Source organism: Glycomyces sp. NPDC050141 (assembly GCF_055586545.1).
The window spans coordinates 113,546-154,792 of record NZ_JBVJHZ010000009.1; the positions used below are offsets into that span (position 1 = coordinate 113,546).

Consider the following 41,247-nt stretch of genomic DNA (forward strand, 5'->3'; position numbering starts at 1 on the left):
CGCCGAGCCAGACCGCGAAGGTGATCGTGGTGAACACGTGGGCGAGGGCGGTGTCGCTGAGACCCGTGAACCAGTCCCGGAAATCAAAGCTGTGGATGCCGGGCGGGAAGTGGGAGTCCCCTTCGGCCAGCACGGTGGCTGAGTCGGTCACGCGAGTCACGCCTCTCAGTCAGTGTCGGTCAAGTTACGGCGACATCTGCTTGATCAGCAGGTACATCCCTGCTGCAGCACCGACAAGCATCCCTACCAGGAGCCCGACTCTGGGCAGATCGAGCCACAGGTCGACGAGATATCCAAGGCCACCCCAGAAGACGATTCCGGAGACGAGGTATCCCAGCGCACGCCAGCCCATATCCGAACCGTCTGGTTGCGGCTTTTTCTCAGGGGGGTGTTTGTCGGCCATGTCGAGCTGAACTCTAACAGCTACTACACAGGAACTGCCCAGCGGGTTCGCTGAGATGAGCGCCATCTGTGCGGCGTTGTCAACCTCTAAGAAACACCGTGTGTCGCGTGGGGCGTCAAGATTTCGTCAAGAACTCTGATCGAGCTCGATGTAGGGAATCTTCGCCTTGTAGGCCCAGGCGACCTGGGTGGCGAGCCACGCGACGGCACCGCCGATCACGCCGTAGGCGAAGGGGAGCAACGCGTCGGGGACGGCGGTCTTGACGATCGTGAGGACCGTGAGGACCAGCGCCAGCTTGATCGAGTATGTGATCAAGGCCATAGGCAAAGTGAGACGCAGATCAAAGGTCTCCGCGAATGCGACCGCCACCGCAGAACCCGCGAAACCCAAGGCGGCCAAGGCTACTCCAGCTGGAGCGGCCCACGCGCCGGTCCCCCCGGCTGTGATGCCGCCGACGACCGCGGCGATGACCGCCGCGATTCCGGCGACGAGGAAGCACGGCTTCAAGAAGCCCCTGGCGTTCTTCATCAGCGCGGCTCCAATGCGGCCGCGACGGGCTTCAGCGCCGTCTCGAGCTGGTCGGCGATCTGCGCGTAGACCGCCTGCCGCATCCCCCACGGGTCGGCGAGGTCGAGCTCGGCGTACTCGCCGCGCCGCGCGTCGGCGGCGTCGACGAGGGCCTTGCCGCGCACGGCGGTGTCGCCGTCGGGCAGAGCGTCAGCGAGGTCGGCTGCCATCGGCCCGAACGAGCGGACGAGGAAGGTCTTCGCGACCGCTTCGGGGAAGCGCTCGGCGACGTACTCCAGGTGCCCGATGGTGGCGACGAGGATGAGGTCCGAGGCCTCGACGTGCTCGCGCAGCAGGTGCCGGGCCCGGTGGCCGTCGGGGTCGTAGCCGCGCGACTCGAGCTCGGTCATCGCGTTGTGCTGCATGTTCTCGCCCTCGTGGAAGGCCGAGATGCCCGCACCGTGGTTGAGCACGTCCTCGCCGGTGAGCCCGGCGAGGATGCGCTCGGACATGGGCGACCGGCAGATGTTGCCGGTGCACACGTGCAGCACGGTGAAGGGCGAGGTCACGCGGATTCCTCTTCGGCCTTCGGCTCGTCGGCGTCCGCTGCGGCCGCCTCGTCTTCCTCGGGCTCGTCGTCCTCGGGGCCCTCGCCGGGGCCGTAGCCGTCGCGGTCGAGGGTGTCGGGCACGATCTTGCGGATCTGCTCCAGGCTCAGCGCGCCCAGCCGCAGGATCTGCGGCGGGTGCGCGACGCAGTCGATGATCGTGGACGGCTGGTCGTCTTCACTCGGCCCGGCCTCCAGGTACACGGAGACGTCGGAGCCGAGCTGGGCCTTCGCGTCGGCGGCGGTCTCGGCCGGGGGCTGGCCGGTCTTGTTCGCCGAGGAGACGGCCATCGGGCCGGTCTCCTTGAGCAGCTCGATCGCGAGCGGGTGCAGCGGCATGCGCACCGCGACCGTCCCGTCGGTGTCGCCGAGGTCCCAGGTCAGGGACGGGGTGTAGGGCACCACGATGGTGAGCGGCCCGGGCCAGAACGCCTCGATGAGGTCCTTGGCGGAGTCGGGGATGTCGGAGGCGATGCCGTCGAGGGCCCGCTTCGAGCCGATGAGGACCGGCGGCGCCATGTCGCGCCCGCGGCCCTTCGCGGCGAGCAGCGCCTTGACCGCGGTGGGATTGAACGCGTCGCAGCCGATGCCGTAAACGGTGTCGGTGGGGAGTACGACGAGCCGACCGCCGGTCACGGCCCTGGCCGCGGACTTCAACCCGGTCGCGCGGTCCTTGATCTTCCTGCAATTGAACAGCCTCACGGCGACAAGCCTAGCCTTCCCGTCGCGAACCTCGGCCGCCCCGCCAGGTCGTCGTGGTCCTCGGTGTCGGTGAATCCGCTGACGTTCAGGATCTCGGGCGCGACGGTGCCATGGGTGTCGTCGTGCTCGAACCCGAACCAGCCGCCGGGTTTGAGCCAGCCCGCGGCACGTACGGCGAGCGGCTGGATCACGGCGAGGCCCGCTTCGGCGGCGTAGACGGCGCCGTGAGGGTCGAAGTCGACCTCCGGCGCGACCTCGATGTCGAAGGGGACATACGGCGGGTTCGCGGTGACGAGGTCGACCGCGCCGTCGAGTTCGGCGAGCGTCCCGGCCGCTGTCGCATCGGCGAGCACCGGGGTCGCGCCGGTCCCGGCGAGGTTCGATTCGAGCCATTCGAAGGCGTCGGGGTCGACCTCGACGGCCCACACGGTGACGTCGGGCCGCTCGGTCACGATCGCGTGCGCGACCGCCCCGGATCCCGAGCACGCGTCGATCACGGTGCCGCCCTTGGGAAGGCGCGTCAGCGCCCAGTCCACGAGCAGTTCGGTCTCGGGCCGGGGCACGAACACGCCGGGCCCGACCGCGAGCTCGCCGTAGCGGAACGCGGCCGACCCGGTCAGGTGCTGCAGCGGCTCGCGGGCGGTGCGGCGCACCACGAGCGCGTCGAACACCGCGAGCTGCGCGGCGGTCGGCGCGTCGGCGATGAGCAGCTGCGCCCGCTTGAGCCCGGAGACGTGCGCGGCCAGCAGCTCGGCGTCGACCCGCGGGGAGTGGACGCCGGCCGCTTCGAGCCGCTTCGCCGCCAAGGCGATGGCCTGGGGCCAGGTCATTACTCGGTACCGCGCGCCATGCGCTCGGCCCGGTCAGCGGCGGCGAGGGCGTCGAGCGCCTCGTCGAGCGCGCCGTCCATGACCTGGTCGAGGTTATAGGCGGTGAAGCCGACGCGGTGGTCGGTGAGCCGGTTCTGCGGGAAGTTGTACGTGCGGATGCGCTCGGAGCGGTCCGCGGTGCGCACCTGAAGCAGGCGTGCCGCACCGGCCGCAGCCGCGGCTTCCTCCTGCTGCTTGGCGAGCAGGCGGGCGCGGAGCACCTTGATCGCGGCCTCCTTGTTCTGGAGCTGGCTCTTCTCGTTCTGGCTCGTCACGACCACGCCGGTGGGCGTGTGCGTGAGGCGCACCGCGGAGTCGGTCGTGTTGACCGACTGGCCGCCGGGACCGGAAGAGCGGTAGACGTCCACGCGCACGTCGTTCATGTTCAGCTCGAAGTCGACCTCTTCGGCCTCGGGCATCACGACCACCGCGGCGGCGGAGGTGTGCACGCGGCCCTGCGACTCGGTCACGGGCACGCGCTGCACGCGGTGCACGCCGCCCTCGAACTTCATGCGCGACCACACGCCGTTGCCGCCCTCAGGGGTGCCCTTGGTGCGCACGGCGATCGAGGAGTCCTTGACGCCGCCGAGGTCGGTCGGCACCATTTCGAGGGTCTCGACGGTCCAGCCCTGGCGCTCGAAGTACCGCAGGTACATGCGCAGGAGGTCCCCGGCGAACAGGCCGGACTCCTCGCCGCCCGCGCCCGCCTTGATCTCGATGATGACGTCCTTCGAGTCGTCGGGGTCGCGCGGGACCAGCAGTTCGGCCAGCTTCTCCTCCAGGACCGGGATGCGCTTGCGCAGGCTCTCGGCCTCCTCCGCGAAGTCCGAGTCCTCCTTCGCCAACTCCTCGGCGGTCTCGAGGTCGTCCTTCGCGGTGGCGATGTCCTCGGCGGTCTTCGCGATCGGCGAGAGCTCGGCGTACCGCCGGCCGACACGCCGGGCCTGCGCCTGGTCGGCGTGCAGCGCCGGGTCGCCCATCTGGACCTCGAGGTCCTTGTACTCGGCGAGCAGCGATTGCAGGCGGTTGTCGGCAGCGGTAGTCATTGCGGTTCCTTCGAATGAGCCTTGCGAGCAGTCAACTGATACGAAAAACGCAGCGCCCGCGTCAATAGACACGAGCGCTGCGCGGCAAAGCTACTTGGCAGCCTGAGCGGCCTTCTCCTGCGTCTTGGCGTAGCGGGCCTTGAACTTGGCCACGCGACCGCCGGTGTCGAGGATGCGCTGCTTACCGGTGTAGAACGGGTGGCACTTGTTGCAGGTCGCAGCCTGGATCTTGCCACTGGCCACCGTCGACCGGGTGGTGAACGCGTTCCCGCAGGAGCAGGTCACCTCGGTGACGACGTACTGGGGGTGGATCCCGTCTTTCATGACTTCCCTTTCGTATCGGTCGCCGGGTCGGCCGAAACCGTGAACCGGAACCGCATCAGGCCCGCGAGCGGGCGCTAGTGGGGTGCGCGACCTGCGCACCAGCTACCTATGTTAAGGCGTGAGGCCGCTCTCAACCAGGGCGGCCTCACGTCTCACACGATTACTCGCCGGGCGTGTTCTTGACGATCTGCATCAGGAACTCGGCGTTCGTCTGCGTCTTCTTCAACCGGTCGATCAGCAGGTCGATCGCCTGCTGCGGGTCGAGCGACGACAGGACCCGGCGGAGCTTCAGCATCACTGCCTGCTCCTCGGGGCTCATCATGAGCTCGTCCTTGCGGGTGCTCGACTGGTGCACGTCGATCGCGGGCCACGTGCGCTTCTCGGAGATCTTGCGGTCGAGCTTGAGCTCGGCGTTACCCGTGCCCTTGAACTCTTCGAAGATCACCGTGTCGCCCATGGAGCCGGTCTCGACCAGCGCCGTGCCGATGATGGTCAGCGACCCGCCGTGCTCGATGTTCCGCGCCGCGCCGAGGAAGCGCTTCGGCGGGTACAGCGCCGTCGAGTCGATACCACCGGACAGAATGCGGCCGGAAGCGGGCGACGAGTTGTTGTACGCGCGGCCCAGTCGCGTGATCGAGTCGAGCAGCACGACCACGTCGTGGCCGAGCTCGACCAGGCGCTTGGCGCGCTCGATCGCGAGCTCGGCGACCGTGGTGTGGTCCGACGGCGGGCGGTCGAAGGTCGAGGCGATGACCTCGCCCTTCACCGAACGCTGCATGTCGGTGACCTCTTCGGGCCGCTCGTCCGCGAGGACCACCATGAGGTGGCACTCGGGGTTGTTCGTGGTGATCGCGTTGGCGATCGCCTGCAGCACCATCGTCTTACCGGCCTTCGGCGGGGAGACGATGAGGGCGCGCTGGCCCTTGCCGATCGGAGCGACGAGGTCGATGACGCGGGTGGTGATCGCGTTCGGCTCGGTCTCCAGGCGCAGGCGCTCCTGCGGGTAGAGCGGCGTGAGCTTGTAGAACTCGTCGCGCTTCTTCGCGTCGTCGGGGCTCATCCCGTTGACGGTGTCGAGGCGGACCAGCGGGTTGTACTTCTCGCGGCGCTGCTGCTGCTGCTTGCCGCCCTGGCCGTTCGTCTCCTCGCCGCCACCGCGGCTGGGCTTGACGGCGCCGGTGATGGCGTCGCCGCGGCGCAGGCGGTACTTGCGGACCTGCGACATCGAGACGTACACGTCGTCCGGGCCGGCGAGGTAGCCGGTGGTGCGGATGAACGCGTAGTTGTCGAGGATGTCGAGGATGCCGGCGACGGGCACGAGCTGCTCGTCGTTCTGGACGCCGCCGCCGGTGTTGCCACCGCGCTCGGGCGACTCGTCGCGCCCGCCGCGCTGGCGGCGGTCGGAGCGGTCGCGGCGCTTGCGGCGGCGGTTGTCGCCGTCGCCGTCGCGGGGACCGCGGTCGTCGTAACCGTCGTCCTCGTTGCGGCGCTCGCGGGTCTCGGTGCGGGCCTCGGACTGCTCCGAACGCTCGGCGCGCTCAATGCGCTCCGGGCGGTCCTCGCGGCGGCCGTTCTCGCGACCGCCTTCGCGGTTCTCGCGTCCGCGTTCGCGGCTCCGACGGCGCTGCGGACGGTCCTCATCGGACTCGATGGTCGCAACGGACGACGACTGGGCTTCGGGCTCAACGGCTTCGGTCTGACGCTCTTCACGGCGACGCGGCTGCGGCGGACCGGCCGGGCGGGTCGCCCGGCGGGCGGCGGTGCCGCCCTTGGCCTCTGCACTCTCGGAGCCGTTGTCGGCGGGCGCGGCGTCGACTGTGGTCGACGGGGCCTCGGCGATGGGCGTTTGGTCAGAGTCAGGCACTGGCGGGGCCTCCTTTTCCGCGCTGGCACCGCCGGGCTGCGAGCCCGCATCCTGCCGTTCCTGGATGGCGGCGATCAGCTCGCTCTTGCGCATCCGGCCAACGCCGGTGATGCCGAGCGATTGCGCCATCTGCTGGAGCTCGGGCATCAGCATAGAGGCCAGACCGGTTCCTGCCCGACGGCGCTTCTTGGCTTCCGGAATCTCTTCCGCAGCCGAAGCCTCATCGCTCATCCGGTCCGACGTCGTGCCGGTGGTGTCGCTCAATGGATTCCTTCCCTGGCGGAACTTCGAAGTGGATTCGAGGAGTTTCCGCGTCTTTCAAATAGCCGCAATGCCGATGTTCTGGTCTGCGTCCCGCCATCGCTTCGGCCGCTTCCGGTCACGACGTGACCTCGGCGGTTGGAAGACGACAGTTGACACTGGGTGCAACACCCCTGGGCTGTCCGCTGAGCAGACGGTCCTGATCGTGGTGAGCAGCCTCTGGGCCTGCGACTGGACAGCTTGCGATGAATGATCGTGCACGGTGAGACACGTGATTGCGATCTCCGCTGATTGCGATCCTCGCCTTTGCGATCCGATCCGGGCGGAGGCCCGGCGCCACAAGCGGACAGCGACTGTTCCTTGGTCGAAACCGTGCCATGCCACGCTGGAGCTATGCAAAGTCACAAATCCATGGTTGAGGGTGATGACCCAAACAAGAGATCAGGCGTGCGCTGGATGCGCCGCAGCTGTTGTGACCACAAGCATAAGCAAGGCTTCGAGCAGTCACGACACCGGGTGGTCGTCTAACTGGAATGGTAGCGCACTCTTCCCATTCTCAACAACGGACCCGAGGATCACTCGTTCGGGGAGGTCGCGACCTGTACGGCACCGTCGGCGACTTCCAGGCGCATGGCCTCGAAACCGGCGGGGACTTCGGGGACGCGCGCGTCGTCGACCGTTAGTGCGAGCACCGTGGGACCCGCACCGGAGATCGCGGCTGCGATTCCAGCGGAGCGCAATGCCCTCAACAAATGGGTGCTTTCCGGCATTCCCTTGGCCCGGTACGACTGGTGCAGCCGGTCGTCAGTGGCGTCGAATAGGCGCGACGGGTGGTGCGTGATCGCAGCGGCGAGCAGCGCGGAGCGGGAGAGGTTGAACACCGCGTCGGTGTGCGGGACCTTCTCGGGCAGGGCCGCACGGGCGACCGAGGTCAGGCCCCTGGACTGCGGCACGAACACCCACGGGTGGACGCGCGGCGACGGGTCGAGGCTGATCGCCTTCGCGCCGTCCCCTGTGGAGTAGGCAATGGTGAAGCCGCCGAGGAGGCACGGGGCGACGTTGTCCGGGTGGCCCTCGATCTCGCTGGCCAGGGCCAGTTTCTGCGCGCGGGTCATGCCCGCACCGGCGAGGGCGTCGGCGAGCATGATGCCCGCGACGATCGCCGCCGACGAGGAACCGAGACCGCGCGCGTGCGGGATGCGGTTGCGGCACTTGACCTTCAGGCCCGGGGCCGAGAGACCGAGGTGCTTGAAGGTGCGCAGCATCGTGGCGGCCACGAGGTGGCGTTCGTCGAGGGGCACGGTGCCCTCGCCTTCACCCTGGACTTCCACGGTGACGGCGGTGCCGCTCGTGGCCTCGGCCGTGACCTCGTCGCAGAGGTCGAGGGCGAGGCCGAGCGAGTCGAAGCCGGGGCCGAGGTTGGCGGAGGTGGCCGGGACCCGCACGGTGGCGCGGGGCCCGCCCTCGGCGACGCTTGCGGAGCTGTAACTTTGCAGAGCGAAGGCCTCCAACTAAAGACCCAGGGCAGTAGCGGTCTTGACCACGTCCACGGGCACGGTGTGCGGCTGCGGCGCGGTGGAGACGGCCCAGTCGGGGTCCTTGAGCCCGTTGCCGGTGACGGTGCAGACGATCGTCTGTCCCTTCTCGACCCAACCGGCTTCGGCCTGCTTGAGGAGCCCGGCGACCGAGGCGGCCGAGGCGAGCTCGACGAAGACGCCTTCAGAACGGGCGAGGAGCATGTACGCGGCGTGGATCTCGCGGTCGGTGGCGGCGATGATGTCGCCGTTCGACTCCTTCTTGGCGTCGAGCGCCTTCGTCCACGAGGCCGGGTTGCCGATGCGGATGGCGGTGGCGATGGTCTGCGGGTGCTCCACGACGTGGCCGTCGACGATCGGGGCCGAGCCGGCGGCCTGGACGCCGAGCATCCGGGGCAGCTTCTTCGAGTTGCCCGCGGCGTGGTCCTCGTTGTAGCCCAGCCAGTACGCGGTGATGTTGCCCGCGTTGCCGACCGGGAGGCAGTGGATGTCCGGGGCGTCGCCGAGGACCTGCACGACCTCGTACGCGGCGGTCTTCTGCCCGAGGATGCGGTTGTAGTTCAGGTGGTTGACGAGCGTCACCGGGTACTCGGCGGCGAGCTTGTCGGCGATGGCGAGGCAGTCGTCGAAGTTGCCGTCGACCTGGAGCACCTTCGCGCCGTGGACGAGCGCCTGGGCGAGCTTGCCGAGGGCGATCTTCCCGGCCGGGATCAGCACCGCGCACGTGATGCCCGCGCGGGCGGCGTAGGCGGCGGCCGAAGCGGAGGTGTTGCCCGTGGAGGCGCAGATGACGGCCTTCGAGCCGTCCTCGACGGCCTTCGAGACCGCGAGCGTCATGCCGCGGTCCTTGAAGGAGCCGGTCGGGTTCAGGCCCTCGACCTTCAGGTAGACGTCGCAGCCGGTCTTCGCGGAGAGGACCGGGGCGGGCAGCAGCGGGGTGCCGCCCTCCTGCAGGGTGACCACGGGGGTGGCGTCGGTGACCGGGAGCCGGTCGCGGAATTCCTCGATGAGGCCGCGCCACCCCGGGCGCCCGCTTGGCGAAGCTTGCGAGCCATAAATTGGCACAGTGCCAGTGGACATGGCGTCCTATTCTCCTTCGACGCGCATGACGGAGGTGACTTGGTGCACCGAGGTCAGTTGCGACAGTTCCTCCACGGTGTCCGACAACTGCTTGTCGGCGGCCGTGTGGGTGACGACTACAAGCCGGGCCTCGTCGCCCTGGCCGGATTGATGCACGGTGGCGAGGCTGACGCCGTGGTGGGCGAAGGTGGCCGCCACGCGGGCGAGCACGCCGGGCTCGTCGACCACGTCGAGGCTGACGTGGTACCTGGTGCGGGCCTCGCCGATGGGTTTCACCGGCAGGTCCTGGTAGGCGGCCTCGGGCGGGAAGGCGGTGATCCCGCCGCGCTTGTTGCGCGCCACGGCCACGATATCGCCGAGCACGGCCGACGCGGTCTCGGTGCCGCCCGCTCCCGCTCCGTAGAACATGAGGCGCCCGGCGGACTCGGCCTCGACGAACACGGCGTTGTACGCGCCGTTGACGTTCGCGAGCGGGTGGGTCGCCGGGATCATCGCCGGGTGGACGCGCACGGACACGCCGTCGGCCTCCCGGGTGGCGATACACAGCGGCTTGACGACGCGGCCCTGGGCGGCGGCCGACGCGATGTCGGCGGCGGAGACGTCCCGGATGCCCTCGCGGTAGACGTCGCCGAGGTCGATGTGCGTGTGGAACGCGAGCGACGCGATGAGCGCGGCCTTCGCGGCGGCGTCGTAGTTGTCGACGTCGGCGGTCGGGTCGGCCTCGGCGTACCCGAGCTCGGTGGCCTCGCTGAGGGCCTCCTCGAACGCGGCGCCGGTCTGCGACATCTGGCTGAGGATGTAGTTCGTGGTGCCGTTGACGATGCCGAGCACGCGGTTGATCGTGTCGCCGTGCAGCGACTCGCGCAGCGGGCGCATCAGCGGGATCGCGGCAGCGGCGGCGGCCTCGTAGTAGAGGTCCGCGCCGCCCGCCTTCGCGGCGGCCGACAGGGCCGGGCCGTCCTCGGCGAGCAGGGCCTTGTTCGCGGTCACGACCGACTTGCCCTCGGCCAGCGCGGTAGTGATCCAGGTGCGGGCGGGCTCGATGCCCCCGGCGACCTCGACGACGATGTCCACGTCGGGCCGTTTGACGAGGCTGAGCGCGTCGGTGGTGAAGAGTTCCTTCTCCACGGGCAGGTGGGAGCGGTCGCGGTCGAGGCGGCGCACGGCGATGCCGACGATCTCGACGGGCTCCCCTACTCGGGACGCCAGCTCCTCCCCGCGCGTTCGCATGAGGCGCACGACTTCACTGCCGACGTTGCCGCATCCGAGTAGCGCGAGTTTCATCGCTGGTGTTCCTCTTCCTAGTTGGGTTGGCGCCTAGCCGAGATCGAGGCGAAGCAGGTCGTCTACGGTCTCGCGCGCCACGATCACGCGGGCCTCGCCGTTCCGGACGGCGACGACCGGCGGGCGGGGCACGTGGTTGTAGTTCGAGCCCATGGAGCGGCAGTAGGCGCCGGTTCCAGGGACTGCGATCAGGTCGCCCGGCGCGACGTCGGCCGGGAGGAATTCATCTTTAACAACAATGTCGCCTGCTTCGCAATGCTTTCCCACTACTCGGGCGAGTGCGGGCGTCGCGTCGGAGGAACGTGAGGCGAGCGTCGCGGAGTAGGTGGCGTCGTAGAGCGCGGTGCGGATGTTGTCGCTGATGCCGCCGTCGACGGAGACGTAGAGGCGGGCGGCGTCTCCGGCGAGGGTGACGGGCTTGACGGTGCCGACCTCGTAGAGGGTGAACATGGTCGGGCCGATGAGGCTGCGTCCGGGTTCGATGGAGAGGCGCGGGACGTCGATGCCTGCGGCGGCGCACTCTTCGTCGACGATCTTGCGCAGGGACGCGGCGATGTCGGCGGGCGGCTGCGGGTCGTCCTGGCTGGTGTAGGCCATGCCGAAGCCGCCGCCGAGGTCCATCTCGGGGATCTCGATTTCGAAGTCGGACTGGAGTTTGGCGTGGAGGCGGGCGACGCGGGCGGCGGAGATCTCGAACGCGGAGGTGTCGAAGATCTGGGAGCCGATGTGGGAGTGGAGGCCGAGGAGTTCGAGGTGCGGGGCGTTCACTACGCGGCTGGCGGCCTCGTAGGCGGCGCCTCCGGCGAGGGAGAAGCCGAACTTCTGGTCCTCGTGGGCGGTGGCGATGAACTCGTGGGTGTGGGCCTCGACGCCGACATTGACGCGGATCATCACGTTCGGGCGCTTGCCGAGTTCGGCGGCGAGGGCTTCGAGGCGGTCGATCTCGGTGAAGGAGTCGGCGACGATGCGGCCGACGCCGATCTCGACGGCCTGGCGCAGTTCGGCGAGCGACTTGTTGTTGCCGTGGAGGCCGAGCCGGGCGGGGTCGAGCCCGGCGGCGAGGGCGACGGCGAGTTCACCGGCGGTGCAGACGTCGACGAAGAGGCCTTCTTCGGCGGCGGCGCGGAGCACGGCCTTGGAGCAGAACGCCTTGGAGGCGTAGAAGACGTCGGCGCCGTCGAAGGCCTCGATCCAGGCGCGGCAGCGGGCGCGGAAGTCGTCTTCGTCGAAGACGTACGCGGGCGTGCCGTACTCGGCGGCGAGCTGCTCTACGGAGAGGCCGCCGATGTGCAGCACGCCGTCCTCGGCGCGTTCGACGTTCGAAGCCCACAGCTGCGGGAGCAGCGTGTTGACATCCTCGGGGACGCCGAGCCAGCCGGGGCGCAGCGCGGAGTAGTCGAAGTCGCCGTGCAGTGCGCCGGCTTCGTGGGTCCGCATTACATGCGCTCCGGAGCGGAGACGCCGAGCAGGCCGAGCGCGTTGGCGAGGACGACGCGGGTGGCGTCGACCAGCCAGAGGCGGGCCTGGTTGACCGGGGTGGTCTCCTCATCGGGGAAGGGCAGGACGCGGCAGTCGTGCTGGAACCGGTGGTAGGCGGCGGCGAGCTCTTCGGCGTACCGGGCGATCCGGTGCGGTTCGCGCAGCTCGGCGGCGGTGGCGACGACGGCCGGGAACTCGGCGAGGGCCTTGAGCAGGTCGGATTCGCGCGGGTGGTCCAGGAGCGACGGGTCGTAGGCCTCGGCCTTGTCGACATTGCGCTCGGCGGCGTTGCGGAGCACGCCGGAGGTCCGGGCGTGCGCGTACTGCACGTAGTAGACCGGGTTGTCGTTGCCGTGCTTGGTCCACAGGTCGATGTCGATGTCGATCGTCGAGTCCGAGGAGTAGCGGGCGAGGACGTACCGGGCGGCGTCGACGCCGATGGCCTCGACGATGTCGTTGAGGGTGATGACGTTGCCGTACCGCTTGCCCATGCGGACGGGCTGGCCGTCCTTGAGCAGGTTGACCATCTGGCCGATGAGGATCTCGAGCGTGCCGGGCTTGTCGCCGAAGGCCTGGCTCATGGCCTGCATGCGGCCGACGTAGCCGTGGTGGTCGGCGCCGAGCATGAGCACGAGCTTCTCGAAGCCGCGCTCGCGCTTGTCGAGGTAGTAGGCGCAGTCGGCGGCGAAGTAGGTCCACTCGCCGTTGGACTTCTTGAGCGCCCGGTCCTTGTCGTCGCCGAAGACGGTGGTGCGCAGGAATACCGCGCCTTCGGACTCGAAGATGTGGCCCTGCTCGTCGAGGCGCGCGACGGCGGCGTCGAGCTCGCCCTTGTCGTGCAGGTCCTTCTCGTTGAAGTACACGTCGAAGTGGGTGCCGAAGTTGTCGAGGTCCCGCTTGATCTCGGTGAACATCAGCTCGACGCCGACCTCGTGGAAGACCGCCTGCGGGTCGTCGTCTTCGAGCGCGTCGGGCCGGGCCTTGAGCACGGCCTGGGCGATGTCGCCGATGTACTCGCCGGCGTAGCCGTTCTCGGGGGTCGGCTCGCCCTTGGCGCTGGCGAGGAGCGACGCGGCGAAGTTGTTGACCTGCACGCCCGCGTCGTTGAAGTAGTACTCGGCGGTGACCTTCGCGCCGGAGGCGCGCATGACCCGGGCCAGCGCGTCGCCGACGGCGGCCCAGCGGGTGCCGCCGACGTGGACGGGCCCGGTCGGGTTCGCGGACACGAACTCGAGGTTGATGTGCTGATCGGCCATGGAGGCGTTGTCGCCGTAGGACGGCCCGGCGGCGACGATCTTCCCGGCGATCTCGCCTGCGGCGGCCGCGTCGAGGGTGATGTTCAGGAAGCCGGGTCCGGCGAGCTCGACCTTGGCGATGCCGTCGGTGGCGGCGAGGTGCTCGGCGATCTTCTCGGCGAGCGCGCGCGGGTTCGTGCCGGCCTTCTTGGCGGTCTGCAGCGCGATGTTGGAGGCGTAGTCGCCGTGCTTGGGGTCCCTGGGTCGCTCCACCGCCGTCTGGGCGGGCAGTACGGCGGCGTCGAGGTTCAAAGCCTCGAACGCGGCGCGCGTAGCGGACAGCACTTTCTCTGCGAGCGTCTCAGGAGTCACCCGGTAATCGTAGACGCCGCGGTTCGACGCGCGCGAGTGAGAAACGACCTTGTGGCCTGCACCGGTAGGTTGCTTGAGTGCAACCACGACGGAAGGCCTCGAACATGCGCCCGCTTCGCAACCGCTGGACCGCCCTCGCCGCCGCTCTCGCGCTCAGTGCGCTGGCGGGCTGCACGCCCGGGTCGGGCGCGGACGGGGACGGTTCGGCCGCCGCCGAGCCGACCGGCGGCGCGGCGCAGACCCAGATGGAGGGTGTGGAGAGCTTCTACGGCGAGTACGGGGACTACGTCACCGTCATGGCCGCGATCCAGGACGGGAAGACCACCGCCGAAGAGCTGGAGTACCCGTTCGTGGCGCAGCAGGAGCACGTGGACACGCTGAACACCTGGGACGGCCAGAACCCGGTCTACGACCTGCAGCCGCCTGCGGGCGGGAACCACCTGTCGGCGTGGCAGACGTGCACCGGCTCGGTCTACGACGGGCCGATCGCCGACGGCAACGCCGTGCACTCGATGGAGCACGGCGCGGTGTGGCTGACGTACGACCCCGAGCTCGTGGAGCAGGCCGACATCGACGCGCTGGCGCTGCTGGTCAACGCCCGCGACTACTCGCTCATGAGCCCGTACCCGGGCCAGGGGGTCGCGGTGTCGCTGCAGTCGTGGGGGAACCGGTACCGGACCGAGGACGTGTCCGATCCGAAGATCGGCGAGTACCTGGACACGTACGTGCTGAACGAGCGGTTCAACCCGGAGCCGAACGCGACCTGTTCGGCCGGTGTGACGGCCACCGCCCCGTAGGCGGGTCGCGGGGGGCCGGTTCGAGGCGCGCTCTAAGGGAGTGCCCCGGATCGACCGGGTAAGGTGGCGTACGCGAGTGGACTTCATACCGGGCCCTCCCGGCTCCGCTCCGGCTCATCCCGACCTCGACGAATAAGGCTCTCCCCGCGATATGGCATCGAAGAAGCAGACCGCCAGCAAGGGCTCCGGCAAGAGCACCGGCAAAGGCGCAGTCGTTGAAAAAGGCCCGGCCGGCAGGAAAGACGCCGCCAAGGGCGACAGCAAGGGCGGCCTGAGCAAGTCCTCGGCGTCCGCGAACGCCGCCCGCAGGGGCCGCGCCGTCCAGGTCAAGCAGCCGAAGCCGTGGGGTCTCATCTTCACGTTCACCGGCGTCGGCGTCGTCGCGCTCGGCCTGATCGGGGCCGCCGTGTTCGTCGTGTGGGACCGGAGCCAGCCGCCGGAAGGCGTCACCGACTTCTACGGCGAGTACGCCAACTACTCCGAGGTCACCGAGGCCCTCCAGGACGGCGACGTCAAGGAGGAGGACCTCGAGAACCCCTGGGTCGTGCAGCAGACCCACATCGACGGCGAAGACCCGACGGCCGTGCCCGAGTACGAGATCTCCCCGCCCGCGGGCGGCGACCACCTCAGCCAGTGGCAGAACTGCACCGGCTCGGTCTACGACGCGGAGATCGCCGAGGGCAACGCCGTCCACTCCCTCGAGCACGGCGCGGTCTGGGTGACCTACGACCCCGCGCTCGTCGACGGCGACGGCATCGCGGTGCTCGCTGAGAAGGTCAACGGCCGCGACTACTCGCTGATGAGCCCGTACCCGGAGATGGGCGTGGCCGTCTCGGTGCAGGCCTGGGGCGTCCAGTACCAGACCGACGACGTCAACGACCCGAAGATCGACGAGTTCATGGACTTCTACATCCAGAACGCCGACAACGCGGCCGAGGCGAACGCGACGTGCACCAGCGACCTGACCACGACCCTCGCCGACCAGCAGATGCCGACCGGCTGACCGACGCGAACCTTTCGGGGCGACGCTCGTTAGGCAAGTAGTACCGCGGGCGCTTCCGCACGGGGAGCGCCCGCCAGAAGAAGAGGACGACGAATGAGCCGCTTGTGGCGGATGCCCGCAGTGCTGGTCGCGATCACCGCTGTGCTGATGCTCGCCGCAGGTCTCGCGGTCGGCTGGGTCGCGGGCACTTCCGCGCCCGGCAACGACTCGGTCGAGGCCGGGTTCGCGCGCGACATGCAGACCCACCACCAGCAGGCCGTCGAGATGGCCATGTACGAGTGGCAGAACGGCTCCGACCCGGCGCTGAAGACGATCGCGTACGACATCGTGACGACGCAGAGCGCCGAGATCGGCATGTACCGCTCGTGGCTGCGCGACTGGGGCGTCCAGCTCTCCTCGGGCGAGCCGATGGCGTGGGCGGGCGAGGAGCACGCCCACGACAGCGAGGACAACGGCGGGCTCATGCCCGGCATGGCCACCGACGAGCAGATGGCCGAGTTCAAGACCCTCACCGGGGCCGAAGCTGACGTGATGTTCGCCGATCTGATGATCGACCACCACATCGGCGGCGTCGACATGGCGAAGGCCGCGCTCGAACGCAGCGACAACGCGCTCGTGGTCGACGCGGCCCGGCGCACGATCAACCTGCAGCAGGCCGAGATCGAGAACCTCGAGAACCACCGCGACAACGTCCTGAACGCCGTCGAAGGGTAGGGACCGCGCTGTGAGCCAGGACCAGTGGGGGCCTCGATACGGCGACCCGGCGCACCCGACCACGGGGGAACTCCCCCGGGTCGGCGACGGCCGCACCGACGAGCAGCGCACGATCCAGGTGGACACCGTCGCCGAAGCCCCGCCCCGCTCCGAGTCGCGCTCGCGGTACCGCTACAGCTGGGAGACCTCCGCACCGCGCGACTACTCCGAGCCCCGTTACGGCGCAACGGAACCGCCCCAGGCCTACTCGCAGCCCTCGGCGCCCCGCCACAGCTCCGAACCCGGGTTCAACAACTGGTCGGTCCCCCGCGTCGGCCGCGAAAGCTCGGCCTCCGGCCTCACCGGCGAGCACTCCCGCCCGAGCCTGAGCGGCTACCGCCCGGGCGACACCGCCCAGTTCGCGCGCGTCGGCGACGGTATGCGCGGCTCGGTCGGCCCCGTCTCCGTCCAGGTCGACCACGTCCGCGTGGACAACGGCATCAACGGCGACACCACGCTGCTCCCCACCGCGAACTTCATGCGCCCCAAGGGCGAAGAGCTCCCGCCTGCCGAGCAGGCGGTCCAGCCCGAGCCCGGCACCGGCTCCATGCCCGCCATGCGCCACCAGATCGGCCCCGACTGGACCCAGACGCCGCTGCGCCTCCTCGCCGCGGCCGTCGTCGCCACCGCCGTCCTCGGCGCCTCCGCCGCCAGCCTCATCACGATCGGCAACTGGATCAACCCTTAGCGGCTGTCGTACCCGTGCGGGACCATGGAGGGGTCGAGAGGAGCCCGCCATGCCGACCTGGGACGACGTAGTGGCCATCGCAACCCGCCTGCCCGAAGTCGAAGTGACGACGAGCTGGCAGACCCCTTCCCTCAAGGTCAAAGGCAGGTTCTTCGCCCGCCTCCGCACCGAGGCCGAAGGCGGCTTCGCCATCGTCTGCGACCCCGCCGAGAAAGCCGCCCTCCTCGCCTCCGCCGACCCCGCCTTCTTCACCACGCCCCACTACGACGGCTACGCCATGATCCTCATCGACCTCGACACGATCGACACCAAACGCCTCACCGAAATGATCGAAGACGCCTGGCTCCTCAAAGCCCCGGTCCGCCTCCGCAAAGCCTACGAGCAGCAGCAGTGAAAAGGGCCCGACCGCTCGCGCGGTCGGGCCCTGATCCGTTGTCTGGCTTAGACGATGATGCCTGCGCCCACCGTGCGGTTGTCGGCTTCGTCGATGATGATGAAGCCGCCGGTGGCGCGGTTGCGGCGGTAGTCGTCGCAGAGGAGCGGCTTCGTCGTGCGGAGCGTGACGCGGCCGATCTCGTTGAGCCCCAGCTCGGTCGCGGTCTCGTCGCGGTGGAGCGTGTTGACGTCGAGCTGGTACTGGACGTCCTTGACGATCGCGCGCACGTCAGCGGTGGTGTGCTTGATGGCGTACTTGCCGCGGAGCTTGAGCGGCCGGGACTCGTCCATCCAGCAGACCATCGCCTCGATGTCCTGGGAGACTCGGGCCTGGTTGCCCGGGCGGCAGAGCATGTCGCCGCGGGAGACGTCGAGCTCGTCCTCCAGGCGCACGGTGACGCTCAAGGGCGGGAAGGCCTCTTCGAGCGGGCCGTCGGCGGTCTCGATCGACGCGATGCGCGAGGTGAAGCCGCTGGGCAGCACCATGACCTCGTCGCCGGGCTTCATGACGCCGGAGGCGACCTGGCCCGCGTAGCCGCGGAAGTCGTGGTTGTCGCTGGAGTGCGGCCGGATCACGTGCTGGACCGGGAAGCGCACGTCCACGAGGTTGCGGTCCGAGGCGATGTGGACCTTCTCCAGGTGGTGGAGGAGGCTCGGGCCGTTGAACCACGGCATGTTCTCGGAGCGGTTGACCACGTTGTCGCCCTTGAGGGCCGAGATCGGGATGACCGTCAGGTCCGGCACCTCGAGCTTCGTGGCGAACGCGGAGAACTCGTTCTCGATCTTCTTGAAGACGGCCTCGTCGTAGTCGACGAGGTCCATCTTGTTGACGCACAGGACCATGTGCGGCACGCGCAGCAGCGAGCACAGGAACGCGTGGCGGCGCGACTGCTCCACGAGGCCCTTGCGGGCGTCGACGAGGATCAGCGCGAGGTCGGCGGTCGAGGCGCCGGTGACCATGTTGCGCGTGTACTGGATGTGGCCGGGCGTGTCGGCGATGATGAACTTGCGTTCGGGCGTGGAGAAGTACCGGTACGCGACGTCGATGGTGATGCCCTGCTCGCGCTCCGAGCGGAGCCCGTCGGTGAGCAGCGCGAGGTCGGTGTACTCGTCGCCGCGGCCGGCCGAGACGGCCTCGACGGCGTCCCACTGGTCGTCGAAGAGCGCCTTCGAGTCGAACAGGAGGCGGCCGATGAGCGTTGACTTGCCGTCGTCCACCGAACCGGCCGTGGCGAAGCGCAGCAGCTCGTGCGTGTCCTCGCGGGGGGTCAGGGTGTCCGTCATTAGAAGTAGCCTTCCCGTTTCCGGTCTTCCATCGCGGCCTCGGAGGTCTTGTCGTCGCCGCGGGTCGCGCCGCGCTCGGTGATGCGCGTGGCGGCGACCTCGTCGATGATCTCGTCGATCGTGGTGGCGTCCGACCGGACGGCGCCGGTCAGGTTCGCGTCGCCGACGGTGCGGTAGCGGACCTTCTCGGAGAAGACCTCCTCGCCCTCGCGCGGCTGGATGAACTCGTTGACGGCGAAGAGCATGCCGCCGCGGTCCACGACCTCGCGCTCGGAGGCGAAGTACACCTCGGGGAGCGGGATGTTCTCGGAGCCGATGTAGCGCCACACGTCGAGCTCGGTCCAGTTCGACAGCGGGAACACGCGGATCTGCTCGCCCGGGTGGACCCGGCCGTTGTACAGGTTCCACAGCTCGGGGCGCTGGTTCTTGGGGTCCCACTGGCCGAAGTCGTCGCGGAAGGAGAACACGCGCTCCTTGGCGCGGGCCTTCTCCTCGTCGCGTCGGGCGCCGCCGAACAGGGCGTCGAACTGGTACTTCTCGGCCGCTTCCAGGAGCACGGGGGTCTGGATGCGGTTGCGGGTGCCGTCCGGCGGTTCCACGACCATGCCGCGGTCGATCGCGTCCTGGACGGAGGCGACGATGAGCTGGACGCCGGTCTCGGCGACGCGGCGGTCGCGGTAGTCGATGACCTCCGCGAAGTTCTGGCCGGTGTCGACGTGCATGACCGGGAACGGGATCGGCGCGGGCGCGAAGGCCTTCTGCGCCAGGTGCAGCATGACGATGGAGTCCTTGCCGCCGGAGAAGAGCAGCACGGGCCGCTGACAGGTGGCCGCGACTTCACGGAAGATGAAGATCGCCTCGGCCTCCAGCGCGGCGATGTGGCTGATGCGGTAGTCGCTCACCGGCGCAATGCTCCTCTCGGCAGACCCCGTTCGGGGGTGTTCGGTTGTCGTCGTATCCGGTCGGGGACCGGGTGGTCAGTTCGTCCCTCTGATGGCCTCGAGCGCGGGCCCGGCCAGGTCGGGGCGGCAGACCAGCAGGTCCGGCAGGTACGGGTCGGCATTGTTGTACTGCAGCGGGGCGCCATCGATCCGCGTGGCGTGCCAGCCGGAGGCGAGGGCCACCCCTACGGGAGCGGCGGAGTCCCACTCGAACTGCCCGCCGGCGTGCACATAGGCGTCAACTGTACCGGCGACCACGGCCATGACCTTGGCACCGGCGGAGCCCATCGGCACGAGTTCCGCGCCCAGCGCGGCGGCGACGGCCTCGGCTTCGGCCGGTGGTCTGGTGCGGGACACGGCAATACGCGGCTTGCCCTCCCTCGGGGCGGGGACGGCGTAGACCTCATCGGTGCGCAACGTCACACCCTGCGCAGGAAGCGCTACAGCGGAAGCGGTCAGCCCGAGCCCGCGCTGCCAAAGGGCAACGTGCACGGCCCAGTCGTCCCGGCCTTCCTCGGAGTACTCACGAGTCCCATCAAGTGGATCGATGATCCAGACCCGGTCGGCGCCGAGCCTCGCGGTCCCGATCCGCCCGGACTCACCCTTGCCTTCCTCAGACAAGACAGCATCCCCGGAACGGTCGGAGGCAACCCGGCCAAGCAGGTAGTCGTTGGCCTGCGAATCCCCGGCAGCCTTGAGCGCCTTGGGGTCCGCGAACCCCAACTCCGCCCTGAGCTTAAGCAGCAACTCCCCCGCCCCAGCCGCCAGCTCAGCCGCGAAAGCGACATCAGCAGCAGAAGCGGCTTCAGGGGTAGCAGTGGGAACTCCGGTCACCGAACCAGTGGTCGCCGAGGCGGAGTCAGGGGCGTCAGACATGCCCGCCAGTCTACGCTGCAGCCCAACCCCGCCCAAATATTGGGCCACCCAATCCCAACATACAGAACCCCTCGCATTTCACGACGCCGAGCCCCTTGCGGTGAAATGCGCGGCCCGTCTCATTTGCGCGAACCCAATAGACTCTCGGACCGTGAGCGCCGCATAGCCCCTTGTGTCGCTCCTACCCCGAGGAGTTTCAATGGTCGGAGCAATCCCTGGCCCCGAGGAGTCCCGCGAACGCCTAGCGGCGTGGAAGGGCAAGATCGACCAGCTCGCCGCCGATACGCAGGCAATGAGCGATCGGATGCAGGACCTCCGGGTCACGATGTCGGACCCGAACCACATGGTCACCGTGACCGTCGACTCGACCGGGACCCTGCTCGACCTCCAGCTCTCCGAACGCAGCCGCCGCGTCGAACTCCAGTTCGTCTCGCAGGCGATCATGGACACCATCCGCGCCGCCAAAGCCCAAGTCGCCGAGCAGGCCAAGGAGATCATCGAGACCACCCTCGGCGAGGACTCAGCCGCCGGCCGCGCCATCGCCGAGCGGGTCCGCAACCAGCTCATGCCGCCCGCCGCACCCGAAGAGCGGTGGTAGCCATGGGGAACGGATTCACAGTCGACCCCGAGGAACTGCGCGCCCACGCCGGTCACCTCGAAGAACTGAAGGGCCGCTTCGACGCGGTCATGAACGCCAGCACGCACATCGAGCAGGACGACGAAGCCTACGGGCTGCTCTGCGGCTGGATCTCCGGATGCCTGGAGCAGCGCCACCAGGACCAGGACAGGGTCACCTCCTACCTGGCCGAGAACTTCACCATCGCCGCCAACTCCCTGCGCGCCTGCGCCGACGACTACGAGACCAGCGACTCCGAATCACAAGGAGCGTTCTCCGAACTCGAAGGCCGGATGGGGGTCTAAGCAATGTCGGACAACTCATTGATCGCCCCGGTCCAATCAGACCGGCACGCCTACGACGGCGCCGGACTCGTCGAGGGCTACTTCGACATGGTCGCCGCCTTCAAATCCGACGGCTGGGTGGACGACGCCCTCGGCGTCTCCGGCTTCGCCCTCGAAGTCGTCGGCTCGGTCCTCGACCCCTTCAGCGCCCTGTTCGCCAACGGCATCGGCTGGGCCATGGAGTATTTCGAGCCCCTCCGCGAGATGCTCGAAGAACTCACCGGCAAGGCCGACGTGGTCATGTCCCACGCCCAGACCTGGACCAACATGTCCAGCGAACTCAAGTCCATCGCCGAAGACCTGACCTCGTTCCTCGCCACCGACATGCCCGGCTGGAGCGGCGACGCCGCCGACTCCTACCAGGCCCTCATGGCGCACAACGTGAACGCGGCCAACGCCATGAGCGCGACCGCAGAAGCCCTCGCCGCCGCCACCGAAGGCGCCGGAGGACTAGTCCAAGTCACGCACGACCTCGTCCGCGACCTCATCGCCGAACTGGTCGCCCACGTCATCGTCTGGGCCATCGAAGCGATCTTCGTGGTCACCCTCCCGATCATCGCCGCCCAGATCGTCGCGGCCGTCGTGAAGTGGGCCGGGATCATCCTCGGCTACGGCATGGCCCTCGTCCAGAGCCTCCAGAACCTCAAAGCACTCCTGGGGCTCTGATTCCGATGCGACGAACCCTGAAACTCCTCCTGCTCCTCGGCATCACCTTCATGCTCGCCAAAGACAAAGACGGCGGCGGCACCCCCGGCGGCCCCGACGACAACACTGTCGACCCGAACACCGGCAAACCCAAGACCGACGACCAGCGCAAGAAGGACTCCACCTACAACGGCACCAGCGCCCAAGAAGACTTCGAGGGCGTCCTAAAAGCCGGAGACACCGAAAGCCAAGCCGGCCGCGCCGAAGACCAGGGGACCGAAACCCAGGACCCCGATAGCGGAGACCAGACGGACCCTCCGACTCAAGATTCCAAGGTGGAACCAACCGGCAATCTTGAGAACGACTTCGACGCCCTGCCTGACGGCAAGAGCAAGCACGTCAAGACGGTCGAGTCGGAAGCCGAGCTGCGGGAGTTCTTCGACAGCTGGACGGACGGCGCTACTCAGGTTCCGGGTTCTCCTCCGAAGATCCCCGAGCGCTTCAAACTGCCCGACGGCACGATGGTCCAGTGGCGGACTTCCTCGGCCTCAGGCGGGGCTACCATCGACATCGTTACTCCCGGGTCCGGAATGCGGAAGGTGCACCTTGAATAGGGATCAGATCGAGCGGGCGAAAATGGAGATCCTCACCCGTGGATTGGACGATTGGGTGCAAGTCGCGGAGGCCAGCGAAGTCGTACGCGAGGTCGTCTACGGACCGAGACTGCTCGAAGGATTCCCTGCCGAGGAGGAAGGCCGAACTCAGGCACGCCTTGTCGAGCTTCGCGAGCACTGGCTCGCCGAGCAGGAGAAGAGCACCTTTCCGCACCTCATCGAGACGGTGAAATCCTTGGTCCGGACCGGAATGGTGGATATCGGAGAGCTCGGCGAAGCCCCCGGATTCACTGCATGGGAAGGAACCCTGCCAGAAATCGAAGCCCGGATCGACGCAGTCGCAAGGGCCGCCAAATTCCCTCTGTTCCTCGAATCACCAATGTTGTTCTGGCTGCGCAATACTGCGGCTGGAAATTACGCAGCCGAACAGGGTTAAACCCAACGATCGATCGCTGATCGATCTTGAATACGCTCCCAAGTCGGCCACCGATCTCGATGAACCCAGATGAAACCTTTAGCCTACTGGCAGACTGGGAAGAATGATCACAATCGACGTCGCAGGATCGACGGTACGCAGCGTGTCGAGCACGTTGCCGGTGTCGTTCACCATGAGCAACGGATCGATATTCACCATCGAATCAGACATCCGGCTGTCGAAGTCGGGACCAACGGTATTCCAGGATTCGAAGTCGGGGTCGGGACTCACGGAAGGCGATCTTGACGAAGATGGCCTCCGCGAGGCTGTGCGCAGATTCCTGCGCTAGAAAATGGCAGGAAACTACGCAGCAAAGGTCGAGGATCTCGTCGAGAGCTACTGCAGGCGGATTCCGCCCGCCTACGAAGCGGGCGTGCGCAGCGCCTTCTCGGTCGGAGAATGGGGGCTTGCTGCCGCCGAGCTCGCGAGCGCGCTTGTCGCCGGGCGAGTCGTCGTTGCCCCCGACGACAAGGTGCTCTTTCAAGAACTTCTCGCCAAGATCGAACTCGCCCCGGACACAGCGAGCGACATCGCAGACCAACTGCTTGTAGCGAATCCGAGGCACGGTGGGGACGCTGGACGACAGTAACGGCATCGATTTGATCGGTCGGCGTGCGCTGGGCGTCAAGGTGCTGGCATATGCAGATGCAAGGTCCGGAGCCTCCGGCTTCTCACCAGATTCGTATGTGCTGATCCTTGCGGGTGCGGCATCGCTGACCTTCACCTCGGCTACCGACTGGACGCTTCGAGTCGAGCAGGGCACCTGGCCAGGGCTTCCTACCTGGGCCTGGCCGCCCGTGAGCTGGCGGTACGAGGATCTCGATACTCCCATCGGCGCAGCGGGATTCGAGGAGATTCGAAGCATCGCCGAGCTTCAGAATGAAGTCGGCGAAGTCATCGGAGTCGAGATCGTTTTCGACAGCGGCACAATGCGACTCACCGCAGGTGAATCGATGGGCTATGAGCTGAGAATGTACTACGAATTCGGGTCAGTGGACCAGTGAGGTTGCTGTCCAGGAAAGCTCTGCTGCCGTGAGGCGTAACCGGATTGCGGTGCGTACCCCTGAGGCGGGGCGAAGCCCTGAGGGCCGGTGAAGGCCGGGGGTTGCGGCGGAGCCTGTGTTGCGGATTGCTTCGGTGCCCAGTGGCGGACGCTTCGTTTGAAGATCAGGATGAAGGCGATCAGGGCGGATAGGAAGGCGATCGGGGCAGCGATTGCGTTGAGCATGATCGGGTCGACCGGGCCGAGGAAGTAGGCCTTGGTTCCAGTGGGGGCGGGGATGGTCTTCCAGAGGATGACGGCTCCGGTAGCCCAGGCGGCCAAGGGCAGCAGCACGATGCCGACCCATATCGCGGTGAGGATTCGTGCCCAGCGGCGGCGCTTCTGGAGGCCGATTGCGGATAGAAGTGCAAGGACCGCGAGGGTGGCGGGGAGCGCGTAAACCGTCACGAGGGCGTAGAGGAATTCGCCTCGGGCGAGGATCTCCGGAGTGTCGCCTGGCTCGTTCAGTCCATAGGCTTCTCGGTCTGCCATGAGCCCGACAATGCGCTGCATCAGCAGGAAGTAGAGCGCGGGCGTGGCGATCGTGATGAGGACGACCGCTGTCTGGATAACTCCGACTGAGGCTGGCTTGCGGTCGGGTTGTACAGGGCCGGTTGGGATCTGCGGGCTGTAGGTCATTCGCTCTCCAGTGATGGCGCGGATAGGACATGCCCGCCCAGGGTGAGTTTGCGACGGACCTGGGCGGGCACGGGATCGGGTTGAGGGGTTGCGAAACAGCGCGGCGGCCGGGTCCTGTCGGGCTCGGCCGCCGCTGTTTGTCGTTGCGGGTTAGGCGAGGGGGTCGTTCTCGTCGTTGAATCGGGCGAGGCCCCAGACGTCTTCGTCTTCGGTGAGCCAGGTGCCGGTGTTGGTGTCCTCGTCGTCGCCGAGGCCGTTGGCGCCGCGACCGCCGCCCATCATGCCTCCGGCGCCGGCCTTGCCGCCTGCGCCGGCTCCGGCCGTCTTGCCGAAGAGGCCCTGGCCCTTGCCCATGCCGCCAGCACCGGCGCCGCGGCCAGCGCCGCCCGCTCCGGTCATGCCCGACATGCCGCCCGTGCCGCCAGCGGCCGGACCGAAGAGGCCGGACCCAGGGCCGAGGCCACCGCCGCCGCCCGCGCCCATGCCGGTACCGGCACCAGCGCCGAGACCCGTGCTGGGCAGCGTGCCCGCACCGAGCCCGCCGCCCGAGGCCAGACCACCGGAGGTCTCGTCGTCATCGTCGGTTGAGGACTCCCACGGGTTGAGGCCCGAGTCGGTTCCGGTGTTCGAGCCGCCAGTGAGGTTGCCGCCGCTCAAGCTCGACGAGGTCGCGGGCGGAGTGAGCCCGGCGCTGCCGGAGCTGTCAACCGACCCGTTCCAGTTGCCGCCGCCAGGCGGCGAGTAGCCGGAGCCGCTCAGGTCGCCAGCGGACTCGCGGAAGGTCGTGTCGCCGGACGGCTGGACGGTCGGGACGAACTCGGAGGCGGAGGTCTCGGCATCTTGCCAGCGAGCGGTAACGGTGTCGTTCTGCTCTGCCGCGCGGGCTTCGTAGTCCTCAGAGCCTGATTCGTAGTCCTGCGAGGCGCGCTCGTCGGCATCATTCTTAGCAAGCTGCTCAGCTTGAGCACGCAGCGAGGACTCTTGCGACGCGGTGAGCGTTGTCGCCTCGGTCTTCTCGGTGGCGTTCATCCCGGTGGTGTCCACGCCGTTGACGTGTTCGGCCTTGAGACGCGTGTAGTGGTACTCGGTCTGGTCGACGACGTACTGGTTCAGCTCGTTCGTGTACTCGCTGTCGAAACCGCTGAGTTCCATCGCCTCATCGGTCGTTCCAGTTCCCGCAAACGTGCAGTCCTCGGCGATGTCGCAGTCCCCGTTGGTGAACGGGGCACGGACGTGGATTCTGCCGTCAGTGAAGAGCGACATCTTGTCTTCGACCCAGTACTGCGGGGCCGGGTAGGGCAGCTCGCCAGAACCAGCGCCCTGGAGGTTGTAGATCTCATCGCCCTTTTGGTTGAGCAGACCGGCCATACCGGTCGTCTCGGTGCCGATGTCAGATGCGATCTGCGCGCAGTTGGCGAACACGGCCTCCATCTGCTCGGCGAACGCGTCGAAGTCGTTGCCCTGCCAGCCGTTCGACAGCTCAGTAAGCTTCGACCGGAGGATCGGCTCGACCGCGGTCCCCTCGTTGGTTGCGAAGTCGTTGTTGAAGATCAGCCACTTCAGGGCGACTTCCTTCAGCGCGTACTTGTCCGGGTCCGGGGGCCTGATCTGCGAGACGAGCGACTGGACTTCTTCCTGGCTCGGAGCAGCGGTACCGGTGGCCACGCACTTCAAGTTTGCGACCTGACCCGCGACCGGGATTGCCGACACCAGCTTGACCCAGGCGTCCTCGGCCGGGTTGTGGGTGTTTTCGCAGTCTCCATTGCCGCACGGAGCACCTGACAGGTAGGCACCATCAGCGCTTGCCTGCTGACCGTCGACAGCTTCCTGGCCCTCGAGTTCGCCGTTGCCAGCGTATTCCTCAGTCTGGAATTCGATGTTGTCGCCCATGACTACTGGACCTCCGCAATCCGGTCGTTGACGGTCGTGTTGACCTCAGGCAGGTAAGTGTCGACGAACCACTGGTTGAGTTCTTCGCCGGTGAACTGATACGCCGGGGTTCCTTCGTTTCGAAGGCCGAAGTCCGCGCCGTAGTTCAGCTGAATGTGAAACACCCACTGCCCATCACGGGCAATCACCTCGACGTTGGGGCTTTCCGCGCTGCCGATCCAAGAGACCAAGGTTCCCTGGTCCCAGGGATCTCCGAACTCCTCGCTCTGACCATCGGTCCCTTGGGATGACGCCGACTCGGCGGCAGCAACACGGTCCTCGTAGGCGGCCGTTGCCTGCTCCTCATCCTCGGTGGGGATGATCTTGACTTTGATTTCCCCGCCACCCATTGTGCTTGCGTACTCATCGGCGGCAGAAATACTGATGAGGTCGTTGCAGCCGATCGAATCGGGATCCAGCGTGTTCCCGATCTCGGAAACGGTCGGTTCGCCACCAGCAGCAGTCGAGGAGCCATAGCCCTCGATTCCCATTTCATCGGTAATGGGCTGCAGGTTGCTGAGAACTTCGCAAGCGTTCCAGGAGGCCATCTCGTTGTAGACGGCGTTGTCGCTGCCGCCGTTATCGCCGTTTGAGTCGCCGGAGGTGTCCTCGCCTCGTTGGAGGAGGCTGCAGCCGCTCAGGAGGAGTGCAGCGGCGCCGGTCGCGGCGAAGGTCTTGAAGATTGTGCGCTTCATGAGTTCGGGGGTCCTAGGAGTTCTCGACGTCGGATTGGCTGGCGTTGAATTCAGTGAGGTTCAATTCCTCGGAATCCATGTGCACGCCAAGCGATTCGTTGATCGTCACGATGGCGCCGTAAAGGTCTGCGCGGAGTTTCTGCAGGTTGTTCCACAGCTCCTCGTGGGCGGCTGCGTAATCGAGTCGGGCCTGCTGCGAGGAGTCGAGGAGGCCGAAGCCGGGTTCGACGCCGAGTTCGTTGCCCGTGGCCAGCATCTGGAGCTTCTCGGTTACGAAGTTGAAGCGAAGCGCGAGTTCGTCGCGGTACGCCTCCAAGTAAGCGGGGTCGAGAATGCGCTGAGCCACGGTGGGGACCTCCGGGGGTGTATCGGGCGAAACTTCTGCAAAACCGTCTCGATTCTAACGGCTCGTTGCAACACCGTGTGATCGTGGTGTTCTCGCACTGTCGCCCGAACGGGTGTAGACGCTTTCGGCGTGTCGCCTTGACGGGGATTGACAAAGCGTGTCACCGTCGTAGATCACGCGATGAGTCTTCATAGCGTGCAAGTGAATATCAAACGGTGGGCCGCCTCCAAGAGTCGAATCAAGCGGCGGCCCACCACCAAACACCAGGAAGGCGAACCTCCCGTGGTCAGTCCCACCCTACGCGAAAACCGGGCCGCGTCAACAGCTCATTACGCGCGTTTCACCGAATCGGGAACCCAAGCGGTGCCCGGTGTTTCCCCTGTTCAACGACCGAAGTTGGAGGACTGCTGGACTGCCGTCCGGCCCGTCTCCGGCACCCCGCTCTGGGCCCGTCCGGGGCCTGACGGCGGTCGGGCCGCCGTTCCTCCCTGGGCGCCGTGGCCTCGTACGCCGCAGGACCCCGCTCGCTTCGCCGCCAAGCTCGCGGCCGTACGAGAAGCGGCCGAGCCCCCGATGCCACATCCGGCTGCGGCCCTTCGCAAGCGGCTCGCGCTGCTGCTCGGGTTCGCGTACCTGCTCCTGTACGCGCTGGCCTCGGGGCTGGCCCTGCCGCTGCTCGCCGAGCCCGACTCCGAGCCGCGTGACGGGGACGAACCTGCCGAGGACCCCGCTCCCCCGTTGGTCGACTACCGGCCGCGACCGCACCCCAGGCCCGATCCGCATGAGCCCGGGTTGCATGTCAGGCCGGACGGGTCGCGGTATCTCGTTGTGCCGCTGAACTTCGCGGGGGCCGCCGCGTGAAGGGAGCGAACGCGCCGCTGGATACGACGTACGTGGTCGGGAAGGCCTGGATCGGCGACCGGTTCCTGCGGTTCGACGCGAGCTTCTGCCAGTCCCGCATCCGGGTGACCTTCGCGGGGGCGGAAACGAGGGCCGTCGGGTCGGTCATCTACCTCGACACCGACCAGCCCGCGCTGCGGGTCAGTTCGCCGATCGATGCCGAGTGGGCCGGGCTGCATTGCGCGGCGATCATTCAGCGGGCGACGGTGATCTGGGCCGAGGCGGTCCGGGAGTGCAACGGGTAGAGCAGAGCGCCCCGCCCGGAAACCCGGGCGGGGCGCTTGACAGAAAATCAGTACGCGCCTTGCGGGCGCAGGATGGCGGTCACCGTGCGCAGCAGGATGACGAAGTCCAGCGAGAGGTTCCAGTGCTCGACGTAGCGCAGGTCGAGGCGCACGGCCTCTTCCCAAGGGAGGTCTGAGCGACCGGAGACCTGCCAGAGGCCGGTCATGCCGGGCTTGACGGCAAGGCGGCGGCGCATGTCGGATTCGTAGGCGGCCACCTCGATCGCGAGCGGCGGGCGGGGTCCGACGAGGCTCATGTCGCCGCGGAGGACGTTGACGAGTTGGGGGAACTCGTCGATGGAGAAGCGGCGCAGGTATTTGCCGACGGTGGTGATGCGGGGGTCGTCCTTCATCTTGAAGAGGACGCCGTCGCCTTCGTTGAGGTGCGCGATTTCGGCGAGGCGGCGTTCGGCGTCCATGTGCATGGTGCGGAACTTCCAGATGGTGAACGGCTGGCCGTCCTTGCCGATGCGCTCCTGTTTGAACAGGGCCGGGCCGGGCGAGGTGCAGCGGATGAGGAATGCGGCGCTGAGGAGGAGCGGGGAAAGTGCGAGGAGGAGCATGGCGGCGCCGACTCGGTCCACGGCTTCCTTTGCGACGCGGCGGACTCCGGTGAGGCGGGCGTGGTCGAGGTGGAGCATGGGGAGGCCGTCGACGGGGCGGACGGTGGTGCGGTCACCGGCGACGTCGACGAGTGCGGAGGCGACGATGAGGTCGACTTCGCTGCGTTCGAGTTTCCAGGCGAGGCGGCGGAGCGCTTGGCCGTCGATTTCGGGGCAGCCCAGGACGATCACGGTGTCGGCGCGTTCGGCGGCGACGGCTTCGGCGATGCGGTCGAAGCTGCCGCGGACGCGGGTGTCAAAGTCCAGCAGGGCCCCTTGGGGTCTGTCGGTGGGCAGACAGGCGGCGACGACGTTGAGGCCGTGGTAGTGCTCGCGGCGGAGCTGGACGATGAGGGCGGCGACGGAGGACTCGTGGCCGACGAGGACGACGCGTTTCATGCAGCGGCCGTCGCGGCGCATGTGGTGGAGCCATTTGCGCCAGGCGAAGCGGGCGACGATGGAACAGGCTGCGGCCGTGGGGATCGCGATGAGGACGAAGACGCGGGAGGTCGGGAGTTCCAGTCCATAGGAGACTATTGCGACCGCTGCGGTGAGCGCTACTGCTCCGTGGACGATGCGCTGGTATTCCTCGGTGCCTACGAAGAGGTAGCGCTTCTCGAAGGCTCGGGAGAGGCCGAGGGCCGCGATCCATACGGCGGGCAAGGCGATCAGAGCGAGGGCGTAGATGCGGGTGCCGTCGTTGACATGGCCGAAGCGGGCGAAGAAGGCCAGCGCCGCACCGAAGATGCCGGCGCCGATGTCGGAGGCGATGATGCCCGTGAAGTACTTGCGCTGCCAGGCAGGTGGGCCGCCGTAGGGCCGGGTCGCTTGGGGTCCTATGGAATAGACGCGCCCTCTCGCGGGGCTGTCCTGCACGCCATCGAAAGCCGTCGAGTCCGCAACCACTGTCATGACCGGTTAACGACCGACTGGACTTTGAGTGACGGGGTTGTCACCCTGCGGAGTACGTGAGGTCCGGTCTAGTTAGGACTACGAGGGGGCGTTGAACGCGTTCTGCGCCAGGACGAAGCCTTTTTCGATGATGGCTTCGACCGCGTCGGCGGCGAGTTCGATGTTCAGGTCGACTTCGGGGCGTTCGGCTTTCGCGAAGTCCTTGAGGACGAAGTCGGCCGCGTCCTGGCGGCCGGGCGGGCGGCCGACGCCGAAGCGGACGCGGGCGTAGTCCTTGGTGCCCAGGACTTTCGTGAGGGAGCGGAGGCCGTTGTGGCCGCCTTCGCCGCCGCCGCGCTTGAGGCGCAGCTCGCCGAAGGGGACGTCGAGCTCGTCGTGGACCGCGATCACCGAGTCGGGGGCGACCCCGAAGTACTGGGCGAGCGGGCCGACGGCCTCACCGGAGAGGTTCATGAACGTCAGCGGTTTGACGAGAATGACGCGAGGCCCGCCTACCCCCAAGCGGGCCTCGCAGACTTCGGCGCGGGCCTTGCGGGCCACGGCGAAACGGCCGCCGACGCGCCGGGCGAGCGCGTCGACAACCATGAAACCGACATTGTGGCGGTTCGCGGCGTACTTCGGCCCGGGGTTGCCCAGGCCGACCACGAGCGTCGGGGTGTCGGTCATGTAGGTACTCGGTTTTACTCGGCGGCAGCGGCGGCGGGGGCGGCTTCGCCCTCGGCGGCCTCGTCCTCGGCCGGGGCTTCGCCGCGCGGCTCGGAGACGGAGGCGACGGCCTGCGAGCCGTCGGTCAGGATGACGATGCCCTCGGGGACCACGATCTCGGAGACCAGACGCTGCGAACCGATGGCCAGGCCCTCGATGCTCACCTCGATCGACTCGGGGATGTGGGTGGCCTCGGCCTCGACCGACAGGACGGTGAGGTCGTGCACGACCAGGCCGCCCTTTTCGGCTTCGCCGACGAAGGAGAGCTGGATGTCGGTGGTGACCTTCTCGCCGCGGCGGACGATCAGGAGGTCGGCGTGGACGATCTCGTCACGCAGCGGGTCGCGCTGGATGTCCTTGGGGATCACCAGCTCGCGGGTGCCGTCAGTGACCTCGATGGCCATGAGCTGGTTGGCGCCGCCCTTGCGGATGGCGGCGGCGAGCTCGAGCGAGGGAAGGGAAATGTGGAGCGGCTTCTCGCCGTGGCCGTAGACCACCGCGGGAACCTTTCCAGCCCGGCGCGTACGGCGGGCACCGCCCTTCCCGAAGTCAGTGCGAGGCTCGGCGCTGATACGAACTTCGGACACGGAAATACTCCCCTGTTTCTTAGCAACATTTGCGGCGCTCGACGCTCACGTCGGCATTCAGAAGGGCACTCGAGCCCTGAAAAAGACCTACGCCTTTGCGTCGATTACGGCGCCCTCTGGAGGACACCCTCGCCGTCGGCAACCCCACCAGAGTACTACGCGCATCAGATCAGGCTTGACACGGGCGTCGATATGTGACTTACGAGAGACCGCCGAAGAGCGTGGTGACGGAGCCGTCGTTGAAGACCTCCCAGATGGCCTTCGCGACGAGCGGCGCGATGGACAGGGTGGTGATCTTCTCCAGGTCCTGGGCTTCCTTGGGGAGCGGCAGGGTGTTGGTGACGATCACTTCGCTGACGGGCGCCTTGGCGAGGCGCTCGACGGCGGGGCCGGACATGATCGCGTGCGTGGAGGCGATCACGATGTCCTCGACGCCGGACTCCTTGAGCATCTCGGCGGCGGAGCAGATGGTGCCCGCGGTGTCGATCATGTCGTCGATGAGGAGGCAGGTGCGTCCTTCGACGTCGCCGACGACCTTGTGCGCGACGACCTGGTTGGGCTTGAGCGGGTCGCGGGTCTTGTGCACGAACGCGATGGGGCAGCCGCCGAGGCGGTCGGACCAGCGCTCGGCGAGGCGCACGCGCCCGGTGTCGGGCGAGACGACGGCCATCTGGCGGTCGGCGTACTTCTCCTCGACGTAGCGGGCGAGCGTGCCCATGGCGAAGAGGTGGTCGACGGGGCCGTCGAAGAAGCCCTGGATCTGGGCGGTGTGGAGGTCCACGGTGAGGATGCGGTCGGCACCTGCGGTCTTGAGCAGGTCGGCCATGAGGCGCGCGGAGATGGGCTCGCGGCCGCGGTGCTTCTTGTCCTGGCGCGCGTACGGGTAGAACGGCAGCACGACGGTGATGCGCTTCGCGGAGCCGCGCTTGAGCGCGTCGATCATGATGAGGGTCTCCATGACCCACTCGTTGATCGGGGCGGGCATGGACTGCACGACGAAGGCGTCGCAGCCGCGGACCGACTCCTGGTAGCGCACGAAGAGCTCGCCGTTGGCGAAGGAGTAGGCGCTCATCGGGGTCGGTGCGACCCCGAGGTGCTTCCCGATCTCCTCAGCCAGCTCCGGGTAGGCGCGCCCGGAGAACAGCATGAGCATCTTGGAGTTGACAGCGGACATGCTCGCCATGACGTGGGCTCCCCCAGTAGGTCGTCTCACCTGAACCTCGACGGTTCCAGTGTCCCCGACCCGGCCCCGAAGCGCGAGGGGACCGGGGGGTTTAGTGTCCCGTCACGCTTCCGACACTCCCGCCTCACCCTTCGCTCGCCTCGCTGCCTTATCGGAGACGGTGCCGGGGCGCTTCTTGGCGACCCAGTCGGTGAGCACGGCCTGGCGGGCGCGGGCCACGCCGAGGTCGCCGGGTTCGACGTCCTTGACGATGGTGGAGCCGGCGGCGATGTAGGCGCCGTCGCCGACCGAGACGGGGGCGACGAGGACGGTGTCGCAGCCGATGAAGGCCGCTTCGCCGATCTCGGTGCGGTGCTTCTTGACGCCGTCGTAGTTGGCGGTGATGACACCGCAGCCGATGTTGGCGTTGGCGCCCACGGTGGCGTCGCCGAGGTAGGCGAGGTGGTTGGCCTTCGCGCCGGGGCCGATCTCGGCGTTCTTGGTCTCGACGAACGCGCCGATCTTGGCCTTCTCGGCGAGCTTGGAGGCCGGGCGCAGGTGCGCGTACGGGCCGACGTGCGCGCCTTCTCCGATGTGGGACTGGTCGGCGTGGGAGCGGACGACGACGGCGCCCGCGCCGACGATGGTGTCGGTGAGGGTCGTGTCGGGGCCGATCTCGGCGCCGGAGTCGACGGCGGTGGCGCCCTTGAGCTGCACGCCGGGGTGCAGGTGGACGTCGGGGGCGACCTTGGCGGTGGCGTCGATCCAGGTGGTGGCCGGGTCGTCCATGGTGACGCCGGACTTCATCAGCTCGGTGTTGATGCGGCCCTGGAGGATGCGGCGGAGGTCGGCGAGCTGGGCGCGGTCGTTGCAGCCGAGGGTCTCGGTGGGGTCGTCGACGACGACGGCGCCGACGGTGTGACCGGCTTCGCGCGCGAGCTCGATGATGTCGGTGAGGTAGTACTCGCCCTGGTCGTTGGCGGTGGAGAGGCGCGCGAGCTGGGCGCGGAGGACGTCGGCGTCGCACGCGAAGGTCCCGGAGTTGATCTCGCGGATGGCGAGTTCCTCGGGGTCGGCGTCGCGGTGCTCGACGTTGCGGAGCACGTTGCCCTCGTTGTCGCGCACGATGCGGCCGAGGCCGGTGGGGTCGTCGACGACGGCGGTGAGGACCGTGACCGAGTTGCCCTTCTTCTCGTGCACCTCGACGAGCTCGGCGATGGAGCTGGAGCGCAGGAGGGGCGCGTCCCCGAAGGCGACCACGATGGTGCCCTTGAGGTCCGGGTTGGCGTCCATCGCGATCTTGACGGCGTGGCCGGTGCCGAGCTGCTGGTCCTGGAAGACCGTGTCGGCCTCGGGGGCGACCTCGGCGAGGTGGGCGCGCACCTGGTCGGCGGCGGCGCCGACGACCACGATCTGGCGCTCGGGCCGGATGGCCTTCACACTGCGGAGGACGTGGCCCACCAGGGAGCGGCCGAGCACCTCGTGCAGGACCTTCGGTTTGGAGGACTTCATGCGGGTGCCCAGGCCAGCGGCCAGGATGATCGCCGAACGCTCACTGCTCATGATGGGCCATGGTAGTCGGTGGCCCCGACATGAACAGCCCGGCCCGGGGGCGTGGGCCGTCACCGAATCGTTACGAATGGAACACGCTCTCCATCTCGCTGACACTTGTGCGAGCTGCGTCACTCATCATATGTTGCAGACAACAACAAACCTCGGAGGTACCTCTCATGCACCTTCTCAGTCCACGCCCGCTCCTGGCCGCCGCCGCAGGCACGGCCCTCGTCTTCACCATGGCCGCCTGCGGCTCCGATGACGGCGGCGGTGGCGGCGACGACAAGCCCTTCATCGGCGTCATCCTCCCCGACTCCGCCTCCTCGGACCGGTGGGAGACCGCCGACCGCAAGTACCTCGAAGCCGCGTTCGAGGCGGCCGGGGTCGACTACGACATCCAGAACGCCCAAGGCAGCCGCGAGGACTTCCAGACCATCGCCGACCAGATGCTCACCAAGGGCGTCAACGTGCTGGTCACCGTGAACCTCGACTCCGGCACCGGCAAGACCGTGATCGAGAAGGCCAAGTCCCAGGGCGTGGCCACCATCGACTACGACCGGCTCACCGAAGACGGCGGCGCCGACTACTACGTGAGCTTCGACAACGAGCAGGTCGGCGTCCTCCAGGGCGAGGGCCTCGTCTCCTGCCTTGAAGGCGCGGAGAAGCCGCTCGTCGCCGAGCTCAACGGCTCCCCGACCGACAACAACGCGACCCTGTTCAAGAACGGGTACGACTCGGTGCTCCAGCCGCTCTACGACGCCGCGACGTTCGAGAAGGGCCCCGACGAGTGGGTGCCCGACTGGGACAACGCCCAGGGCGGCACGCTCTTCGAGCAGATGCTCACCGACACCGGCACCGAGATCGACGGCGTGCTGGCCGCCAACGACGGCCTGGCGCACGCGGTCATCACCGTCCTGGAGCGCAACAACCTCAACGGCACCGTGCCCGTCACCGGGCAGGACGCCACCATCCAGGGGCTGCAGAACATCCTCACCGGCGACCAGTGCATGACCGTGTACAAGGCGATCGAGGAGGAGGCCAACGCGGCCGCCGAACTCGCCGTGGCCCTTGCCAACGGCGAGAAGCCGACCACCGACGCCAGCGTCGTCGACCCGGTGAGCGGGGCCGAGGTGGCCTCCGTGCTCCTCGAACCCGTCGGGATCACCATCGAGAACATCCAGCTCGTCGTCGACGACGGCTTCGCCGACCCGGCCGAGCTGTGCGCCGGGGAGTACGCGGCGCTCTGCACCGAGCACGGCATCGGATAGGGGCTGCACGTGCTGCTCGAACTCACCGGACTCTCGAAGCGCTTCGGACCGGTCGAGGTCCTCTCCGACGTCGATCTCGCGATCGACGCCGGAGAGGTCTGCGCGCTGGTCGGCGACAACGGCGCCGGAAAGTCCACACTGGTCAAATGCGTCGCCGGGATCCACGGCATCGACGGCGGGAGCATCGCTGTAGACGGCGAGTCCCGCCACATCACTGGCCCCCGCGACGCCGCCTCGCTCGGGATCGAGGTCGTCTACCAGGACCTCGCGCTGTGCGACAACCTCGACGTCGTCGAGAACCTGTTCCTGGGGCGGGAGAAAGTCCGCGGGCTCGTCCTCGACGACGACGCCATGGAGCAACTGGCGGCCGAGACGCTCGCTTCGCTTGCGGTGCGCACGATCCGGAACCTCCGCCAGCCCGTGGCCAGCCTCTCCGGCGGCCAGCGCCAGACCGTCGCGATCGCCAAAGCGGTGCTGTGGAACTCGCGGCTGGTCATCCTCGACGAGCCGACCGCCGCGCTGGGCGTGGCCCAGACCCGGCAGGTGCTCGAACTCATCCGCCGCCTCGCGGACCAGGGTCTCGCGGTGCTGTACATCTCCCACAACCTCAACGACGTCTTCGCCGTCGCCGACCGGATCGCCGCTCTCTACCTGGGGCGCATGGCGGCCGTGCTCGACGCCGCCGACGCCACCCAGTCGCAGGTGGTCGAACTCATCACCAGCGGCAGGTCCGGGACCCTCGGGCTCGGCGCGGACACGAATGGAGCCCGGACGTGACCACAGTGGAGACCCGGCCGGAGGCCGGGACGGAGCCGGGAGCGGTGCGCGCCGTCGCCGAGCACCTGCGCGGGTACTGGGCGGAGGTGCGCTCGGGCGAGGTCGGGGCGCTGCCGGCCGTCGCGGGGATCATCGCGCTGTGCGTGTTCTTCGGGATCTCGCAGCCGGTGTTCCTCTCGGTGGGGAACCTCGCGAACCTGTTCGGGCAGGGCGCGGCCGTCGCGTGCATCGCGATGGGCCTGGTGTTCGTGCTCATCCTCGGCGAGATCGACCTGTCGGCCGGGTTCGCCTCAGGCGTGTGCGCGGCGGTCATGGCGGTGGTCCTCACCAACTGGGGGATGCCGTGGCCGCTCGCGGTCGGCGCGGCGATCGCCACGGGTGTGGTGATCGGGCTGCTGCTGGGGGCGCTGGTGGTGAAGCTCGGCATACCGTCGTTCGTGGTGACGCTCGCGGCGTTCCTGGCGTTCCAAGGGATCGTGCTCATGATCCTCGAGGAAGGCAGCAACATCAGCATCAACAACGAGACGGTGAAGGCCGTGGCGGGCGGGAACCTGGAGCGCTGGCAGGGCTGGGCGCTGCTGGTGTTCACGGTGGCGGCTTACGCTGGGCTGCAGTTGCACCGGTGGCGGCGGCGCGTCGCAAGGTCGCTCGTGCACGAGCCGCTCGCGGTCGTGGCGGCGCGGATCTCGGCGCTCGGGCTGCTGCTGACGGCCGGGGTGTTCCTGTTGAACCTGGAGCGTTCGGCGAACCCGCAGATCATCTCGCTCACGGGCGTTCCCGTGGTGGTCGTGATCCTCGGGGCGCTGTTCGCGGTGTGGACGTTCGTGCTGCACCGCACCAGGTTCGGGCGGCACCTCTATGCGGTGGGCGGGAACCGGGAGGCGGCGGTGCGCGCGGGCGTGAACGTCGACCGGGTGCGCATCGCGGCGTTCGTCATCTGCTCGGGCATGGCGGCGGTCGGCGGCATCGTCGCCGCGTCGCGCGCGGCCTCGGTGGACCCCAACACGGGAGGGTCCAATGTGCTCCTGCTTTCTGTGGGGGCGGCGGTCATCGGCGGTGCTAGCCTCTTCGGTGGCAAGGGCACGGTGCGGGCGGCCCTGCTGGGAGGAGCGGTCGTGGCGATCATCAACAACGGCATGGGCCTGATGGGGCTGAGCGCCGGCGTGCGCTTCGGCGTCACGGGCGCGGTGCTGCTGCTCGCGGCGGGCGTGGACGCCATGTCCCGGGGCCGGGGCAAGCTCTTCGGCAGGCACTGACCGGTGGCCCTGCCTCCGGCCGTGGAACTGCGGCGGCGCAACCGCGCGGCGCTGCTCGAACAGCTCCACCGGCACGGCCCCCAGACCCGCGCCGCGCTCACGGAATCGTTGGAGCTCAACCGTTCCACGATCGGCGCGCTCGCGACCGACCTGGCCGAGTCAGGGCACCTGCAGGAGACGACGGGGCAGTCGACCGGCGCGGCCGGTCGACCCTCGACGCTCGTGGCGTGCGTCCCGCAGTCGATCACGGTGGCGGTCGTGGAGATCCGCGCCGACCGGCTGCGGTTCGCGCTGGTCGGGTTGGGCGGCGAAGTGCTGGAGCGGTCGGAGACCGCTTTGGACGCGGGCGACGATCCGATGGCGGCGGTCGCGGTGCTGACCGGGGGGACGGCCGCTGGCGCGGTGGAGGCCGTGGCGGCAGTGCCGGGCCTGGTCGACGAGGGCGTGGTCGCGCTCTCGACGGAGCTCGGGTGGGTCGACCGGGATGCCACGGCGGAGCTGGCGGCGGCGACGGGCCGGGAGTGGCGGGTCGTGGACACGGCGACGGCGGCGGCGGTCGGCGAGTGGTCGCGCGGGGACGCGCACGAGGCCCGGAAGCTGATCTACCTGCACGGGGGCCGGGGGTTGACGGCCGGGCTGGTGATCGACGGCCGGGCGCAGCGCGGCGGGTCGATCCAGTTGGGGCACATCGTGGTCGAACCGGGCGGCCTGGAGTGCGCGTGCGGGCTGCGGGGGTGCCTGGAGGCCGAGATGGAGGCGTTCGGGTTCGCCGACGACATCGAGGGCGCGACCCTCGCGGCGGGCCTGGGCGACGGCGCGGCCCGCGACCGGCTGCGCCGGTCGGGCCAGGACCTGGGCCGGGCGCTGGGCGCGGTCGTGACGGCGACGGGCCCGGACGAGATCCTGTTCGGCGGCTGGCTTCGCGAGCTGTACCTGTCGGCGGCCGCCCCGGTGCGTTCGGCACTGGCGGAGACGACCCTGCCGCACCTGCGCTCGAAACTGCGGCTGCGCACGCCGGTACTCGGTGATGAAGGTGCGCTGATCGGCGCGGCGGAGACGGGTTTCGCGGCGGTCTTCGACCGCATGCGTTAGCGTCTCGCGACTTGTTCGAGGTCGTATCAGACGACCGGGCGACCCGTTGACCGCCGAACTGAATGGTACCTTTTCTCGTACAACTCATGTACCATATGAGGTGCCACAATTGCGAGAGGAGGCGGCCCCATGACCATTACCGCAAGTGAGGCCAGGAGGGACCTGTTCCCGCTCATCAAGAAGGTCAACGACGACCACTCCCCCGTGCGGATCTCCTCGAAGGGCGGCAACGCCGTGCTGATGTCAGAGGAGGACTACGAGGCATGGCAGGAAACGATGTACTTGCTCCGGTCGCGCCGCAACGCTGAGCGACTGCTGAGCTCGATCGCCGAAATGGACGCCGGAGGCGGCACCGTCCGCGACCTCATCGAGGTGGAGGACGACTGAGTGAAGACCGTCTTTTCGGAAGTCGGCTGGGAGGACTACACCTACTGGGCCGAGAGCGACCGCAAGATCACCAAGCGGATCAACCGCCTGGTCAAGGAGATCAAGCGTGAACCGTTCACTGGCATCGGCAAACCCGAGCCGTTGAAGGGGCCGCTCTCCGGATGGTGGTCGCGGCGGATCGATGAGGAACATCGCCTGGTCTACCGGGTGCGGGATGACGTCGTCGAAATCGCCCAAGCCCGCGGACACTACGGCTGAGGGCGAACCGCTTTCGAATGGGGTCTGCTGGCTGGCCCGCCAGGACTCGAACCTGAAATGACTGAACCAAAATCAGTAGTGTTGCCAATTACACCACGGGCCATCGCGGGCAGCGCCGTTCAGCGGCCCGCGCGCAGCCATTCTAGCAGCCCGGACCAGCGCGGCTCCGGTGACGGAGTACCGGATCCGGGTGCGGGTCAGGGGCGCTGCGACCAGAGGTAGGCGGGCAGCTGGACTCGTACGTCCAGGAGGAAGTCGGCGCGCTGCAGCGCATCCGGAGGGTTGAGCACGCCCTTGCGGAAGTTCATGAGCCAACGGCCTTCGAAGCGCCACTGCCAGAATTCGGCGCGCTGGTCGGCAATCATCCACTCCATAGTGCGGGCGTGGATGACGTCGTACGCGAAGCGCCGGTCAGGCGAGGTGATCTTGAACTTGTCGTTGAAGGCCTGGTTCTCGAAGTCGATGTCGTTGCCGAACCGGCGCGAGGTCCCGGTCTCGTGGCCGATGTCGAGCAGCGGCACCGTGCCGGGGAGCGGCACTGCGACCACCTGGTAGTTGTGAATCTCCTTGTGCTCGCCACCGGTCACGAACCGGTACTCGCACATGAGTATCGGCTGGCCCCGGTGGTTCCCGCGCAGCACGTGGACCCCGCGTCGCTGACTGCCCTTGCCAAACGGCTCGGCACTAGACAGGCCCGCCATCGTCGGGTCGCCGCTGCGGTAGGCGTAGCCGCTCGCGTTGGCCCAGGCCTTGAGCTCCTTCGCCCGCTTGCCTTCGCCCCGGAAGTACAGCCAGACCGCCAGGCCGACGACCGCGAACGGGAGCAGCAGGCACAGGGGCGCGAGGTTGAAAAGGAGGTCGGTGCGTTCAAGCGGTGTCATCGCCGGTCCTGTGTCATGTGTGATGTACTACAGCCCCTCCGACGGTCCTACAGTTTCCTCAAAAGGTCCGAACCGGGTCATCGTGACTATTGCGCGGACCACACATGCTTCGGCACCTGGGCGCGCACGTCGTGCAGGAAGTCCGCGAGGTAGAAGACCTCGTTCAGGTTGAGCGCGCCCGACCGGAAGGTCATCAGCCAAGCGCCTTCGAAGCGCCAGCGGATCACGTGCGCGCGCGGATCGGCGAGCATCCACTCCATCGTGCGCGGATGGATCACGTCGTGCGCGAACCGCGGGCTCGGCGACGCGATCTTGAACTTGTCGTTGAACGCCTGGTTCTCGAACCCGAGATCCTTGTCGAACCGCCGGCTCAGCGCGTTCTCGTGCGCGATGTCGAGCAGCGGCCGCATCGCGGGGAGGCTGATCGCGACCACCTGGTAGTAGTGCGTGCTCTGCGAATCGCCGCTGCTGACGTGGTACTTGAGCTGGAAGCAGTGCAGGTGCACGTCCCGGTACGTCCCCCGCAGGACGTCGAGCGCCTCGTGGCCGCTGCCGTTGGTGAACGGCGGCTGCCGCGAGAGTCCCAGCGCCGACCGGTCCTGCGGCCAGTACTGGAAGCCGTGATGGGTCGCCCAGGCCGCGATGCGGGCGATGTGCCGCTGCCGCGCGCGCCGCGAGTAGACCACCGCGAGCGCGACGGCCGCGACGGGAATCCCCGCGCACACCGTTAGGAACACCATGCCGGACGCACCGGCGACGACCGATTCCACGACTCCTCCTCAGCGGGGCTGAACGCCGCCGGGGGGGGGGGGGGGGGGGGGGGGGGGGGGGGGTTGGGGGGGGGGGGGGGAGGGGAGGGGGGGGGGGGGGGAGGGGGGTGGGGGGGGGGGGGGGGGGGGGGGGGAGAGCCAACGCACTCGTGTTCGACGACC

Annotated in this window: 49 protein-coding genes and 1 tRNA gene (1 of these 50 running past the window's edge); 20 read left to right on the forward strand and 30 right to left on the reverse strand. The window is 68.1% G+C overall.

Annotated elements, in window-relative coordinates:
* The 14 genes from atpB to argS form a co-directional block, all read right to left on the reverse strand.
* Nucleotides 1–151, reverse strand: the 5' portion of a protein-coding gene (atpB, locus tag ACZ60M_RS08285; protein WP_465415979.1) for a F0F1 ATP synthase subunit A. The gene continues 662 nt to the left of window position 1, outside the view; only the first 151 of its 813 coding nucleotides appear in the window; its start codon is at nt 149–151; its stop codon lies off the left edge, out of view.
* A 33-nt stretch (nt 152–184) separates the two neighbouring features.
* Nucleotides 185–403 (reverse strand): AtpZ/AtpI family protein, encoded by a 219-nt coding sequence (locus ACZ60M_RS08290; protein WP_392962780.1) that lies wholly within the window; start codon nt 401–403, stop codon nt 185–187.
* Between the two features lie 126 nt (nt 404–529).
* A complete protein-coding gene (locus tag ACZ60M_RS08295; protein WP_465415981.1) occupies nt 530–931 on the reverse strand; it encodes a hypothetical protein in 402 nt (133 codons plus the stop codon).
* Nucleotides 931–1,479 (reverse strand): arsenate reductase/protein-tyrosine-phosphatase family protein, encoded by a 549-nt coding sequence (locus ACZ60M_RS08300; RefSeq protein WP_465415983.1) that lies wholly within the window; start codon nt 1,477–1,479, stop codon nt 931–933. Before ACZ60M_RS08300 ends, ACZ60M_RS08295 begins: the two co-directional genes overlap by 1 nt.
* Nucleotides 1,476–2,219, reverse strand: coding sequence for an L-threonylcarbamoyladenylate synthase (locus ACZ60M_RS08305; RefSeq protein ID WP_465415985.1), 744 nt, complete (start codon nt 2,217–2,219; stop codon nt 1,476–1,478). The genes ACZ60M_RS08300 and ACZ60M_RS08305 overlap by 4 nt, the downstream gene beginning before the upstream one ends.
* Entirely contained in the window at nt 2,216–3,049 is an 834-nt protein-coding gene (prmC, locus tag ACZ60M_RS08310; protein WP_465415987.1) for a peptide chain release factor N(5)-glutamine methyltransferase, read from the reverse strand. Before prmC ends, ACZ60M_RS08305 begins: the two co-directional genes overlap by 4 nt.
* Nucleotides 3,049–4,134, reverse strand: coding sequence for a peptide chain release factor 1 (gene prfA, locus ACZ60M_RS08315; protein ID WP_465415989.1), 1,086 nt, complete (start codon nt 4,132–4,134; stop codon nt 3,049–3,051). Before prfA ends, prmC begins: the two co-directional genes overlap by 1 nt.
* 90 nt (nt 4,135–4,224) lie before the next feature.
* The gene (gene rpmE, locus ACZ60M_RS08320) at nt 4,225–4,458 is read right to left on the reverse strand and encodes a 50S ribosomal protein L31 (protein ID WP_208495325.1); all 234 of its coding nucleotides are present in this window, start codon (nt 4,456–4,458) and stop codon (nt 4,225–4,227) included.
* A 160-nt stretch (nt 4,459–4,618) separates the two neighbouring features.
* Complete coding sequence (gene rho, locus ACZ60M_RS08325; protein ID WP_465415991.1) at nt 4,619–6,586, reverse strand: transcription termination factor Rho; 1,968 nt, start codon at nt 6,584–6,586, stop codon at nt 4,619–4,621.
* A gap of 572 nt (nt 6,587–7,158) precedes the next feature.
* Complete coding sequence (thrB, locus tag ACZ60M_RS08330; RefSeq protein WP_465416070.1) at nt 7,159–8,028, reverse strand: homoserine kinase; 870 nt, start codon at nt 8,026–8,028, stop codon at nt 7,159–7,161.
* Between the two features lie 66 nt (nt 8,029–8,094).
* Nucleotides 8,095–9,198 (reverse strand): threonine synthase, encoded by a 1,104-nt coding sequence (gene thrC, locus ACZ60M_RS08335; RefSeq protein WP_465415993.1) that lies wholly within the window; start codon nt 9,196–9,198, stop codon nt 8,095–8,097.
* A gap of 6 nt (nt 9,199–9,204) precedes the next feature.
* Nucleotides 9,205–10,482, reverse strand: coding sequence for a homoserine dehydrogenase (locus ACZ60M_RS08340; RefSeq protein ID WP_465415995.1), 1,278 nt, complete (start codon nt 10,480–10,482; stop codon nt 9,205–9,207).
* Between the two features lie 33 nt (nt 10,483–10,515).
* Complete coding sequence (gene lysA / locus ACZ60M_RS08345; RefSeq protein WP_465415997.1) at nt 10,516–11,919, reverse strand: diaminopimelate decarboxylase; 1,404 nt, start codon at nt 11,917–11,919, stop codon at nt 10,516–10,518.
* Nucleotides 11,919–13,568: an arginine--tRNA ligase gene (argS, locus tag ACZ60M_RS08350; protein ID WP_465415999.1), complete on the reverse strand. Its 1,650-nt coding sequence runs from the start codon at nt 13,566–13,568 to the stop codon at nt 11,919–11,921. The genes lysA and argS overlap by 1 nt, the downstream gene beginning before the upstream one ends.
* A 77-nt stretch (nt 13,569–13,645) precedes the next feature.
* Here argS and ACZ60M_RS08355 point away from each other — a divergent pair, with 77 nt between their 5' ends.
* From ACZ60M_RS08355 to ACZ60M_RS08375, 5 genes are all read left to right on the forward strand, one after another.
* Nucleotides 13,646–14,365 (forward strand): DUF3105 domain-containing protein, encoded by a 720-nt coding sequence (locus ACZ60M_RS08355; RefSeq protein ID WP_465416001.1) that lies wholly within the window; start codon nt 13,646–13,648, stop codon nt 14,363–14,365.
* A gap of 151 nt (nt 14,366–14,516) precedes the next feature.
* Entirely contained in the window at nt 14,517–15,368 is an 852-nt protein-coding gene (locus ACZ60M_RS08360; RefSeq protein ID WP_465416003.1) for a DUF3105 domain-containing protein, read from the forward strand.
* A 93-nt stretch (nt 15,369–15,461) separates the two neighbouring features.
* On the forward strand, nt 15,462–16,082 hold the full coding sequence (locus ACZ60M_RS08365) for a DUF305 domain-containing protein (RefSeq protein WP_465416005.1): 621 nt from the start codon (nt 15,462–15,464) through the stop codon (nt 16,080–16,082).
* Nucleotides 16,083–16,092: 10 nt separating this feature from the next.
* On the forward strand, nt 16,093–16,809 hold the full coding sequence (locus tag ACZ60M_RS08370) for a hypothetical protein (protein WP_465416006.1): 717 nt from the start codon (nt 16,093–16,095) through the stop codon (nt 16,807–16,809).
* Between the two features lie 49 nt (nt 16,810–16,858).
* A complete protein-coding gene (locus ACZ60M_RS08375) occupies nt 16,859–17,203 on the forward strand; it encodes an MmcQ/YjbR family DNA-binding protein (RefSeq protein WP_465416008.1) in 345 nt (114 codons plus the stop codon).
* Nucleotides 17,204–17,250: 47 nt separating this feature from the next.
* Here ACZ60M_RS08375 and ACZ60M_RS08380 read toward each other — a convergent pair whose 3' ends face one another.
* The 3 genes from ACZ60M_RS08380 to ACZ60M_RS08390 all read right to left on the reverse strand — a co-directional run bounded on the left by ACZ60M_RS08380 (nt 17,251) and on the right by ACZ60M_RS08390 (nt 20,345).
* On the reverse strand, nt 17,251–18,528 hold the full coding sequence (locus tag ACZ60M_RS08380; protein WP_465416010.1) for a sulfate adenylyltransferase subunit 1: 1,278 nt from the start codon (nt 18,526–18,528) through the stop codon (nt 17,251–17,253).
* The gene (gene cysD / locus ACZ60M_RS08385; RefSeq protein ID WP_392963572.1) at nt 18,528–19,439 is read right to left on the reverse strand and encodes a sulfate adenylyltransferase subunit CysD; all 912 of its coding nucleotides are present in this window, start codon (nt 19,437–19,439) and stop codon (nt 18,528–18,530) included. Before cysD ends, ACZ60M_RS08380 begins: the two co-directional genes overlap by 1 nt.
* Before the next feature lie 66 nt (nt 19,440–19,505).
* Nucleotides 19,506–20,345 carry a 3'(2'),5'-bisphosphate nucleotidase CysQ gene (locus tag ACZ60M_RS08390; RefSeq protein ID WP_465416012.1) on the reverse strand — a complete coding sequence of 280 codons (840 nt, stop codon included), beginning with the start codon at nt 20,343–20,345 and terminating at the stop codon, nt 19,506–19,508.
* 199 nt (nt 20,346–20,544) lie between these two features.
* Between ACZ60M_RS08390 and ACZ60M_RS08395 the strand changes: the two genes are divergently transcribed.
* The 5 genes from ACZ60M_RS08395 to ACZ60M_RS08415 are packed head-to-tail and all read left to right on the forward strand — an operon-like array spanning nt 20,545 to nt 23,000.
* Nucleotides 20,545–20,943, forward strand: a complete 399-nt coding sequence (locus tag ACZ60M_RS08395) for a YbaB/EbfC family nucleoid-associated protein (RefSeq protein WP_465416014.1) — start codon at nt 20,545–20,547, stop codon at nt 20,941–20,943.
* 2 nt (nt 20,944–20,945) lie between these two features.
* A complete protein-coding gene (locus ACZ60M_RS08400; RefSeq protein WP_465416016.1) occupies nt 20,946–21,266 on the forward strand; it encodes a type VII secretion target in 321 nt (106 codons plus the stop codon).
* Between the two features lie 3 nt (nt 21,267–21,269).
* The gene (locus ACZ60M_RS08405) at nt 21,270–21,971 is read left to right on the forward strand and encodes a WXG100 family type VII secretion target (RefSeq protein WP_465416018.1); all 702 of its coding nucleotides are present in this window, start codon (nt 21,270–21,272) and stop codon (nt 21,969–21,971) included.
* Nucleotides 21,972–21,976: 5 nt separating this feature from the next.
* A complete protein-coding gene (locus tag ACZ60M_RS08410) occupies nt 21,977–22,564 on the forward strand; it encodes a hypothetical protein (protein ID WP_465416020.1) in 588 nt (195 codons plus the stop codon).
* Between the two features lie 22 nt (nt 22,565–22,586).
* Nucleotides 22,587–23,000, forward strand: coding sequence for a hypothetical protein (locus ACZ60M_RS08415; protein WP_465416022.1), 414 nt, complete (start codon nt 22,587–22,589; stop codon nt 22,998–23,000).
* A 78-nt stretch (nt 23,001–23,078) separates the two neighbouring features.
* Here ACZ60M_RS08415 and ACZ60M_RS08420 read toward each other — a convergent pair whose 3' ends face one another.
* Nucleotides 23,079–23,270: a hypothetical protein gene (locus ACZ60M_RS08420; protein ID WP_465416023.1), complete on the reverse strand. Its 192-nt coding sequence runs from the start codon at nt 23,268–23,270 to the stop codon at nt 23,079–23,081.
* Between the two features lie 61 nt (nt 23,271–23,331).
* Here ACZ60M_RS08420 and ACZ60M_RS08425 point away from each other — a divergent pair, with 61 nt between their 5' ends.
* Nucleotides 23,332–23,628 (forward strand): hypothetical protein, encoded by a 297-nt coding sequence (locus ACZ60M_RS08425; RefSeq protein ID WP_465416025.1) that lies wholly within the window; start codon nt 23,332–23,334, stop codon nt 23,626–23,628.
* The gene (locus ACZ60M_RS08430) at nt 23,606–24,043 is read left to right on the forward strand and encodes a hypothetical protein (RefSeq protein ID WP_465416027.1); all 438 of its coding nucleotides are present in this window, start codon (nt 23,606–23,608) and stop codon (nt 24,041–24,043) included. Before ACZ60M_RS08425 ends, ACZ60M_RS08430 begins: the two co-directional genes overlap by 23 nt.
* Here ACZ60M_RS08430 and ACZ60M_RS08435 read toward each other — a convergent pair.
* The 4 genes from ACZ60M_RS08435 to ACZ60M_RS08450 form a co-directional block, all read right to left on the reverse strand.
* Nucleotides 24,016–24,720 carry a hypothetical protein gene (locus ACZ60M_RS08435; RefSeq protein ID WP_465416029.1) on the reverse strand — a complete coding sequence of 235 codons (705 nt, stop codon included), beginning with the start codon at nt 24,718–24,720 and terminating at the stop codon, nt 24,016–24,018. The two genes, ACZ60M_RS08430 and ACZ60M_RS08435, sit on opposite strands and share 28 nt — an antisense overlap.
* Before the next feature lie 150 nt (nt 24,721–24,870).
* On the reverse strand, nt 24,871–26,385 hold the full coding sequence (locus tag ACZ60M_RS08440; protein ID WP_465416031.1) for a hypothetical protein: 1,515 nt from the start codon (nt 26,383–26,385) through the stop codon (nt 24,871–24,873).
* 227 nt (nt 26,386–26,612) lie between these two features.
* On the reverse strand, nt 26,613–27,344 hold the full coding sequence (locus tag ACZ60M_RS08445; protein WP_465416033.1) for a hypothetical protein: 732 nt from the start codon (nt 27,342–27,344) through the stop codon (nt 26,613–26,615).
* Nucleotides 27,345–27,357: 13 nt separating this feature from the next.
* Nucleotides 27,358–27,690 (reverse strand): hypothetical protein, encoded by a 333-nt coding sequence (locus ACZ60M_RS08450; protein ID WP_465416035.1) that lies wholly within the window; start codon nt 27,688–27,690, stop codon nt 27,358–27,360.
* A 573-nt stretch (nt 27,691–28,263) separates the two neighbouring features.
* Between ACZ60M_RS08450 and ACZ60M_RS08455 the strand changes: the two genes are divergently transcribed.
* Nucleotides 28,264–28,551 carry a hypothetical protein gene (locus ACZ60M_RS08455; protein ID WP_465416037.1) on the forward strand — a complete coding sequence of 96 codons (288 nt, stop codon included), beginning with the start codon at nt 28,264–28,266 and terminating at the stop codon, nt 28,549–28,551.
* Nucleotides 28,548–28,835: a hypothetical protein gene (locus ACZ60M_RS08460; protein ID WP_465416039.1), complete on the forward strand. Its 288-nt coding sequence runs from the start codon at nt 28,548–28,550 to the stop codon at nt 28,833–28,835. The genes ACZ60M_RS08455 and ACZ60M_RS08460 overlap by 4 nt, the downstream gene beginning before the upstream one ends.
* Nucleotides 28,836–28,882: 47 nt before the next feature.
* On the opposite strand, the gene ACZ60M_RS08465 is transcribed toward ACZ60M_RS08460, so the two are convergent.
* From ACZ60M_RS08465 to glmU, 5 genes are all read right to left on the reverse strand, one after another.
* Nucleotides 28,883–30,352, reverse strand: a complete 1,470-nt coding sequence (locus tag ACZ60M_RS08465) for a sugar transferase (protein ID WP_465416041.1) — start codon at nt 30,350–30,352, stop codon at nt 28,883–28,885.
* Between the two features lie 114 nt (nt 30,353–30,466).
* Entirely contained in the window at nt 30,467–31,054 is a 588-nt protein-coding gene (gene pth, locus ACZ60M_RS08470; protein WP_465416043.1) for an aminoacyl-tRNA hydrolase, read from the reverse strand.
* A 14-nt stretch (nt 31,055–31,068) separates the two neighbouring features.
* The gene (locus ACZ60M_RS08475; protein WP_465416045.1) at nt 31,069–31,680 is read right to left on the reverse strand and encodes a 50S ribosomal protein L25/general stress protein Ctc; all 612 of its coding nucleotides are present in this window, start codon (nt 31,678–31,680) and stop codon (nt 31,069–31,071) included.
* 199 nt (nt 31,681–31,879) lie between these two features.
* Entirely contained in the window at nt 31,880–32,863 is a 984-nt protein-coding gene (locus tag ACZ60M_RS08480; RefSeq protein WP_270115694.1) for a ribose-phosphate diphosphokinase, read from the reverse strand.
* 102 nt (nt 32,864–32,965) lie between these two features.
* Nucleotides 32,966–34,405, reverse strand: coding sequence for a bifunctional UDP-N-acetylglucosamine diphosphorylase/glucosamine-1-phosphate N-acetyltransferase GlmU (glmU, locus tag ACZ60M_RS08485; protein ID WP_465416047.1), 1,440 nt, complete (start codon nt 34,403–34,405; stop codon nt 32,966–32,968).
* Between the two features lie 167 nt (nt 34,406–34,572).
* On the opposite strand from glmU, the gene ACZ60M_RS08490 reads away from it, so the two are divergent.
* From ACZ60M_RS08490 to ACZ60M_RS08515, 6 genes are all read left to right on the forward strand, one after another.
* A complete protein-coding gene (locus ACZ60M_RS08490; protein ID WP_465416049.1) occupies nt 34,573–35,664 on the forward strand; it encodes a sugar ABC transporter substrate-binding protein in 1,092 nt (363 codons plus the stop codon).
* A gap of 9 nt (nt 35,665–35,673) precedes the next feature.
* Nucleotides 35,674–36,441, forward strand: coding sequence for an ATP-binding cassette domain-containing protein (locus tag ACZ60M_RS08495; protein ID WP_465416051.1), 768 nt, complete (start codon nt 35,674–35,676; stop codon nt 36,439–36,441).
* Complete coding sequence (locus ACZ60M_RS08500; protein ID WP_465416053.1) at nt 36,438–37,697, forward strand: sugar ABC transporter permease; 1,260 nt, start codon at nt 36,438–36,440, stop codon at nt 37,695–37,697. Before ACZ60M_RS08495 ends, ACZ60M_RS08500 begins: the two co-directional genes overlap by 4 nt.
* A gap of 3 nt (nt 37,698–37,700) precedes the next feature.
* Nucleotides 37,701–38,789 (forward strand): ROK family protein, encoded by a 1,089-nt coding sequence (locus ACZ60M_RS08505; RefSeq protein ID WP_465416054.1) that lies wholly within the window; start codon nt 37,701–37,703, stop codon nt 38,787–38,789.
* Between the two features lie 129 nt (nt 38,790–38,918).
* On the forward strand, nt 38,919–39,176 hold the full coding sequence (locus tag ACZ60M_RS08510) for a type II toxin-antitoxin system Phd/YefM family antitoxin (RefSeq protein ID WP_465416056.1): 258 nt from the start codon (nt 38,919–38,921) through the stop codon (nt 39,174–39,176).
* Nucleotides 39,177–39,434 carry a Txe/YoeB family addiction module toxin gene (locus tag ACZ60M_RS08515; protein WP_465416058.1) on the forward strand — a complete coding sequence of 86 codons (258 nt, stop codon included), beginning with the start codon at nt 39,177–39,179 and terminating at the stop codon, nt 39,432–39,434. It abuts the gene before it with no gap.
* Between the two features lie 28 nt (nt 39,435–39,462).
* Here the strand turns inward: ACZ60M_RS08515 and ACZ60M_RS08520 are convergent.
* From ACZ60M_RS08520 to ACZ60M_RS08530, 3 genes are all read right to left on the reverse strand, one after another.
* Nucleotides 39,463–39,537 (reverse strand) — tRNA-Gln (locus ACZ60M_RS08520).
* A 94-nt stretch (nt 39,538–39,631) separates the two neighbouring features.
* The gene (locus ACZ60M_RS08525; protein WP_465416060.1) at nt 39,632–40,315 is read right to left on the reverse strand and encodes a hypothetical protein; all 684 of its coding nucleotides are present in this window, start codon (nt 40,313–40,315) and stop codon (nt 39,632–39,634) included.
* A gap of 86 nt (nt 40,316–40,401) precedes the next feature.
* Complete coding sequence (locus ACZ60M_RS08530; RefSeq protein WP_465416062.1) at nt 40,402–41,085, reverse strand: hypothetical protein; 684 nt, start codon at nt 41,083–41,085, stop codon at nt 40,402–40,404.
* Nucleotides 41,086–41,247: the final 162 nt, after the last annotated feature.

What these genes read in the sequence shown, in the direction of transcription:
- ACZ60M_RS08290 (WP_392962780.1), bottom strand. Translation starts at nt 403, where the DNA reads ATGGCCGACAAACACCCCCCTGAGAAAAAGCCGCAACCAGACGGTTCG.
- ACZ60M_RS08295 (WP_465415981.1), bottom strand. Translation starts at nt 931, where the DNA reads ATGAAGAACGCCAGGGGCTTCTTGAAGCCGTGCTTCCTCGTCGCCGGA.
- prmC (WP_465415987.1), bottom strand. Translation starts at nt 3,049, where the DNA reads ATGACCTGGCCCCAGGCCATCGCCTTGGCGGCGAAGCGGCTCGAAGCG.
- prfA (WP_465415989.1), bottom strand. Translation starts at nt 4,134, where the DNA reads ATGACTACCGCTGCCGACAACCGCCTGCAATCGCTGCTCGCCGAGTAC.
- rpmE (WP_208495325.1), bottom strand. Translation starts at nt 4,458, where the DNA reads ATGAAAGACGGGATCCACCCCCAGTACGTCGTCACCGAGGTGACCTGC.
- thrC (WP_465415993.1), bottom strand. Translation starts at nt 9,198, where the DNA reads ATGTCCACTGGCACTGTGCCAATTTATGGCTCGCAAGCTTCGCCAAGC.
- ACZ60M_RS08340 (WP_465415995.1), bottom strand. Translation starts at nt 10,482, where the DNA reads ATGAAACTCGCGCTACTCGGATGCGGCAACGTCGGCAGTGAAGTCGTG.
- lysA (WP_465415997.1), bottom strand. Translation starts at nt 11,919, where the DNA reads ATGCGGACCCACGAAGCCGGCGCACTGCACGGCGACTTCGACTACTCC.
- ACZ60M_RS08360 (WP_465416003.1), top strand. Translation starts at nt 14,517, where the DNA reads ATGGCATCGAAGAAGCAGACCGCCAGCAAGGGCTCCGGCAAGAGCACC.
- ACZ60M_RS08365 (WP_465416005.1), top strand. Translation starts at nt 15,462, where the DNA reads ATGAGCCGCTTGTGGCGGATGCCCGCAGTGCTGGTCGCGATCACCGCT.
- ACZ60M_RS08375 (WP_465416008.1), top strand. Translation starts at nt 16,859, where the DNA reads ATGCCGACCTGGGACGACGTAGTGGCCATCGCAACCCGCCTGCCCGAA.
- ACZ60M_RS08380 (WP_465416010.1), bottom strand. Translation starts at nt 18,528, where the DNA reads ATGACGGACACCCTGACCCCCCGCGAGGACACGCACGAGCTGCTGCGC.
- ACZ60M_RS08390 (WP_465416012.1), bottom strand. Translation starts at nt 20,345, where the DNA reads ATGTCTGACGCCCCTGACTCCGCCTCGGCGACCACTGGTTCGGTGACC.
- ACZ60M_RS08395 (WP_465416014.1), top strand. Translation starts at nt 20,545, where the DNA reads ATGGTCGGAGCAATCCCTGGCCCCGAGGAGTCCCGCGAACGCCTAGCG.
- ACZ60M_RS08400 (WP_465416016.1), top strand. Translation starts at nt 20,946, where the DNA reads ATGGGGAACGGATTCACAGTCGACCCCGAGGAACTGCGCGCCCACGCC.
- ACZ60M_RS08405 (WP_465416018.1), top strand. Translation starts at nt 21,270, where the DNA reads ATGTCGGACAACTCATTGATCGCCCCGGTCCAATCAGACCGGCACGCC.
- ACZ60M_RS08410 (WP_465416020.1), top strand. Translation starts at nt 21,977, where the DNA reads ATGCGACGAACCCTGAAACTCCTCCTGCTCCTCGGCATCACCTTCATG.
- ACZ60M_RS08415 (WP_465416022.1), top strand. Translation starts at nt 22,587, where the DNA reads ATGGAGATCCTCACCCGTGGATTGGACGATTGGGTGCAAGTCGCGGAG.
- ACZ60M_RS08425 (WP_465416025.1), top strand. Translation starts at nt 23,332, where the DNA reads ATGGCAGGAAACTACGCAGCAAAGGTCGAGGATCTCGTCGAGAGCTAC.
- ACZ60M_RS08435 (WP_465416029.1), bottom strand. Translation starts at nt 24,720, where the DNA reads ATGACCTACAGCCCGCAGATCCCAACCGGCCCTGTACAACCCGACCGC.
- ACZ60M_RS08445 (WP_465416033.1), bottom strand. Translation starts at nt 27,344, where the DNA reads ATGAAGCGCACAATCTTCAAGACCTTCGCCGCGACCGGCGCCGCTGCA.
- ACZ60M_RS08455 (WP_465416037.1), top strand. Translation starts at nt 28,264, where the DNA reads ATGCCACATCCGGCTGCGGCCCTTCGCAAGCGGCTCGCGCTGCTGCTC.
- pth (WP_465416043.1), bottom strand. Translation starts at nt 31,054, where the DNA reads ATGACCGACACCCCGACGCTCGTGGTCGGCCTGGGCAACCCCGGGCCG.
- ACZ60M_RS08480 (WP_270115694.1), bottom strand. Translation starts at nt 32,863, where the DNA reads ATGGCGAGCATGTCCGCTGTCAACTCCAAGATGCTCATGCTGTTCTCC.
- glmU (WP_465416047.1), bottom strand. Translation starts at nt 34,405, where the DNA reads ATGAGCAGTGAGCGTTCGGCGATCATCCTGGCCGCTGGCCTGGGCACC.
- ACZ60M_RS08490 (WP_465416049.1), top strand. Translation starts at nt 34,573, where the DNA reads ATGCACCTTCTCAGTCCACGCCCGCTCCTGGCCGCCGCCGCAGGCACG.
- ACZ60M_RS08510 (WP_465416056.1), top strand. Translation starts at nt 38,919, where the DNA reads ATGACCATTACCGCAAGTGAGGCCAGGAGGGACCTGTTCCCGCTCATC.
- ACZ60M_RS08525 (WP_465416060.1), bottom strand. Translation starts at nt 40,315, where the DNA reads ATGACACCGCTTGAACGCACCGACCTCCTTTTCAACCTCGCGCCCCTG.